General features: G+C 39.1%; 42 protein-coding genes and 2 rRNA genes (1 of these 44 cut by a window edge). 17 read left to right on the top strand and 27 right to left on the bottom strand.

Annotation, left to right across the window (positions count from 1 at the left end; all coding sequences use genetic code 11):
- Together LXL81_RS22335 and rrf are read left to right on the top strand one after the other, a co-directional pair.
- Nucleotides 1–126, top strand: a 23S ribosomal RNA gene (locus tag LXL81_RS22335); the annotation flags it as partial.
- A gap of 76 nt (nucleotides 127–202) precedes the next feature.
- Nucleotides 203–314 (top strand): 5S ribosomal RNA (gene rrf / locus LXL81_RS22330).
- Between the two features lie 71 nt (nucleotides 315–385).
- Here the strand turns inward: rrf and LXL81_RS22325 are convergent.
- Nucleotides 386–619, bottom strand: coding sequence for a helix-turn-helix transcriptional regulator (locus tag LXL81_RS22325; protein ID WP_234648985.1), 234 nt, complete (start codon nucleotides 617–619; stop codon nucleotides 386–388).
- 373 nt (nucleotides 620–992) lie between these two features.
- Here LXL81_RS22325 and LXL81_RS22320 point away from each other — a divergent pair, with 373 nt between their 5' ends.
- The 9 genes from LXL81_RS22320 to LXL81_RS22290 all read left to right on the top strand — a co-directional run bounded on the left by LXL81_RS22320 (nucleotide 993) and on the right by LXL81_RS22290 (nucleotide 9,381).
- Nucleotides 993–1,148: a hypothetical protein gene (locus tag LXL81_RS22320; RefSeq protein ID WP_234648983.1), complete on the top strand. Its 156-nt coding sequence runs from the start codon at nucleotides 993–995 to the stop codon at nucleotides 1,146–1,148.
- A gap of 177 nt (nucleotides 1,149–1,325) precedes the next feature.
- Nucleotides 1,326–1,949 (top strand): type II CAAX prenyl endopeptidase Rce1 family protein, encoded by a 624-nt coding sequence (locus tag LXL81_RS29340; protein WP_409013947.1) that lies wholly within the window; start codon nucleotides 1,326–1,328, stop codon nucleotides 1,947–1,949.
- Between the two features lie 252 nt (nucleotides 1,950–2,201).
- A complete protein-coding gene (locus tag LXL81_RS22315) occupies nucleotides 2,202–3,098 on the top strand; it encodes a hypothetical protein (RefSeq protein WP_234648980.1) in 897 nt (298 codons plus the stop codon).
- A gap of 24 nt (nucleotides 3,099–3,122) precedes the next feature.
- The gene (locus LXL81_RS22310) at nucleotides 3,123–4,589 is read left to right on the top strand and encodes an MBL fold metallo-hydrolase (RefSeq protein WP_234648978.1); all 1,467 of its coding nucleotides are present in this window, start codon (nucleotides 3,123–3,125) and stop codon (nucleotides 4,587–4,589) included.
- A gap of 7 nt (nucleotides 4,590–4,596) precedes the next feature.
- Nucleotides 4,597–4,947 carry a cysteine peptidase family C39 domain-containing protein gene (locus tag LXL81_RS29185; RefSeq protein ID WP_310589608.1) on the top strand — a complete coding sequence of 117 codons (351 nt, stop codon included), beginning with the start codon at nucleotides 4,597–4,599 and terminating at the stop codon, nucleotides 4,945–4,947.
- A 6-nt stretch (nucleotides 4,948–4,953) separates the two neighbouring features.
- A complete protein-coding gene (locus LXL81_RS22305) occupies nucleotides 4,954–6,801 on the top strand; it encodes a peptidase domain-containing ABC transporter (protein ID WP_310589607.1) in 1,848 nt (615 codons plus the stop codon).
- The gene (locus LXL81_RS22300; RefSeq protein ID WP_234648976.1) at nucleotides 6,801–8,096 is read left to right on the top strand and encodes an HlyD family efflux transporter periplasmic adaptor subunit; all 1,296 of its coding nucleotides are present in this window, start codon (nucleotides 6,801–6,803) and stop codon (nucleotides 8,094–8,096) included. The genes LXL81_RS22305 and LXL81_RS22300 overlap by 1 nt, the downstream gene beginning before the upstream one ends.
- 12 nt (nucleotides 8,097–8,108) lie before the next feature.
- The gene (locus LXL81_RS22295) at nucleotides 8,109–8,594 is read left to right on the top strand and encodes a hypothetical protein (RefSeq protein ID WP_234648974.1); all 486 of its coding nucleotides are present in this window, start codon (nucleotides 8,109–8,111) and stop codon (nucleotides 8,592–8,594) included.
- Nucleotides 8,566–9,381 carry a tetratricopeptide repeat protein gene (locus LXL81_RS22290; RefSeq protein ID WP_234648973.1) on the top strand — a complete coding sequence of 272 codons (816 nt, stop codon included), beginning with the start codon at nucleotides 8,566–8,568 and terminating at the stop codon, nucleotides 9,379–9,381. The genes LXL81_RS22295 and LXL81_RS22290 overlap by 29 nt, the downstream gene beginning before the upstream one ends.
- Here the strand turns inward: LXL81_RS22290 and LXL81_RS22285 are convergent.
- The 3 genes from LXL81_RS22285 to LXL81_RS22275 form a co-directional block, all read right to left on the bottom strand.
- Nucleotides 9,371–10,045, bottom strand: a complete 675-nt coding sequence (locus tag LXL81_RS22285) for a 2-C-methyl-D-erythritol 4-phosphate cytidylyltransferase (RefSeq protein ID WP_234648971.1) — start codon at nucleotides 10,043–10,045, stop codon at nucleotides 9,371–9,373. The genes LXL81_RS22290 and LXL81_RS22285 overlap by 11 nt on opposite strands.
- 102 nt (nucleotides 10,046–10,147) lie before the next feature.
- The gene (queA, locus tag LXL81_RS22280) at nucleotides 10,148–11,197 is read right to left on the bottom strand and encodes a tRNA preQ1(34) S-adenosylmethionine ribosyltransferase-isomerase QueA (RefSeq protein WP_234648969.1); all 1,050 of its coding nucleotides are present in this window, start codon (nucleotides 11,195–11,197) and stop codon (nucleotides 10,148–10,150) included.
- 275 nt (nucleotides 11,198–11,472) lie between these two features.
- On the bottom strand, nucleotides 11,473–12,972 hold the full coding sequence (locus LXL81_RS22275) for an acetyl/propionyl/methylcrotonyl-CoA carboxylase subunit alpha (protein WP_234648968.1): 1,500 nt from the start codon (nucleotides 12,970–12,972) through the stop codon (nucleotides 11,473–11,475).
- Nucleotides 12,973–13,161: 189 nt separating this feature from the next.
- Between LXL81_RS22275 and LXL81_RS22270 the strand changes: the two genes are divergently transcribed.
- Nucleotides 13,162–14,433 (top strand): pyridoxal phosphate-dependent aminotransferase family protein, encoded by a 1,272-nt coding sequence (locus tag LXL81_RS22270; protein ID WP_234648967.1) that lies wholly within the window; start codon nucleotides 13,162–13,164, stop codon nucleotides 14,431–14,433.
- A 258-nt stretch (nucleotides 14,434–14,691) separates the two neighbouring features.
- On the top strand, nucleotides 14,692–14,874 hold the full coding sequence (locus tag LXL81_RS22265) for a histone H1 (protein WP_137339258.1): 183 nt from the start codon (nucleotides 14,692–14,694) through the stop codon (nucleotides 14,872–14,874).
- Nucleotides 14,875–14,927: 53 nt separating this feature from the next.
- On the opposite strand, the gene LXL81_RS22260 is transcribed toward LXL81_RS22265, so the two are convergent.
- The 3 genes from LXL81_RS22260 to LXL81_RS22250 form a co-directional block, all read right to left on the bottom strand.
- On the bottom strand, nucleotides 14,928–15,341 hold the full coding sequence (locus LXL81_RS22260; RefSeq protein ID WP_234648966.1) for a MaoC family dehydratase: 414 nt from the start codon (nucleotides 15,339–15,341) through the stop codon (nucleotides 14,928–14,930).
- 128 nt (nucleotides 15,342–15,469) lie between these two features.
- The gene (locus LXL81_RS22255; RefSeq protein ID WP_310589609.1) at nucleotides 15,470–15,835 is read right to left on the bottom strand and encodes an HPF/RaiA family ribosome-associated protein; all 366 of its coding nucleotides are present in this window, start codon (nucleotides 15,833–15,835) and stop codon (nucleotides 15,470–15,472) included.
- A gap of 240 nt (nucleotides 15,836–16,075) precedes the next feature.
- Nucleotides 16,076–16,378: a DUF4286 family protein gene (locus tag LXL81_RS22250; protein ID WP_234648964.1), complete on the bottom strand. Its 303-nt coding sequence runs from the start codon at nucleotides 16,376–16,378 to the stop codon at nucleotides 16,076–16,078.
- A gap of 165 nt (nucleotides 16,379–16,543) precedes the next feature.
- Between LXL81_RS22250 and LXL81_RS22245 the strand changes: the two genes are divergently transcribed.
- Entirely contained in the window at nucleotides 16,544–16,963 is a 420-nt protein-coding gene (locus tag LXL81_RS22245; protein WP_234648963.1) for a cytochrome B, read from the top strand.
- A 195-nt stretch (nucleotides 16,964–17,158) separates the two neighbouring features.
- On the opposite strand, the gene cysM is transcribed toward LXL81_RS22245, so the two are convergent.
- The 11 genes from cysM to LXL81_RS22190 all read right to left on the bottom strand — a co-directional run bounded on the left by cysM (nucleotide 17,159) and on the right by LXL81_RS22190 (nucleotide 27,313).
- On the bottom strand, nucleotides 17,159–18,031 hold the full coding sequence (gene cysM / locus LXL81_RS22240; RefSeq protein WP_234648962.1) for a cysteine synthase CysM: 873 nt from the start codon (nucleotides 18,029–18,031) through the stop codon (nucleotides 17,159–17,161).
- A gap of 170 nt (nucleotides 18,032–18,201) precedes the next feature.
- Nucleotides 18,202–19,404 carry a S9 family peptidase gene (locus LXL81_RS22235; RefSeq protein ID WP_234648961.1) on the bottom strand — a complete coding sequence of 401 codons (1,203 nt, stop codon included), beginning with the start codon at nucleotides 19,402–19,404 and terminating at the stop codon, nucleotides 18,202–18,204.
- Nucleotides 19,405–19,486: 82 nt separating this feature from the next.
- Nucleotides 19,487–20,218: an alpha/beta fold hydrolase gene (locus tag LXL81_RS22230; protein WP_234648960.1), complete on the bottom strand. Its 732-nt coding sequence runs from the start codon at nucleotides 20,216–20,218 to the stop codon at nucleotides 19,487–19,489.
- Nucleotides 20,219–20,409: 191 nt separating this feature from the next.
- Nucleotides 20,410–20,739 carry a type II toxin-antitoxin system RelE/ParE family toxin gene (locus tag LXL81_RS22225; RefSeq protein WP_234648959.1) on the bottom strand — a complete coding sequence of 110 codons (330 nt, stop codon included), beginning with the start codon at nucleotides 20,737–20,739 and terminating at the stop codon, nucleotides 20,410–20,412.
- A complete protein-coding gene (locus LXL81_RS22220; protein WP_234648958.1) occupies nucleotides 20,739–20,975 on the bottom strand; it encodes a hypothetical protein in 237 nt (78 codons plus the stop codon). The genes LXL81_RS22225 and LXL81_RS22220 overlap by 1 nt, the downstream gene beginning before the upstream one ends.
- A gap of 91 nt (nucleotides 20,976–21,066) precedes the next feature.
- On the bottom strand, nucleotides 21,067–22,776 hold the full coding sequence (locus LXL81_RS22215; protein ID WP_234648957.1) for an AMP-binding protein: 1,710 nt from the start codon (nucleotides 22,774–22,776) through the stop codon (nucleotides 21,067–21,069).
- Nucleotides 22,777–22,921: 145 nt separating this feature from the next.
- Nucleotides 22,922–23,437: a GNAT family N-acetyltransferase gene (locus LXL81_RS22210; RefSeq protein WP_234648956.1), complete on the bottom strand. Its 516-nt coding sequence runs from the start codon at nucleotides 23,435–23,437 to the stop codon at nucleotides 22,922–22,924.
- A gap of 41 nt (nucleotides 23,438–23,478) precedes the next feature.
- Complete coding sequence (locus tag LXL81_RS22205; RefSeq protein ID WP_234648955.1) at nucleotides 23,479–24,870, bottom strand: hypothetical protein; 1,392 nt, start codon at nucleotides 24,868–24,870, stop codon at nucleotides 23,479–23,481.
- A 44-nt stretch (nucleotides 24,871–24,914) separates the two neighbouring features.
- Nucleotides 24,915–26,054, bottom strand: coding sequence for a hypothetical protein (locus LXL81_RS22200; RefSeq protein WP_234648954.1), 1,140 nt, complete (start codon nucleotides 26,052–26,054; stop codon nucleotides 24,915–24,917).
- Between the two features lie 97 nt (nucleotides 26,055–26,151).
- Nucleotides 26,152–26,751, bottom strand: a complete 600-nt coding sequence (locus LXL81_RS22195) for a hypothetical protein (RefSeq protein WP_234648953.1) — start codon at nucleotides 26,749–26,751, stop codon at nucleotides 26,152–26,154.
- A gap of 10 nt (nucleotides 26,752–26,761) precedes the next feature.
- Nucleotides 26,762–27,313 (bottom strand): thermonuclease family protein, encoded by a 552-nt coding sequence (locus LXL81_RS22190; protein WP_234648952.1) that lies wholly within the window; start codon nucleotides 27,311–27,313, stop codon nucleotides 26,762–26,764.
- Nucleotides 27,314–27,427: 114 nt separating this feature from the next.
- Here LXL81_RS22190 and LXL81_RS22185 point away from each other — a divergent pair, with 114 nt between their 5' ends.
- Nucleotides 27,428–28,015 carry a Uma2 family endonuclease gene (locus LXL81_RS22185; RefSeq protein WP_234648951.1) on the top strand — a complete coding sequence of 196 codons (588 nt, stop codon included), beginning with the start codon at nucleotides 27,428–27,430 and terminating at the stop codon, nucleotides 28,013–28,015.
- Here LXL81_RS22185 and LXL81_RS22180 read toward each other — a convergent pair whose 3' ends face one another.
- The 5 genes from LXL81_RS22180 to LXL81_RS22160 form a co-directional block, all read right to left on the bottom strand.
- Nucleotides 28,016–28,459 carry a hypothetical protein gene (locus tag LXL81_RS22180; protein ID WP_234648950.1) on the bottom strand — a complete coding sequence of 148 codons (444 nt, stop codon included), beginning with the start codon at nucleotides 28,457–28,459 and terminating at the stop codon, nucleotides 28,016–28,018.
- A 10-nt stretch (nucleotides 28,460–28,469) separates the two neighbouring features.
- Entirely contained in the window at nucleotides 28,470–29,702 is a 1,233-nt protein-coding gene (locus tag LXL81_RS22175; protein WP_234648949.1) for a sulfite oxidase, read from the bottom strand.
- A 212-nt stretch (nucleotides 29,703–29,914) separates the two neighbouring features.
- The gene (locus tag LXL81_RS22170; RefSeq protein ID WP_234648948.1) at nucleotides 29,915–30,700 is read right to left on the bottom strand and encodes a ferritin-like domain-containing protein; all 786 of its coding nucleotides are present in this window, start codon (nucleotides 30,698–30,700) and stop codon (nucleotides 29,915–29,917) included.
- Between the two features lie 30 nt (nucleotides 30,701–30,730).
- Nucleotides 30,731–31,459: a ferritin-like domain-containing protein gene (locus LXL81_RS22165; RefSeq protein WP_234648947.1), complete on the bottom strand. Its 729-nt coding sequence runs from the start codon at nucleotides 31,457–31,459 to the stop codon at nucleotides 30,731–30,733.
- A gap of 218 nt (nucleotides 31,460–31,677) precedes the next feature.
- On the bottom strand, nucleotides 31,678–34,725 hold the full coding sequence (locus LXL81_RS22160) for a putative Ig domain-containing protein (protein ID WP_234648946.1): 3,048 nt from the start codon (nucleotides 34,723–34,725) through the stop codon (nucleotides 31,678–31,680).
- 1,705 nt (nucleotides 34,726–36,430) lie between these two features.
- Between LXL81_RS22160 and LXL81_RS22155 the strand changes: the two genes are divergently transcribed.
- Both LXL81_RS22155 and LXL81_RS22150 read left to right on the top strand, forming a co-directional pair.
- Complete coding sequence (locus tag LXL81_RS22155) at nucleotides 36,431–36,736, top strand: hypothetical protein (RefSeq protein ID WP_234648945.1); 306 nt, start codon at nucleotides 36,431–36,433, stop codon at nucleotides 36,734–36,736.
- A 127-nt stretch (nucleotides 36,737–36,863) separates the two neighbouring features.
- The gene (locus tag LXL81_RS22150; protein WP_234648944.1) at nucleotides 36,864–38,228 is read left to right on the top strand and encodes a sigma-54 dependent transcriptional regulator; all 1,365 of its coding nucleotides are present in this window, start codon (nucleotides 36,864–36,866) and stop codon (nucleotides 38,226–38,228) included.
- On the opposite strand, the gene LXL81_RS22145 is transcribed toward LXL81_RS22150, so the two are convergent.
- From LXL81_RS22145 to LXL81_RS22130, 4 genes are all read right to left on the bottom strand, one after another.
- On the bottom strand, nucleotides 38,216–40,774 hold the full coding sequence (locus tag LXL81_RS22145; RefSeq protein WP_234648943.1) for an ATP-binding protein: 2,559 nt from the start codon (nucleotides 40,772–40,774) through the stop codon (nucleotides 38,216–38,218). The genes LXL81_RS22150 and LXL81_RS22145 overlap by 13 nt on opposite strands.
- A 171-nt stretch (nucleotides 40,775–40,945) precedes the next feature.
- Complete coding sequence (locus tag LXL81_RS22140) at nucleotides 40,946–42,889, bottom strand: hypothetical protein (protein WP_234648942.1); 1,944 nt, start codon at nucleotides 42,887–42,889, stop codon at nucleotides 40,946–40,948.
- Between the two features lie 34 nt (nucleotides 42,890–42,923).
- Nucleotides 42,924–44,774, bottom strand: coding sequence for a DUF1080 domain-containing protein (locus LXL81_RS22135; protein ID WP_234648941.1), 1,851 nt, complete (start codon nucleotides 44,772–44,774; stop codon nucleotides 42,924–42,926).
- A gap of 423 nt (nucleotides 44,775–45,197) precedes the next feature.
- Nucleotides 45,198–45,361, bottom strand: the end of a protein-coding gene (locus LXL81_RS22130) for a LacI family DNA-binding transcriptional regulator (RefSeq protein WP_234648940.1). It continues 859 nt past the right edge of the window; 164 of the gene's 1,023 nt are visible here — the last part of the coding sequence; its start codon lies beyond the right edge, outside the window; its stop codon occupies nucleotides 45,198–45,200.

The following is a 45,361-nucleotide window of genomic DNA, read 5'->3' as shown; positions in this document are numbered from 1 at the left end:
CGAAACTAGCCCGAAGATGAATCTTCCACACAAGGGTCGTTGTAGACTACGACGTTGATAGGCTGCAGGTGTACGTGTAGAAATACATTCAGCTGAGCAGTACTAATTACCCAACAGCTTGCACAACCTTTAACTCATTCTCTTTTGCTTCCAATATGACATTGATTTACTGCATCAAACACAGTACACACTCAAAGAGCTTGTTGGTGGCTATTGGCCCGGTGTTCACCTCTTCCCATCCCGAACAGAGAAGTTAAGCCCGGAACCGCCGATGATACTTGGGTCAAACCTGGTAAAGTAGGTAGCCGCCACAATACTATTACAATCCCGTCTTCACAAGAGATGGGATTTTTTTGTGCTTAGCAAAAGATAGCCAGTACCATAATCACCTATTGCTGTTTTCTTTATCAAGTAAAATCCTCCACCCTTCAGGTAGAATTTCAATAAGATTAATATTGCAAAGCTTCGCAATACGATCATAAAATTCAATTGGAATTTTATTTTTTCCACTAAGCCAGTTGTGGACGCTCGTTTGGCTTACTTCCAGCATAACCGCTATTTCTGGTTGGGAGATTTCCCTTTTTTTGTAATAGGTGTGTAATGCTTCCTCGGCTGTCATTCTACAACAATTTTAATTACTGAATATCATTTCTACAAATCGCTTTGTAATAAATTCTTATTTCAAAATTGAAGCTTTTAATATCGTTGTGTAATAAAGATAGTGATATTGAAGATGTTCGCAAGATCTTTCAATAAATGTCTATAAATCAAACTTTAATAATTATTATATAGATGTTTGATAATTAGATGCTTATGTGTTTCCGATAATGCCAAACTATTACCTCAGTAATAATATTGGATATCCTCATTGATTTATTATTAAAGTAATAGTTGAAATAAATATCGTTTTGCAGTTTTGTAGCACAATCCGAAACAATATCTGGCCAGAAGGTGGGGAGGTTGGTTTTACCTTATCTTAAATCATATTTGAAATGAAAAGATTATCACTTGAAGAATTAAAAGCTCAGAAGATTGGAAAGGTTAATGAAAGTTTGGAGGCGATAAAAGGCGGTAGCGTAGCAGATTGTCATGGTTTCTGGGAAAGACTTATTGACTTTATTGTCCTTACTAATAGTGGAAGAAGTTAATTAGAAAACGGTGGTAATCATACCAATGACTACCACCGTTTTTACTATCATTACACTGAATTATCAATAGATATATATAGCGTGCAAAGAATTGTAAAGGAAATTTTTTGCCTATTAAGATTTGGCAATTTGAACCATATAAGTATTGATAACAAACATCCAGTATATGATATAATCATGCTTCTGTTTATTTCAATCTTTTTGGGCAATATTATCGGTATTTCAGTTTTTTTCTTGATAGATACGCTAAACTTAGATATTTCTATGAAAAGTCTTCATCAGAATTTTCATGAGAAAGGTTTAATCTATATGATTATAATTATATGTTTAGTTGCTCCAATTATTGAAGAAATAAGTTTTAGGCTGTGTTTAAGATACTCTTCGTGGAATTTATCTCTAATGATTGGTTGCTGGATTTATACTATTCTGGCACAGATAATCAAATCAAAAGTCTCTTTTTGGGGAAATTTTATTTTTATGTATCCGATAATGGCTCTACCGATAGTTTATTTTTTTTTAGAAAAGTGTAAAATAATGAATTCAGCTTTTGATAATTTTTGGTCTGTAAATTCAAGACCTATCTTTTACTTATCGGTTGTTTTATTTGCTTTCTCTCACACATTCAATTTTGAAGTGGATCTTCTAACTCTAATAATGATTCCTATACTTACACTTCCACAAGCGATTATGGGGGTCATTCTTAGCTATACAAGATTGAAATTTGGAATAATTTATTCAATATGTCTTCATATAATTTTTAACGCAATAGCTGTTGGCACAAGCTATTTCTCTTATAATTGAAATGAACAAAATCATCGGGTTTAAAGTAGAAAAAGTAGATCTATTGAGAATAGAAGCTACTCTTTCCGATACGATAAAAATGGCATTCTATCATGAGGATCCAACTCTTTTCGAAATATCGATTACGAAGATGACTTCGCATTTCTAGAGCCTTCATTATTTTGCTACTTCCTATCGGATATTGGCAAAACGGATAAAATTCCCTTGCTTCAGTCCGTGGTTGGTTATATTCCTGCTGAAAAAAGGCTAGCCATGATTTCTCTTACCGCTGATCGGTTCGGAATGGTTAACTTGCCAAATCTAGGATATATCCGTACTGAGCCATATAATATCGTTCCGGTAGATTTAAGTACACTGACTGGACTAATACCTAATCCGTTTGTTAAAAACAGTAAAATTCGTTTGTGCTTGCATCCTACTGATTTATTGGCTTATGCCAAGGATGTAAGTTTTCATGAACCTGTGGAAGACACCCTCTATAAAAATGAAAATGCTTTATCCGTAGCAACAACTTTCTTACATAAACAATTACCCGATTTTTGGAGTTTGATAACATCCGTTACAAGAGAATTTGTAGTATTCAGCAGTCCTAACCACAATTCTTTTGCCGGAATCATGCATCACGGTACGGCATATTTTAATACAGAGAACAAAATCCAGACCCCTGTTTTTTTTATTGATGACATTTCACACCAATGTGGTCATATAATCTTTAATGTAATTACGCTGGATACGCCTAAATATCTGAAAGTCCCAAAAGATCATCCGTTAAAAAATTATTCAACCAATCCGGGTGAAATGAGAGGAGCTTACGGAGCGTTTCATGGCTTGTTTACCTACACGTGCATATTACATGTGTTAGACGAAGTTCTTCAAAGCCAATATTTTACTAATGAAAATTTGCGTTTCGAGGTACTAGGCAGAATTGGCTTCTATTTGCACAAGTTTTATCTAGACTTAAAACTTATGGACAATCCGGAGATACTCACCGATGCGGGCCTTGATTTTCATCGCCAGTTCAGCGAGGGTTTTCAAGAAATATTTGCAAGGTATAAGAAAGAAATACAAGGTTTTGATTATAGCAACCAGCCTTATACCTTTCAATACGATCGTTTTATGGAATCAAATCTATTGTCAAAAAATATGTGAACGGGAAATTAAATCTCTTAATGAATGAAAATCAAAATATACACACTTACCATTTTTTTCATACCCTTTATTTCTTTTGCCCAAACTACGGCTAATTACCAAAAGGCATTAAAAATATTAGAAAAATCAATAAGTGCTACCAGTACACATATTCCTGACAGCCTGTTCATAAAATCCAAAGGCGTCATACATAATCTGGGACATTATGAAGTTCCGGGGAAAACAAAAGATATTCCTTACGAGGAAACTAATGCATTTTTTGCAAAAGAACAATCCGGCTACATGCGCAGTACGATAGTAAACAATGGGTATACATTTGTTGAATTGGCTGTCAGCAAGCAGGATTCCGTTTACAAAAAGGGATTTTACCAAAACAAATTGTTGAAAGACAAAAATACTGACTTTACATTTGAACTTGCCCGAAAGGTTCCGGCAAAGTTGCTTCAACTAGCCTGGCTGTCAAGAATTTCGCTGCGTTATTTGGGAGAAGATAAATCACATACATGGATTTCATTCGGCACAAAACCAGTTACCTTATTCATCAACAAGAAAACGAAACTTTTAGACAAAACTGAATATTTAGACTACGACAATACGTATGGAGATGTAGTATTCGCAACTGAATATAAAGGGTATACAGATCAAAACGGTGTAAAAATGCCATCTTCCCGCATTGATTTTGAATATGGGAAAGTGGAAAGAGAAGTTACTTATGAGGCTTTCCGTTCCAATATAAAACCGGATACTTTTGACTTGAAAATGACCATAGTTCCGGATTATTTCAGAAGAAAGATGGCTGAACGTATAGAGATAAGAGATAGCCTGGTTTTTGAAAAGATAGCTGCTAATATCAATCTTGTAAAAATAGTGTCACAGAATAATAAAATGCTTGTGGCAGAATTTACCGACTGTATCGCTTTGTTTGAGACTCCTTCCGGAATTGAGCTTAACGAAAATATTATAGCGCAATTGAAAAAGAGATATCCCGGTAAACCTTTAAAGTTTTTGTTTGTGACGCACCATCATCCTGATCACTCCGGTGGTTTGAGGGCTTATGCTGCTCTGCCCCTAGCTGTTGTTACTACTGCCGGGAATCAGGCGTATTTTGAAGATATTATGAAGAAAACTCATACACTAGGTAACATGCCTGTCGACAATGCACAAAATTCCCGGTTCGACTTTGTGCCATTGAATGGAGAGAAAAAGTTTATGGGTAAAGTTATTGCCTATGAAATTGGTAAAAGTACGGAGCATACCAATGAGCATTTAGTTTATTATTTTCCTGATAGCAAAATTTTGTGGACTGGCGATTTACTCAATTTTCGATCGAGTGGAAGGGTTTCATCGGCGGGTCAGAGAGGAAAAGCAGTGTACGATCTGATCACTTCAAAAAACCTAACCATAGACAGAATTTATACCTCCTGGCCTTTGCAGGGACAAAAGGAGTTTGGGACTATGGAAGAGCTACGGAAAATGACTGAAGTTAAATGACAATACTTTGATTAGAAAATATCCTTTTTACAGACAATATGACAGAATGGACTGCGGACCAACCTGCATACGAATGATCAGCAAGTTTTATGGGAAATCTTTCGATGGCGCTTATCTCAGAGAGCTTACAAGTTTGAGAGGAGATGGTGCTAGTATGGGAGGATTGGTTGATGCCGCTGAAAATATCGGGTTCGGTACCTTGGTATTAAGTTCAGATTATAAAACACTTGCTGAACAAATTCCTTTACCTTGTATTGCGCACTGGCGGCAGCGGCATTATGTTGTGGTTTATGAGGCAACAGCCACCAAGGTTGTTGTTGCCGATCCGGGGCATGGACTTATTACATATTCCCGATAGGATTTTTTGAAAGGATGGATTCCTGAAAAAAATGCAAATGAGGATTCGGAAGGGATTCTTTTACTCTTTGAAACTACACCTGGATTTTTTTCACAGGAGGGTAATCAGGTTTCTTCAAAATCAGTTAAGGGATTTTTAGCACCTTATTTCAGACCCTATCAACGACACATCTGGCAATTATTTTTAGGTCTTTTTCTGGCTAGTTTACTTCAGTTGGGATTACCTTTTCTTACGCAGGAGATTGTCGATACAGGTATAAATACCCGGAATTTAAATTTTGTAACACTCGTCCTCATTGCGCAATTGGTATTATTTATATCGCAGTCGGGCCTTAGTGTGATCCGGAACTGGATATTACTGCATGTAACAAGTCGGATAAACCTGCGGATGTTGTCTGATTTCCTGATGAAACTGATGAATCTTCCGATTTCATTTTTTGAATCAAAGTCAACCGGTGACATTATACAGAGGATTCAGGATCATAATCGTGTACAGGCATTTTTGTCTGCCACTACTTTGGATGTTCTTTTTTCGACGGTTACACTCACTATTTTTGGTGGCATTCTCTATTATTTTAATCCTCAACTCTTCCTTGTATTTATTATTGGTTCGGCATTGTATATGGCCTGGGTTCTGTTATTTATGAAGAAACGAGCCAAAATTGACTACCAATATTTTGACCAGTCCTCAGGAAACCAGAGTAGTACGATTCAGCTAATCAATGGCATGCAGGAAATAAAACTGAATGGATCTGAAAAACGAAGACGCTGGGAGTGGGAAGCTATTCAGGCGCGTTTGTTCAAATTGAACATGGCAAGTCTGTCTTTATCTCAATCTCAAAATGAAGGAGGAAGGTTTATCAATGAGGTTAAAAATATTCTGATCAGCTATATCGCTGCGAGATCAGTCATCAATGGTGAATTAACTTTGGGTGCAATGCTTTCCGTGCAATACATTATCGGACAGATGAATGTGCCTGTTAACAACTTCATCGCTTTTATCCGTAGTTATCAGGATGCGAAATTAAGTCTGGAGCGTTTGGCAGAAATTCATAATAAAACCAATGAAGAAAATGTTGACGAACTGCTTATAAATGAATTACCTGAGGATAAAACAATCAAAGTATCCGGATTGAATTTTCGTTACGGAAGCAGCACATCTGCTTTGGTACTTAATAATATCAACTTTCAAATTCCCCAGGGAAAGGTTACCGCTATTGTAGGTGCCAGCGGAAGTGGTAAAACTACCTTGCTAAAATTACTTTTAAAATATCACGATCTCACAGACGGTAAAATAGAAATAGGAAACGGAAATCTCAAAAATTTGAGTTATAATTTCTGGCGCAAGCAGTGTGGCGTTGTGATGCAGGAAGGATATATATTCGCTGATTCAGTGGCCCGTAATATCAGCGAATCAGATGAAAATGGAGGTGTAAACCGTAAAAAGCTAGCCCATTCTGTTCATGTTGCCAACATTGGAGATTTTGTAGGGGAACTTCCAAACGGATATAATACCAGGATAGGATCCAGTGGAATGGGTATCAGCGGTGGACAAAAACAGCGTATTCTTATTGCAAGAGCAGTTTATAAAGATCCGGAATATATCTTTTTTGACGAAGCTACCAGTGCATTGGATGCTAATAATGAAGCCGTAATTATGCGTAATCTTGAAGCATTTTTTAAAGGAAAAACGGTGGTTGTTGTTGCGCATCGACTAAGTACTGTTAAAAATGCAGATCAGATCATTGTATTAGATAAAGGAAGTATTATTGAAAAAGGTACGCATGTCGCACTGGTGCAAAGCAAAGGATATTATTATTCTTTGGTGAAAAATCAATTAGAATTAGGTAGCTAATGGAAGAAATTCAGGATGATATAGACCTTAGAAGTGAAGCTGTCCGGGATTTTATGGATCGGCCTCCCAAATGGCTTATCCGATGGGGGACATTGTCATTATGTTTTGTTTTGATGGTGGCTTTTGCTGTTAGCTGGCTAATTCATTACCCCACGATTGTTCGTGCTGATTTCAGGCTTATTTCAAGTAATCTGCCAAAACCGGTAGTTCTTAAAACAGATGGACGGATAGAAGTATTATTTGTAAAGGAAAATCAAAGCGTGAAAGCGGGAGAAATACTGGCTTATGTGGAAAGCACTTCCAGACATCAGGAAATACTTGATCTGGAAAAGGAATTAAATCAAATAAGGAATGTTGTAGAACAAAATGATTTTTCAAAACTCGGCGGTATCAAACTAAATAGTTTCGAACATTTAGGAGAAGTCCAGACTCCATATCAGAATTTTCAACAAGTGTATGTCCAAGTCAGAATGTTGTATGCAGATCGATTTTATGACAGAAAGAAAAAGTTGTTGATGAGCGATATCAAACGGGCTGAATTAATGGATCAACAACTGAATGAACAGCGAAGTATTTATACACGAGATTCAGAGCTGGCCGATCAGGAATATAAAATCAGTAAAAAACTTCATGCGGGAAAAGTCATACCGGATATTGAAATTTACAGGGAGGAGAGTAAAGCCTTAGCCAAATTACTTCCTGCTAAAAATATAGAAACATTGCGTATTACAAATGACAATCAGAAGAATACCAAAATAAACGATTTGTTGGAACTGGATCGCACTGTTGAGGAACAAACTGAAAATTTTGGACAGGCTCTCAATACGCTTAGAAGCGCTATTGAATCATGGAGATCCCGATATTTGCTTGTTTCACCACAAGCGGGAAACGTATTTTTTTCTACAACCTTACAAGAGAAACAATCTTTAAAAGCAGGAGTGGAAGTTATGTATATTGGTAGCGGAACAAGTCAGTATATGGGAGAAATTCGTATTCCGCAAATTAATTCAGGGAGAGTAAATATTGGGCAACGGGTGCTTGTGAAATTTCAGGGGTATCCGTTTGAGGAATATGGAGCCGTGGAAGGAAATGTGACTTCGATTGCGAAAGTTCCGTCTGAGGATAACACGTATTTTCTGGCAACAGTATCTTTGCCTGATGGCCTTAAAACAAATTTCAATAAATCACTGGTTTATAAAACCGGAATGGCGGCATCAGCAGAAATCGTAACCGAGGATTTGAGACTTATTGAACGATTATTTTATCAAATCAGAAGAATATTGCTAACACGTTGAACTCTGGATTTTATGAGAATAGTTTTTATTTTCTTTTTAATACTTTCATCCATAAGTCTGTTTGGACAAAATTACATTATTCCAAAAGGAGAATATATGGATACTACGCTTATTACCAGTCCCAATTGCAGTCCTCCTTACACCCTTTATTATTATGATGTCAAAGCCAAGTATCCTGATGGATCTTTGTCCATTTTAAATGATACAAAGCAATATCTAAAAAAAACTAATAATACATATGTCGGAACAGGCTATATCACATTTCGATTTTTTATAAATTGTGAAGGTGTGATAAGTCGTACAAAGGTGATGCAAACTGACGAAAATTATAAAGTCACACACTTTGAGAAGAAATTTATAAATGACCTTTACGGCTTTTTACTGACAATGGACAAATGGAAGAAAAATCCGACAATTTATGATATTAAAAATGCGAATTATTTGTCATTTGTTTCATTTAAAATCAAAAATGGTGAAGTCATTGCTATTATTCCTTAATTTAATCTTGGTTTTCAAAACATATTCTCAGCCGGTAATAGATTGTAATTCTAAGATGGTTCAGGATAGTTTGGTAGAAATATTTGAGAAAAAAGCTTCCAAATATGGATTTAATCATCCGCATTGGGAAGCTACCTGGGATAGCTTGCTCACTATTTGTCCCAATATTTCAGAAGCATATCATGAAAAAGCTGTGCCCTATATCAGGAATGGGGACTATGCGAAAGCATTTGAGTTTGAGGAAAAAGCGGTTGAGATTGATCCAAAGAGATGGATCGGGTATTATGCATTTATGAATTGTATTTTTAGCAAAAACTATGAAAAGGCTTTAATTGAATTCAATCGTGCTGAAAACCTTGTTCCCAATGCGAGTGAAATGGATCATACCTATTCATTCTATCGCGGAATCGCTTATCTGGAATTGCAGGAATATGACAAAGCGGAATTCGAACTTTTAAAAGATATACGGCAGCAACGAAGAAGTAATGAAAATAATGACATCCACTTTAATTCTTTACTTTACCTCGGAATAGTATATAGCGAAATGAAGGAGTATGACAAGGCAGAAAGATATTTTAGGGATTGTCTTCAACAATATGAACAATTACCGGAGGCGAACTATTATCTGGCACTTACATTAAAAATTACTGGAAACCGTGAGGCCGACATATATTTTGAAAAGGCAAAACAATACTTTTCGGAAGGATATAAGATTAATGAACCAACAGAAATGTTTGTTAATTATCCACGGCAAATTTCTGCACAGGAATTCGAGGTTAAGAATTAAGATAAATCTCAGCCCACCTCAAATCATCAGGCGTTGTAATCTTAATATTTTCATAAGATCCTTCTGTCAAATGAATCGGATAACCTTCAAATTCGAGAACACTGGCGCAGTCTGTGAATAGTGGTTGGTATGGATTATTAAATGCTTTTTTCATCCAGTCGATCCGAAAAGTTTGCGGCGTTTGAATTAACCTGAACGCGGAACGATCCATTGCGGTATTCTTTTCGGAACTCTCAACAATTCTGATTGAATCTTTTAACGCCACACTTGCTACTGCTGTACCAAACTGAGTGGCTTTTTGAAAGCTTTCAAAAATAATTGCTCTACTGATTACCGGACGTACGCCGTCATGGACCGCGACAAAAGCGTGTTCATTATCTTTAATACTATCAAGGCCATTTTTAACAGATTGAAATCTCGTTTCACCGCCTTGTACAAGTGAATAAGTTTCTGTAAAAGAGAATTCGTGACAAAGTTGATTCCAGTAGTCAAACTGAGCTTCCGGAAGGACAAGAATCATCTTTAAAATGTCAGAATAACTTCTAAATGCCTTCATTGTATGCATCAGAACGGGTAATCCGTTTACGGGAATAAACTGTTTGGGGATATCACTTCTCATCCGGCTTCCGGAGCCACCTGCTACAATAATTACATATTCCTGCATAACAAAAAAAGCTTTGGTATATTCAAAAAAATGTCATTTATCAACACAAAGCTGAGCTCAGATGTTAATAAATGACAAAGGTAATGCTTATTAATGCTTCGATCAGATGATCAGCATTGCATCTCCGTATGTGAAGAATTTATATTTTTCCTTGATAGCCATTTCGTAGGCTTTCATTACCAAATCAAAACCTCCGAATGCGCATGCTGACATCAATAAGATTGATTCAGGAAGCTGGAAGTTTGATAACATGGCGTTTGCGATTTTAAAATCGTAAGGCGGAAAAACGAATTTATCTGTCCATCCTTCTACTGCTTTCAAATGTCCGCTGGCAGAAACCGACGATTCAATTGCTTTCAAAGATGTAGTTCCAATAGCACAAACACGTTTTTTTCCATTCAATGCAGCGTTTACTATATCTGCACTTGATTGTGGAATCCGATAATTTTCAGAATCCGTTTTATGTTTTGTCAAATCTTCAACATCAACCGTACGGAATGTTCCCAGTCCAACATGCAAGGTAACGGGAGCAAAGTTAATGCCTTTAATTTCAAGACGTTTCATCATTGCTTTTGTAAAATGCAAACCTGCCGTTGGAGCAGCAACTGCACCGATATGTTCAGCAAAAATCGTTTGAAAACGTTCACGGTCAGCACTTTCTACTTTACGACGGGAAATGATTTCCGGAGGAAGCGGTGTTTCACCAAGCTGATCCACAAGTTTCATGAACTCGTCATTATCGCCGTCATATAAAAAACGGATTGTACGGCCGCGCGATGTAGTATTATCAATAACCTCGGCAACAAGATCGCTGTCGCCAAAATATAATTTATTACCAACCCGGATCTTGCGTGCGGGGTCAACCAAAACGTCCCAAAGACGCATTTCGCGGTTCAGTTCACGTAATAAAAATACTTCAATTTTAGCTCCTGTTTTTTCTTTTTGACCGTATAACCGGGCTGGAAAAACTTTGGTATCATTTATAGCCATAACATCTCCATCACCAAAGTAATTAATAAGGTCTGGAAACATTTTGTGTTCTATTTCTCCTGTGGCACGGTTTACTACCATAAGGCGGGATTCACCGCGGTCGGATGGATGAAGTGCAATCAGGCTTTGAGGAAGATCAAATTTAAATTCGGATAACTTCATAGCTTGTTAAATCGGTGAAAGTCGATAAGTCGTGAGACAAAAAGGGGCGGTCGAAATTTTTATTTTTAATTTATGACAATTATTGAGCTAACAATTACACTGTATTTATCTGGTCAATAATCATTTATCATATAAATAATAAATTTTTCAGCTGATACTTAAATATTATGGTAAAGTATTCCCGAAAATTCTCAATTTTTTATATACTGAAAAATTAAGAGCGCAAAAGTAATTATTTTTTAGTATGAATCCCAATAAAATTCCATTTTTTATAATCAACCAAGTCGCTGCGTTTTCCATCTTGATTTAGAAACCGGTTTTGAACTGTCCTGAATGGATGGTTCTGGTTTTTTATTTTGAACCAGATAGGCACTTAGCAAAGCTGCCAATTGTTTGCTATCCTGGCTTTGAGATGGATTCAATAATTCCGGACTGAAATGCAGATTGACAAAATTTGTATCAAAACTGCCTGACTGAAAAACGGGATGATTCATCACAAATCGACAGAATGATAAGGTTGTCTGTACGCCGGATATATGATATTCATCAATAGCACGTATCATTTTTTCAATTGCTTCTTCACGGTTTTGTCCATAGGTTATCAATTTTGACAACATAGGATCATAATATATCGGAATTTCCATACCCTGTTCAAAACCGTCATCAACACGAACGCCATTGCCTTGTGGCCGAACATAGGTTGCCAGCGTCCCAACATCAGGAAGGAAATTATTTGCCGGATCTTCTGCGTAAACCCGAACTTCAATAGAATGACCTTTTATCTGTAAATCTTCCTGGCTGATCGTGAGCGCTTTTCCTTCTGCGATGAAAATCATTTGTTTCACCAGATCAATTCCTGTTATCAGTTCAGTTACCGGATGTTCTACCTGAAGCCTGGTATTCATTTCCAGAAAATAAAAGTTTTTATTTTCATCCATAATAAATTCCACCGTCCCGGCTCCATAGTACCCGCAGGATCTGGCCACATCAACAGCACAACGGCCCATTTCCTCACGTATGGCAGGTGTAATAGAAATGGACGGCGCTTCTTCAATCACTTTCTGATGGCGGCGTTGTATCGAACATTCGCGTTCAAATAAATGAATGATATTTCCATGCTGGTCGCCCAGAACCTGGATTTCTATATGCTTGGGTGAAGTAATATATTTTTCAATGAATACGGCCCCATCACCAAAGGAAGAAAGGGCCTCACTGACCGCGCGGTCCATTTGCTCGTCAAATTCTGCTTCATTTTCGACAACCCGCATACCTTTCCCGCCACCGCCGGCACTGGCTTTTATTAAAACAGGATAACCTATTTCACTGGAAACGCGCTTGGCTTCTTCCCGGTCTTCAATGGCGGATGCAGTTCCGGGTACCATAGGAATATTATAGCTGCCCGCTGCCTGTTTTGCGGCGAGTTTGCTGCCCATGACTTCAATGGATTCGGGGGAAGGGCCGATAAATATCAACCCTGCCTCACGGACTCTTCTGGCGAATATGGCATTTTCAGACAAAAATCCATAGCCCGGATGAATGGCATCAACTTTTAATTGGTGGCAAACTTCCAAAATTTTATCAATATTTAAATAGGATTCTGACGAAGGTGCCGGACCAACGCACACGGCCTCACCGGCATACCGGACATGGGGTGCTTTCCGGTCGGCTTCACTAAATATAGCAACCGTTTCTAAATTCATTTCCCGCGCTGTACGCAGGATTCTGAGGGCAATTTCTCCCCTGTTGGCGACCAGTATTTTTTTGATTTCAGGCATGTAAACAGATCACAATGAGGACACAAGATATGTGAAATTATTTCAAAATTTAAAAGTACTATTTTTATATTTTGGGTAACTTACAATTCGTTGAATGTTAGGTTTGTACTTAATGTATTGTTATTTTTTTTATTTTTGCATTTATCTAACATAAATTACAAGGTTGTTACCCACATAAATTAGAAGAGAGTGGACATTTTTGAGAAACTGCACAATAATTCAGGCCCAATCGGAACGCCGGCTAAAATGCTAAATAGCCATCATTATTTTTCATTTCCCATGCTGGAAGGTGATCTGGGACCGAAAATGCGGTTTATGGGACGTGAGGTATTGAACTGGAGTCTGAATAATTATTTGGGACTGGCAAATCATCCGGAAGTACGTAAAGTTGACGCAGAAGCAGCGGCAAAGTGGGGACTGGCTTATCCGATGGGTGCGCGTATGATGTCAGGAAACTCGACGTTACATGAAGTATTTGAAAAAGAACTTGCTGAATTTGTAGGTAAAAAAGATGCTTTTTTATTGAACTACGGATATCAGGGTGTAATGTCAGCGATTGAATGTATCTGCGATCACCGCGATGTAATCGTCTATGATGCTGAATCGCATGCTTGTCTGATTGACGGAATTCGTTTGCATAAAGCTAAAATGGGCCAGTATTACAAGTTTAACCATAATGATATGGCTAGTCTTGAAAAAAACCTGGTCCGTGCCACAAAAGCTGCCAATGAGAAAGGTGGTGGCGTGTTGGTGATTACCGAAGGCGTTTTTGGTATGTCGGGTAAGGTAGGTGATTTAAAGTCAATCGTTGAATTAAAGAAAAAATACGAATTTCGTTTGCTTGTTGACGATGCGCACGGATTTGGTACGATGGGTGAGACGGGAGCCGGTGTCGGCGAAATGCTTGGCGTACAGGGAGAGGTGGATCTTTACTTTTCTACATTTGCCAAGTCTATGGCTGCTATTGGTGCTTTTATTGCATCTGATGATCCTGAGATTATTATGTACCTGAAATATAATATGCGTTCCCAAACTTATGCCAAAGCATTGCCAATGCCTTACGTAGAAGGATGCAGAAAACGTCTTGAAATGATCAAGACAATGCCTGAGCTTCGTTCAAAGTTATGGGAAAATGTGGAAGCCATGCAAAATGGTTTGAGAAGCCGCGGATTCAATATTGGTGAAACGCAATCGCCTGTTACGCCGATTTTCTTACATAGCGAAGGAGGAGTTCCGGAAGTGACACGGATGGTTCGTGATCTTCGTGAGAATATGGGTGTATTTTGTTCGATCGTAGTTTATCCGGTTGTGCCAAAGGGCCAAATTATGCTTCGTATCATTCCGACTGCCGCACATACGTTGGAAGATGTCGAATATACGCTTGACGCGTTTACTACATTGGCAGATAAATTGAAAAACAGAGTTTATCAGATTGAAGATGTTCAGGAGGTTGCTGAATAGTCAAAATCTTGTCTCATTGAATAAAAAGGACGTTTTTGTAGAAAAACGTCCTTTTTATTTTCTTATGTAACCAAAAAAGTTATTAAGCGTAAAGCGTTGTATATCAGTTATTTGAGGTGAACTGAATATTCAAATTGCATTATAGTATTGTTTTTTTTTGTTTTTTGGGTTGCGGTAATGCTTTTAATTGTTAAATTTCGGGCAAAACATGCGTTTTTAGCGTGTTAGAGGCATTTTAAACTAAAAACAAACAAAAACATGGCAAGATTTGATGAAGTAAAGGATTTAATTTTATCGCTTGAGGGCGATTTTGATAAGTTTTACAATAAAGCAAACCAGGCAGCTGGTACTCGTGTACGTAAAGGTATGCAGGAGCTGAAGACTTTGGCTCAGGAAATTCGTTCAGAAGTACAGAACAAAAAGAACGAAGAAGGAGAATAAGATTTGAAGATAAATATGAAGAGCCGGGTTTGAGAAAATCCGGCTCTTTTGTTTTAAAATTTTTCCTGATTGATCATCGTTGCAATTCCTCTGGTCACTACCTTTTTTGTATTGACATCAATAATGTCTGTCGCTATTTCAGCGATATGTTTAACAGGATCAATGGTTTTGATTGTAAACACCGCTTTATAATCTGTCTCTACAAACATTGGTCTGAGATATTCCACGGTCTGTTTCAAATAAATCGACCCGAATCCCGGAAATTCTGTTCCTAAAACTTTGGTGAAAACTGTTGTTCCCAACATACCATGAATGATTGGCCGTTTAAAACTGGTTGTAGCCGCATAATCCGCGTCCAGATGCAGGGGATTATTATCACCGGTCAGTTCTGCAAATTGTATAACCTGCTCCTGTGTGAAGCGAAAAGCATGATCAAAGGTGGAACCGACAACAGGTTCTATATTCATAATTTGAAGTTTTAAATTTAAGTTTTCGCAAAAATCGATTAATTCAGGGATTCCTACAAATTCGATCCGTAACAAAATCAGGAAAGCTACCCTTTTGGAGTAGCTTTCCTGATTACTATATATAATTTTTAATCTTCGATATCTTCCGTTATAACAGCAACTTCGTCTGTCTGTAAAACTCCATCAACTGGTTTTGGAGCCCTTGCCTTGTTCCGCTTGTCTTTAAACTTCTTAACCTGCATTTTTAATGTATCAATCGCTAAATCAGTAGCCTCCTCAAATGTTGTCCCTTGCTCTCTCACAAACATTGTACCGCCAGGTACATAAATTTTAACTTCAAGAAGTTTGGTATGTAATTTGGCGTTGTCGCTTTTATCCAATTTAAGAAACACTTCACCACTCGTAATCTTATCGTAAAACGTGTCGAGTTTATCCATTTTTTGTTGAATGAATGTCAACAGTTTAGGGTCAGCGTCGAAGTGAATTGCTTGCATTTGCAGTCTCATAAGCACTTTAAGTTTTATGGTAAAACATTACTTCCTACCGGTCTTCAAATCATATTATTTATAAAAAACAGTCCGCATATTATAAAAAATAAACCCGAACCGTTCTTTACGCATCATGTTTCCGAAGACGTACGGTATATTAAATAAAGAGAAAGATTACCGTAATGTCAAGTGAATGTTAAGGTTTTGTTTAAAAACTTTTTTGCAGATTACAATTCAGTCTGATGGTCAGGCTTCTTCCAGAAGTGTCCGGAAAGATACATATTGACCATTAAACTTTTGATGATGTTTATCCTGCAATTCGGCTTGGAAAGAAGTTTGGTATGCAAGAAAATCTTCCATGGTACGGAAAATAAACTGATTTGTATAAGTCGCTCCTTCGTTATCGATTTCGGTCAGCAAACGAAGTAATTTTGTTTCAACAGGCAATCCGCTGGCCATAATTTCAGGAATATGGACTTCTTTCATAAATTTAAGCCAGTCTTTTTCAGCAGCATGGCTGATATTCACAGTAATGTTAAACAGTATCATTATCTTGATTTATTTCAGTTTGAAAATTTGTACAAATATTGTGCTTTAAAAATTTTTAGCCTAATCCGGAAACTTACCTGTTCGGCGGCAGCTTTTTGTTGTGATATGCTGATTTGACGACTACCTTTGCAGCCTTACGATTTCACCATAACTTGTTACTAACATATGAATGCTCTTATACGTGCCCATTCGGGCTTACGTTATGTTGTGCTTGGCTTATTACTTGCCGCAGTAGCCATGGCATATTCCAACTGGCAAAATAATAAACAAGGCGACAGCAAAATTTATTTGTTTGCTTTAATTGCCACGCATACCCAGCTTTTGATTGGACTGGTGCTTTATACGATGAGTCCGTTGGTGAATTTCGGACAGATCAGCGATAAGGTAATCCGTTTTTATTCAATTGAGCACGTCTTCATGATGGTGATCGCAATCATTCTGATCACCGTCGGACGCGTTCGCTCAAAGAAACTTGCCGGAGCAGATAAACATCGTACCGTTTTATATTTCTACGGAATGGCGTTGGTAATTATTCTGGCTGCCATTCCCTGGCCTTTCCGGAACTTAGGCGCAGGTTGGTTCTGATTTAGCTTTTGGCTATTAGCTTCTGGCTGTTGGCTTTTTGGCTCGCAGATAGTGGTTAATAGCCAAAAGTTTTTTTGCACTAATTGTCAGTTAGTTTGTAAAAAAATACTTAATCTGATGTTGAACTAATCCCAGGCAAAAGTGAACTTGTGACCCACAGCTAAAAGCCAACAGCTATTCGCTAACAGCTACCAATCATCCAAACAAATCGCTTGAAAGATATCGGTCGCCTCTGTCGCAAATAATAAATACGATTGTTCCTGAATCGAGTTTTTTTGCAAGTTCAACAGCAGCCCAGGCAGCACCGCCGCTACTCATTCCGGCAAAAACGGCTTCTTCATTGGCCAGGCGACGGGTCATGGTAACCGCATCCTCCTGAGTTACCTCAATAACCTGATCAACCCGGTCTTTTTCAAAAATTTTTGGAAGATATTCAACCGGCCACTTTCTGATACCAGGAATGCTGGATCCGTCTGTTGGCTGGCAACCTACAATTTGAATATTTTTGTTTTGTTCTTTCAAATAACGGGAAACGCCCATAATAGTACCTGTTGTACCCATGGAAGAAACAAAATGAGTTACCTGCTGATCGGTATCACGGAATATTTCTGGCCCGGTTGTATTGTAATGTGCTTTCCAGTTATCAGGATTTGCAAATTGATTAAGCATCAGATATTCCCCGGTTTTTGCCTTTTCTTCTGCATAATCACGAGAAATTTCCATTGTATCCAGCAGCGTTACTTTTGCACCGAAAGCCTCCATTGCCAATACTCTTTCACGTGTTGAGTTCTGCGGCATTACCAGTTCAATTTCAATAGCGTATAATCTGGCAATCATGGCCAGGGCTATACCTGTATTCCCGCTTGTTGCCTCAATGAGTTTTGTTCCGGATTTTATTTCGCCGCGGTCTCTAGCTCCTTTAATCATGCTATATGCAGCACGATCTTTCACGCTCCCTCCGGGATTGTTCCCTTCAAGTTTGCCGTAAAGTTTTACGTTGGGATTTGGATTAATGCGGTTTAATTCAACTAGCGGGGTATTTCCTACTAAATCAAGAAGTGTAGACATGGGAAAATTTAAAAAATGTGATGTTTGATTGCATTGTCATTTTTTCATAAACAACATCGCGCATCACTAACCCGGTTCATTCCTGACCGGTAAATAAGAGCAAAGGGAAAATAATTATAATCAACAACCATATTTGTCTTATAGACTTAATTGATTGCAAATATAATATTTTATTGATACTTCGGAGTTGTGAAGAATGCCAAAGTTCCTGCCAGAAAAGTAGTGATTGATGATGAATGCGTTCCGCCGGGAATGGTTATCAGCTCGACATCCGGCGCTCCACGCTTTTTCATAGCCGCTTGTGCATTCACAGAATTAAAATAAAATACCAATGGATCAGCATCGCCGTGGAATAATCGGGTAGGCGTATTTGGTTTCCAGTCGTATACATCATTGTCGCCAATTGCTGCAAGAAAACCAGTATCTGTTCCCGTATTTACGGCTGTTTTAAAGGAATCGTTTAATATGGTATTGAAACTGACATTAATTGGATTGGCTATGCCAAGCTGTTCAATTTGTGCTGCGTAGGGATCTTTAAAATAGTATGTTTTCGGCTTATTCAGTTTATAAATCCTGTCGTAAGTAAGCATTACCCATAAATACAATGAATTGTAAGAAGCAACATTGTTAACAGAGCTGTTGATCACATATTTCATAAAAGCAGTTTTGTCGTATGCCCCGGCACCACAGCTTGAAGCTTTCAGGTTAAATTCAGAAGAGGCTTCTTCTTCTATTTTTTTCTGCAAACACATTGTCGCATATCCACCTTCCGAATAACCTGCAACATATAAGTTCTCATTCCATTTGACATCGGTTTGTTGTTTTAACAATTCCTTTGCGGCGCGTAACATATCCAGTGTAGAAGAAGCCAGACTTGCGCGATGTTCATACGGGTGCGGCAAATCCTTGGAAGCACCATAACCGATATAATCAGGATAAGATATAATATAGCCCATCGAACCAAATACTGATCCGAAAGTTGCAGCTTCTGAGCCGTCCTGGAAATTTGAAGGTGCAGAATCATCGGATGTAATTGTGCCATGCTGAACACTGATCAGTGAAGCAGACTGATCTGTAACAGGCATCAATACCGCTCCTGAGGCAGTAATGGCGGTACCGTCGGTGTTGGTAGTTTTATAGGTGACTTTATAAACCTTGACATTATATTTTGCAAAGCCTGCCAGGAGGGGATAAATTTTGGCAATATCATCTTTGGTAAGATCCTTAATAAATGTGCTTGATACCAGATATTTATTCTCCTCCGGTGTTACCTCATTGTCATCATCATTGCTACAAGCTGTGAAAAACAATAAGACCCAAATCAGGACTAACCAGCTTTTATGGAAATGGGTTGTAGAAGTGTTCTTTTGCATATCGTTGGAAGAATAAGTCAGTGTTTGTCAGAGATAACGAACACTGACTTATTTTTGATCAATATAATTCGATTTTCTGAAATTATATTTTTGACATATACCAACTTATCATACGGGCAGAGGCATCCGGACGCTCAACCATACCCATATGTCCTGCCTCAGCGAGAATAAACGGATAACTTTGTTTTGGATAATCTGACAAACTGATGCAGCTTTCGAAAGGAATAAGTTTGTCCTGCATACCAATGATAAACAAAACCGGAAATGGCATAGTAGCTAAAACGGCTGTTCTGTCCTCCCTGTCGCGCATCGCATTGATTCCGGTAATGAGGGCTTCGGTTGGTATTTTTCCAAAACGGGCAACATGCTCTTTCAGCTTCTCAGGATAAAGTTCTTTAAAACGATCGCCATATAAATTGCCGACGGTATTTTTTACGAACATTTCTGTGCCGTAATTCCGCAACATATCGATTGTTTGATTTCGCTGATGTTTTTTAGATTCATCATCGGCATAAGCGGTCGAATGAAATAATCCGAAGCCTTCCAGCATTTCGGGATATTTTTCTGCAAATGCCAGCGCTATATAACCGCCCATGGAATGGCCAATTAACGTGCATTTTTCAATCACGGCCGTCGTTAAAAAACGGTGGAGCTCGTCGGCATATTCCTCAACAGTTTTACAAAAAGTAAAAAGGGATATATTGGGTCTGACAACGGTGTAATATTCGTTTAATAATGCATCAACACTATCCCAAATGGAGTCGTCTACCCCGTGACCATGCAACAATACCAGTGTTTTTCTGTGTAGATTCATAGTTACTTATATTCAACGTTTGAGTTATTCTTTTGTTAAATATACAGAAAGGGTTATCGAAATTCAGGTTTTTGTTTGAATTGATTGTTAAATGTGGAGAAGATCTTGATAAATATTTGCTTTGCAAAGTACAAATGACGATTCTATTTATTTCGTTGAACCCGTAGTTTGAAACAAATTATTGGAGGCGATTACTTAAGATTATTTTCTTCTAAAAGAGAAACTAAAACTTTATCGGAAATATTGTTTTGATCCGACTTATCATAGATTAACAATAGTGTAATTGAATTATTTATGATTTTCACACAAGTAATAATCCGTGAACCACCCGATTTTCCTCTGTTTTTTGAAGATACAGCCATTCGTATTTTGTAGCAATCCCTCCCCAAAGGCGAATCTTGAAAGGGTTGATCTTCGAAGGTTTTTAATAAAACTTTGAAATCAGAAATAATGGATGGATACTTTTTTGAAAGTTTTTTTAACTCACGATCAAAATTGGAAGTAGTATATATTTCAAACATTAAGAATCCAGTTCATCCAATAAAAATTTTACCGGACGTGCCTTTAAATATCCTTTTTCAATCATCTCAAATTCTATAAATCCAGCTTTGATATTTTCCCAAACTTCTTTTTGACTTGGAGTAAGTTCATCCTCTAAGCTTAATGGTTTTTCAACATTAACAAAATCCAGTGTACGGATAAATTTCATAAAAGCCGGAAATTGGTTTTCTGGTATATTTAATGTAACCTGTTTCATATGACATATCTAGTTAAACTAAATTCTAAATCCGAAATTATATTTTAATATTTAAAGCAATAAGTTACACTAATAAAACCAAATACTATCCTCATTTGTTCAACTTCGCAATTTCCTCATCCCTTAAAACACGCCTCAAAATTTTACCAACATTTGTCTTGGGCAGTTCTGTTCTGAATTCAATTTTTTTCGGGCATTTATATGCTGTAAGATTTTCTTTACAAAAAGCTTTTACCGTTTCTTCTGTGAGATCCTGATCTTTTTTGACAATAAATAATTTCACAAGTTCACCAGATTTTTCATCAGGAATTCCGACACAAGCCACTTCCAATACGCCCGGGCACTGCGAAACGACATCTTCCAGTTCGTTAGGATAAACATTAAACCCTGAAACCAGAATCATATCTTTTTTACGGTCAACGATTTTGAAATAACCGTCAGCATCTTCATAACCAAGGTCACCGGTTTTAAACCAGCGTTTGCCGTCCTTCTCGAAAATTACCTGTACGGTTTCGTCTGGCCGGTTAAAATATCCGAGCATGACCTGAGGGCCAAAAGCACAGATCTCCCCAACTTCACCCGTATCAGCCCACTCACCATTTTCGCGAATGATGGCTAATGCGGTACTTGGCCATGGAATTCCGATCGTTCCTATTCTGTTTTCACCTATTAATAAATTGGACGATAAAACAGGTGATGTCTCTGAAAGTCCATAACCTTCACAAGCCGGACAACCTGTGGCCGCGAGCCATCTTTCAGCTACAACTTTTTGTAACGCCATACCACCAGCCGACGTAGCTTTTAACTGACTAAAATCAATTTCAGCAAACTGAGGATTATTCATTAGTCCGTTGAACATTGTATTAACGCCTGTGAATACATTAATTCTGTATTTTTTCAGGTCGCTAATAAATGCTTTCATATCTCTCGGGTTGGTGATCAACACATTAAGTGCCCCGATTTTTATGCCGGTAAGCGCATTTACGGTTAGTGCATAAACGTGGTAGAGTGGGAGCGCAGCTACAAAAATAGGAATTTCCATTTCCCCCATAACAGGTGATATCCAGGCACTATTTGCTTCTACATTGGCAATCAAATTACGATGCGTTAACATCGCACCTTTTGATACACCGGTTGTTCCGCCTGTATACTGAATAAAGGCTACGTCTATATTGGAAACAGAAGGTTTTGTATAGGTCAATCCTGCACCAAGTGAAAGTGCTTCAATGAAAGAAACCGCACCTGAAATATGATATGCAGGAACCATCTTTTTGACATACTTCACAACTGTGTTTACAATCAGCTTTTTAGGAAAGCCCAGCAAATCTCCGATTTCAGTGATAATAATATGTCTGATTTCCGTATTGCCAACAATTTTTTCAAGGTGCGCTGCAAAGTTGGCAAGAATCACAATGGCCCTGACTCCCGAATCCTTAAACTGATGCTGCATTTCCCGCGGCGTGTAAAGCGGATTGGTATTAACAACCACCAGTCCTGCCCTCAGAGCACCAAACAGCGCCACAGGATATTGGAGCAGATTTGGCATTTGTATCGCAATTCTGTCGCCTTTCTGTAATCCCAGATTTTCCAGATAGGCAGCAAAATTTCTTGAAAGTTCATCCAGTTTGCCAAAAGTCAACTCTTTTCCCATATTGGCAAAAGCGGACCTGTCTTTATACAATCTGAAACCGGTATCCATTAATTCTATAAGTGAAGAATAGGCATCCGGATTTATTTCGTAAGGAACGCCTTCGGTATAATGTTTCAGCCAGGGATAGGTTTCTTTTGATACGGCAATCATAATTTCAAATCAAATATGAATGAAAATTCTTTCAGGATTTAAGTTAATTAATTGAGACAAATAAATATTGAAGTAGTGCAATTTAATTTATCACATTGATATAACGTCATTTGCAGTTTTAAGTACTATACTGAAAATTATTTAATTATCTTTTTGAAAGTTCCCATCGCCAAAGCAGTCCTTCTTCGGGATCATTAACCTTGTCATCGGTTCTTTGAAAACCTAGTTTTTCCAGAATACGAACAGAAGCATTTTCTTCGGCCATGGTGTGCGCCAGAACTTTCAACACCCCGCTTTGTTTAAATGCGTGATCTACGAGTGCTTTGGCTGTTTCATAACCCAGTCCCATAGCCCTGTGCGTTGGCGTAATTTCATAGCCAATTTCTACCACACCGTTGGAGTCTGGTTCTCCTTTGTAACCGCAGGACCCGATCAGGATATTGCCTTGTTTGTAAACGATAAGATAAACCCACCATTCGCGAAGCGGAGGGTGGGCTTTCCATCGATGATAAGAAGGTGTAAAAGTGTCACGAAATTCGGTCCACTTTTTTGGAACATTAACACCCATCACGCGGCCAAGGACATTGTTGCCCATACGGATCGCGTCAAAAAGGGTGTCATCACAAACAATAATATCTAAACGGGGACTTTGAAGAATCATCTTTATAATAAATAGTCAATCAAAAGCCCAATTTACAAAAATCACTCTGAATTGTTCTCATCAAAGCGGTCCGTGATTGCTTTACGGATTGCCTGATGAGGACGCATACCTGAATTTTTGGAACGGGTAACAGCCCTGTCAGAATCGTTTGAACGGGCACGCATTGCCAAGTTGGACACAGTCAAATGCCCGGATCGCCAATGTTCATATTCTTCCTCGCTCATAATGTCACGGGTCACTTGTCCGTGTTCATAACCGTCTCCAAATAACTGAATACGACTATCGGTCAATGCGAGTTTTCTTTCTTCTTCGAGGTGTTCAATTTCCGTGCGGATTGAAACTTCTTCCTGTTTTAACTCTTCCCAGGTAGGCAATACTGCAATGTCGTTTTCCAAAATACTTTTCTGAGCCAGTTGCTCCGAAATAGTAGCCTGTAATTCGTCCAGCTGTTTTTCAATTTTTTTCTTGCGTCTTCTCAATTTCCATAATTTCGGATCAATTTGAAGCCATCTCATCCAGAATCCCTGTAAAACCGGCAATGCCATACCAAGGGAAACCGCGCCGGCGATAGCGAACAAAACACCACTCAATACAAATGACATCAAAGCCCATGGACTATTTACAAGATCGAGATTCAGCTGATCGGAATTTTTTAAAGCCTGCTCAATTTTGTTCGTTAATTCCGGACTGTTGATTGGTGCACCTGTCAAAGGATCAACTGCATTTAACTGCAAACCTTTAACTGATTTGTTAATTGCTTCCTTCAACTTATCTGTACGGTAGGCCTCATAACGGAACCAGCCTAAAACGATCAGAGTTACTATGGCGAAAATTGACAAAATCAATTTGAAACGTGCATAGTTAGATTTTGCTTTTGGAGAGTCATCTTTTTGATATGGTTCTTCCACCAAACGATCATATGCCGGTTTTAACAAAACTGATAACATGGCAAGTCCAATCGCAAAAGCCCAGGCTTCATTCGGGTTACGAATGTTCAGTGCATAGGCAACAATTTCATGGGAAATAATAAGGTCACCGGCGATGAATGAAATACCGGCAGCCAGGAATATTAACCCGGCAACAAGTGAATAATATGGAGCAGAACTCACACGCTTTTCGTTAAGTTTTTCAGACTGGGTATTGATGTCAGAAATGGATAAGTCCAGATCTTTCATTTTTTTTGCAGTCTGATTTACACCCATAAGCTGCTCCTGAAGCTTGTCAAAGGATTGTTTATGCGTATGAACCGTTTCCTGTCTTTTGTTTTTAACAGCATCCAGTTCATTTCTTTTTTGGTTCAGGCGATCCAAAACCCAGTCGTGGCTGACATTGCTCGACAAGTAGGCTTCATAAACCTGGCGGTCCAATCCTTCAAGGCCACTGCTGTAACCATGCTGATAGTCGCTGTTTTGATTAGGCTGTTGCTCGTCCATAACTTTCAATATTTTGTAAGAATTATCGGTTGATGCAAAAAAAATCATTCCGCACTTCTCCTGATGTCTTGTAATTGCTTGTTTGTTAATTGATTTTTCATGCGACGCGCGAGAGAAAACTCGCTTTCAAAAAGTTTGATCAGCATATCGCGTTTCGCGAAAATCCTGTCGCGTTCCGTTTCGGCTTGTCCTTGTTCACGCAAGATCTGCCATTTTTTTACACGTAACTCGTCAACCTCAATTTGTAAAGATTGTATTTCACGTTCCCAGTTTTGCGTATTATTTTCCGATTCCTGACGGTCGCGGCTGATATTTGACAGCGTACGCAAGTCATTTCTCAAAACAGTTACATTACTCAAGAGCAGCTTACCGGCAAATAGAAACAGGAAAAAGACAAAAATGAATAATGCAATAGCCTGCCATATTCCCTGGTGAGGCAAAACATTGGCAAACACAAATAACGCAGCTGCGAATGGCAAACCAACTTCCTCCAGAAGTGAGCGCCATGAGACTTTTGATTCAGTATCATGGAACATGGAAATCCGTCCAAAAAGACTGAACATGCCTGCCAGGAATACACCCAGTGCAATCCAGAAACTTTCTGCAAAAGCGGGTTTCAAAGATTCTCTGATCAGAAAGAAATTGCCGATACACATGGCAATAGAAAGTGATAAACCAATCAATGTCCTTGGTAAATGATGCTCACTACTGAATTTTGTTACAACCAGATTTTTTAATTTATTTTCTAATTCTTCGATCCGATTTCTCTTTTGTCCGATAAACAGATTTTGCTCCTGAATTTGCTCGTTATGCTGCTCAATACTGCTTAAATGTGGCGCCGCCAGATGTGAAAAGTATTTGTGGATTATGTCCGTTTTTTCAGTTGCCTCTGATTCCGACAAACCGAACAAAACGCCTTCATCGCGTAGGGTATCTTCATCTTCCAGCCAGTAGGGAATTACGACTTCTGTTCTTACTGCTACTGTTGGTTTCTGTTCAGGTTGGGAATTATAATTGATCGCTGTCACATTACTGACAGAAGTATTTAATGAATTTTGAGGCATGGTGTCTTTGAAGCTTACAGGAGCTTCTGTATGTTTTTCGGGCTCGTTATCAAAGAAATATTCTTCGTTTTTTTGCGAAGAACGGAACCAGTTTGAGAGACGCTCGGTGAATTTGGCCATAGTTAGTCATGGATTAGCCCGCAAGTATCCATCAAAACTGAGATATTGACAATATTATTGTGATAATCGGTATTTTAAATAAGTAAAGCGCTGAAAGTTAATCCTTTGGGAACATTTGTTTCAATGCGGCCCAAAGTTTTTTCTTCAAAACAACATCGGCCTCAATAACAGGCAGCGGATCGGTCAGGAGAAACCAGATTCCTTCTACTTGTTTAGGTGTATAGGGCGGAAGGAGCAGATCCAGACGTAATTTGATCAGCGGGACACCAAAAGTGATGAAATAATTTACACGTTTTTCGGAAAGGACATTTCTGGCATCAGGGCCGGCTATAAAACTGAAATTGAGAATATCTGAATTTTCTGAGGATTGTCCAACCGCCTTTAAAATGTTGTCCAAAAATAAAGCCTCCGAAACCAGCATGCCTTTTTGTTTGGGTTCATCAATAAGTATCAAAACTTTATGATTAAGCGCCGGAAACTGAACAGCGGGAGTGGCAGGCTGAGCGGGTTCTGTATTGACTTTTACAACAGGTTGAGGTATTATTTCCCTTACAGATGCTGACACAGGCTCTTCAATTTTAGCAGGAAATGCTTCCGGAATTCCTGCTTTTTCTTCGACAGGGACGATCATATCTTCCTGTAATTGAAAGAGCGTTTCGTTTTGATATAAAATTTGAAAAAGTGCTGCTGAACTCATTTCTGATTTATTATTGAATACTCCAGATACCTAATTTCTTCTTTTGTGCATCAATTTCCAGATTGGCATATTCAACACTGCTTGAATATTTCTTGAAGTGAATGGCCAATCCTTTTTTTACAAGTTCCTTATTTAATACGGATCCGTTTGGTAAAACAACTTCACCCAAAAGACGTCCGTAACGATCAAATTCTCCGGTATGTTTTATTGTTACAATCTTGCGAAAACACCGCTCGGAAGTATATTGTTTCGCCACTTTATAAAATGGTTTTCCTCTTTCAGGAGAATTGATATGTAAAAAACGGATTCTGACAGGTTTCCTTTGGCGTAATCCTGCTTTCTTTCCGTCAAAGATGAATTTCAGTTCAATGGTATCTCCGTCCTGGATTCCTATTACTTCGGCTTTTAATGGATTTGGTAAATTACTTGATTTTGGGATGTCCTGTTTTTCTCTTTCCGTCAGATAGTTTTTCTTTTGAAAGGATAATAAGCCAGGCAACAAAAGGATGGCAATCAGGTAATGTATTAGTACTCGGGATGTTGTTACTTTAAAGAAGCGCACGCGTAAATAATGGAATAAGTTGAAGTGTTAAAGGTAAGCAATACTTCGTGATCGGAGACTTTATCTTATTTGTTTTATCTTTGAATAAATGTATTAAATCTCATCGTACAGCTCATGACAATCGACCAACTGGATCTTGCCGGCACATATACGTATGCGGACTATCTTCAATGGACATTCGAGGAGCGCCTGGAAATTATAAAAGGAAAGATTTTTAAAATGTCTCCTGCTCCGGCTAGAAGACATCAGAAAATTTCTTTCCAAATTAGTAACAGAATTTATAACTATTTGAAGGGTAAAAGCTGCGAAGCGTATACTGCTCCATTTGATGTTCGGTTTACACCTTTAAAACGCAATGCAAAACCAAATCAGGTTTACACTGTTGTTCAGCCGGATATCTCGGTGATCTGTAATCTTGAAAAACTGGATGATCAGGGTTGTAGCGGTGCGCCAGACTTAATTATTGAAATCCTTTCACCAGGAAATTCCAATAAGGAATTTAAAAATAAATTTGAAGTTTATCAGGAAAACGGCGTGAAAGAATACTGGCTGGTTGACTCAACTGAAAAAGCGATTTTTGTTTATGTGCTCAACGAAGCGGGTGTTTTTATTGGTTTAAAACCCTTAATCGAAGAAGAAATCCTCACTTCTTCGGTTCTACCCGGATTTGAAATGTTAGTCGGTGAAATTTTTGCGGAATAACTATTTTAATTTTAAATCGTACCACTGAATATCTTTCAGCGGAGCGCGGCGTGAAACCATTTGAACAGGTGCATAATTCTTTTCCAGGTAATCCAGTACTTGTTTTTCAGTATCGCCTAATTCCCACAAATTATGGTTTGCCTGCATCCAGCGTATTTTTTGTTTCCAGCCATCGCGTGTAAAATGATTGGCCATAATCAATTTTGTTGAATGGCAACCCGTACACTGGGCTTTCACCATATACAAGTTTTCATCAATGATCAATCCCGTTTCCGGGTCTTTTTTTGTTGTATCTGAAATTATGACGTTGGTAAAAGGCTGAATATTTTTCGTCAGATTTTCATTGCCGGAATATTGGTTTTCTTTTCGAAAAGAGCTCAACGTTATTCCCAAAACGAGAAGAGCGATAAATGTTATTTTGATTTTATTAAATGGATTTTTCATAATCTGATTCTTAACTTACTTTCACAGCAATTCTTTCACACGCATTGTTAAGATATCCACCAGGATTCCAGGAAGGAATAACCATAGGCTGCGTAACGCCGGCATCATCGGTAGCTTTTACCCAAATTTCGTAATAACCTTTTACAGGAAATTTTATATCTGTATTCCAATGCTGCCAGGCCAGACGATTTACAGGTGCTTCCAATTTGCAATTCTGCCAGGTAGCACCAAAATCTATGGAAACTTCTACTTTTTTAACGGATTTATCTCCTGCCCAGGCATGTCCGCGCAGAGGTAAATTTTCGGTGGAGGTGATAACCGCACCCGTTTTTGGAAAAGTAATGATAGACTTTACCGGCATGGATTCGATGATCCTGAAATACTCGTCAGTAGTTGGAATTTCAGTTCCGGGCGGTACTGGATTTTTAGGCATTTTGTAACTATGTCCTTCCATTTTCGCACCGTCATGTATTTTATTGCGAACCGATATCCGGCTCAGCCATTTCCCGGAAACTGACGCCGGCCATCCGCCAATAACCAGACGCAAAGGATAACCGTGAAATTCCGGAATATCTTTTCCATTTAGTTGCCAGGCGATAATCGTTTCGTCTTCCATCGCCTTGGTCATAGGCACTCCTCTTGAAATTGCCTCCTTTTTTGGATCTTTACTCAAATGCAGATCTTTGCCGTGATAACCGATATAAACCGCGTCATTTTTAATACCGACATCTTTTAAAATATCTTTCAATCTCACACCCGTCCATTCAGCACAATGAACGGCTCCCTGGCCCCATTGATTGCCAGATGCGGCAGGGTAATAGCCGGAACGGCCGTTTCCCCCACATTCCAAAGTAAGCTGATAGGTGTAATGTTTAAATTTCTTTTTTAATTCGTCAAGAGAATATGTTTTTGGTGCAGTAACCGATTCTCCGTCAATTGTTAAAGTCCAGCTTTTTATATCAACTTCTTCCGGAATTAATCCATTGTTACGGATAAACATTTTTTCAACCGGAGTAATCCGGTCGTCCAGTAAATTAATGGGAGATTCCACATTCCAGGGTTTGTCGCCCTGTACGATCATATCACTGTTTTTGCCTTTCAAAGCATCTTTTTCTCCCAGTGCAATGGGAAGGTATCTTCTAGGTAATTTGTCTGCAAAAACGATTTCGCTGCCCAAAGTAGTTGCTATGGCGGCAAGACTGGTTTTTTTTAAGAAACCGCGTCGGTTAAAATATGACTTCATAGAATCGGATACTAACTAAAAATATAAGGCAATTTAAATCAAACCTCGTTACGAAAAGTAATTAAACCATAAAACTTACTCATAAAAAAGGCCATCCTACCTAAGGACGGCCTTTTGATTCAAGAAATAGCGTGTATCACTGATTTGAACTTTACTCACTAGTAGTGCATGTATATGTTCAACAGGACTAGGTTTACATGTTGATATTTATACTATAAGAAAAGACCTGCAATAGCAAGAACCTGATCTTTTGTAAGTGGTTCGTCAAATGCTTCGGTAATTGCTGCGTCCGATTTACCAGCAAGACCTGTTAGGTTTACTCCACCCTGCGTTTTGTTATCCTCACCTGCATACACGGCTGCCGGTGCACCTTCTGCATTGGTAATCCAGGATTTAATTGCTGTATTACCCGTAGCAGCACTAAGCAATTTACGAACGATTGAAGCATGTCTTGCTTCCACAGAGTGAACCTGCAAAGCATATTGCAACAAATCAGGATCGGCCATTAAACCGCCAGCCTGGCCTTTGTAAGCTCTCACACCTGTATCTTCAAGTGCATGAGAAACAGTAAGGAATGTGTTATAATCTGTAAACACGGTTGCGAAATTACCTTTTGCTGTAAAATCAAAAGCCGGTTTGGTTACTGCTTTTGCACCTAATGCACCTTTAAGAAAAGCCACATGCTGCGTTTCATGCTTACCAATCTGCGTAAAAATGGCCTTGTCTGTTGAAGGGATCAAACCAGATGCTGCGTTAGCTGCCTGATAAAAATCGTCCTCCAGATATTCAAGTGTCAAGGCAAAATTTAATATATCAACAGCACCTGCGGATTGCGCATATGCTTTGTTAACGATTGAAGCAAAAGCGGTAGGAACAGCAACAGCTGCAATTTTACTGCCAATTCTGTTCATAAAATGACGGCGTGTCGCATGTTCCAAACGGCCCACTGAGTCACCATCTATTTTTTGAATTTCATCTAATATTTTGAAAATGTCCATATCGGTCAAATGTTGAAGTCTGTTGGAAAATTATTTAGGTAAGTTAGCTCCGCTGATCTTGGTTTTTACGTAAGGCTGAACGGCTGCAAGAATTGTTGCAGAAGCAGTAGCTTTATCCAAACCATTAGAATCGATCTGCGTATCGCTTGCGAAATCAGCAGTTTTTGGTGTTAGCAAATCACTGATCGCAGCTGCATGACGGGCTTCAACCGACACAATTTTTCCGGCTATCAAAAGATAATCTGCTGATTTGATAAACTTGCCAGCTCCATTATAAGCTGCAACGCCTGTATCTTCAAAAAGTTTTGCTGCTCCAAGAACTGCGGCACGGCTTGTGAAATCTATTTTAGAAAAATCAACTTCAAGTGAAGGGATAATCTGAGTAGGCGCGGCTGCTGTAAGAGCGGCTTTGAAAAAATCTCTGTGGATCACTTCGTGATCGCGGATATCAGTTAAAAGAGTAGTTTCAGCAGCAGTGATTCCTGTGTAAGGAGTTTTTACAACCTGTTCGTAAAATGCAGCTTCAAGTTGTTCCAGAGCGTAAGCGTAGTTAAGAATTCCTACATCACCAGAACCTAAATCAACTGTTGTTCCATCAACCGGAGTGACTACGTCATCATCGTCATTTTTACAAGCTCCGATCGCGAGTGTACCAACCGCTGTTGCAACACCTGCCGAACGTAAGAATAGTCGTCTGTTCAGAACTGATTTCTGACCGTCCTTTTCAGAATCGTTTTGTGAAATTTTATTTTTGATCATAGCAATTAAAGGTTACGATTTCCTTTCGCCCGTCGAAAAGATTATTTGAAAAACCTACGCCTGTAATTAGTCTTTAGATCGATCGCTAAAAAAAAAGGTATAATTTATTTACTATTTATTATGGTTCTATTTTGTAATCATCAGTTACTTGTAAAAGCAAAAAAGCCCCTGAAATAAATTCAGAGGCTTTTTGTACTATGTTGATTGTTCTTCCGTAGTTATTGCTTAATCACTTTGTGAGAAATTACAGCTCCGCTTCTGCTTACCATTTGAACTATGTACAGACCTGCTGACAGGTTTTGAACATTGATTTCACTGGTTGGTGAAGCCGAAGACTGATACACCGTTTTTCCGTTTGCGTCAAAGATTTTGACGGTTTTCACAAGGCTGAAATCCTCTGTTTTGATGATCAGTTTTTCAGCAACCGGATTAGGGTAGAAAGACGTTGTAAGGTTTGATTCGAAGGTCAATGATTGAATACGGCTGTATGCGAAAGTTGCATCTCTATCAATCATTTTCAGACGGTACAGGTTTTCCCCATTCAGCGGTTTTCCATCTGAAAACGTATAATTTTTCAGTGAAGTACTTTCACCATTGGATTTCTGGGTTCCAATCAAATCCCAGTTTTTACCATTCTGGCTTCTTTCGATTTCAAAACGGTCGCTATTAGTCTCTTCCGTTGTTGACCATTTCAACTGGGCAGTCTGGCCTTCTCTTGTGGCGGTGAAAGAGGTTAGGGTAACCGGAAGCGCACCTGTGATCAGAATCGTGTAGGTATTTTGGGCAGTTTGTTCTCCATCTGTTACAAAAACCGTAAAGGTATTGGTACCCTGACCGGCAGCAGTTGGATTTCCTGATAAGTCGCCATTTGCAGCCAATGTGAAACCGGTAGGAATAGCGGCTACTCTGAAAGTAGGTGCAGTTAAAGAATAAACCAAGGTAGCACCGATTTTTCCACCGCTACCTGCTCCCGTTCCTGTTGTAGCGTTGGTAGCAGAAGAGATATTTTTCGAATAGGTAGAGCTACTAATTGATGTAGATGGGAAAGTACCTCCCGGAAGTAACAGTTTAGGACTTACAATCAATGTATAAGGCTGTGGAACAGTTTGTGATGATGTTGGATCAGTCACCGAAATGGTAAAGGTATATGTACCTGGTGTCGTTGTTGTTCCGGATATTACACCAGCCGAGCTTATCGTCAATCCCGGAGGAAGAGTTCCGCCTGTTAGTGCATAAGTATATGAGGCAGTTTCACCGCTTCCGCCGGTAGGTACTGGAACAGCAGCAAGTCCATACGTAGGAGCACCTTCGTAGCTGTTTGGGAGAGCAGTTGGGTTAGCAACAAGTTGGTCATATACTTTTACATTACTGTATGTCTGATCAATAAACTCGCCGGATTCGGTGTCTGTAATTCTAACTACAAAGTTATAAGAGCCGTCTGTGGTAGGTGTTCCTGAGAAGGTACCGTCAGAGTTCAATGTAAGGCCTGTTGGTAAAGCTCCGGAATTTACGGCATAAGTTTTTGCTGCCCCGCTTCCACCCGATGGTGCCGGGATTGCGGATGCACCATACGCTGTGTTTTCAATACCGAATGGCAGTGCGCCGTTGTTGGCAACAAGAGCTGGGTAAACAACAAGATCTTTTGTTAAAGTTAAACCTGTTGATACACCATTTTCCAGAATAGTTACCGTAATAGGATAAGTGGTTTTGACTGCCACAGTTGGTAAAGTTGTAGCTGAAACTGCACCCGTGTTACCGTCGAATGATACGCCTGTAGGTGCGCCAGTTTGTGTATAAGTAAAGGTATGGCCATCACTGGTTCCTTTAATAAAACCACCTGTCGCTAATGGTTTACCAGAGATCCCTTTTGGAATTGTTACTGATGCGTCGGTGATAACAATTACTCTGAGTTTTGTAGAGTCAGACAAGTTTACGCAAGATCCTTTTTTTGCCAAAGCAATGTAGTCACCATTTGTTGAAACACTTATTGGAAAAGCTCCACCCGTACCAATTTCTGTGGTTGCTGGTAAGGCTCCTTGCCAAACAATACTATTTCCTGTTGAAGTAGCAGTAACTGCCGGTGTTGTATTTGGGAAAATGTAAACCAGTTTTTTGGTTAACGTAGGTTTTGCAGGAACCGCCTGAATATCATAGATTTCGATACCTCCACTAATTACGTTTGCCGGAAGAAGAGCACTGTAAGAAACTGTAATTTTGTCGAATGCTCCGCCAGGCGCAAAATAGAATGGAATAACTTGATTAGTCGTAAGAAGGCCGATATTGATGAGTGATGAAAGTGCAGTTTTTGATCCCACTGGTGTTGAGCCATTAAATGCCTGCACTTGTACACTACCTAAAACGCCTACGGTTAGAACAGTACCTGGTAATGATAACAAAACCTTTACTTCATCAGTCGCAGCCGAAGGTCCGGTTAAATATACGGTTTGGGAAATAGTTTCAGCAACACCTGCGCCAACCAAACCTGATGCAAGTGTTGAGTGAGTTGTTGTACTGTTGTCAATTGCAGACTGCGGGTTAAGAACAGTATTATTTAATGTTACAGAAGCGATAGATTCTAGTTTTCCAAGATCTGTGTATTTTGGAAGTCCACAGTTAACGGCATTTTCATAAGATGCGTAGTAGACTTTTAATGATGCAGTTCCAAAACCTAGTGTGGCAACACCCTCATAATCAAGAGTAACACGAATCGCACTGTAAGCATTTGTTGGTGTGACTGCCAGAAATAAATTTCCACTGCCATCTTTTACCAGAGTTGAAGTAGTTGCCCCACCACCCGGAACAGATACTTTTATAAGATCATTGGAGAGCAAGTCTAAAAGATTTACTACATCTGAAAGATCCACCGTTATACCTGTAAAAGTAGGAGCGTCAATTCTTATGTAAGATGTTTTACCCGCTGGAATGACTGGTGAAGTTCCGGGAAACGTCATTTCAATAAAAGAATTACCTGCTACGGACACATTTACAGGTCCAATATTTACGGAAAGACCGCTTGCGTTTAGTGTGGCAAAATTAGTATAATTTGCGTCAGTTGCAGCATTTGGAGTTACGACTGATGTTCCGTTCGGAATATATTTTTCGTCTGATAAAAATTGATTCCTGTTACTGCTTACTCCACTCGTGTTAGTAGTGGCATACAGCTGCGCATATGAATTTTGGGAGACCAGAGTAACTATTAACAGAAGTGCTAAAAGTGGAGAAATCCAATCTTGAAAGTTTTGTTTTTTGTAAAAAAATCGTTTCATGACAAAAAAATTATAGTGAGAAAAATTTAGTAAAAGCATTATTGTCCTAACGTGTCTACGCCTGTTAAATACAGTTTAACTGAGTTCAAGTCTGGAATACAGGTTTCACTGATTGCCGCATATCAGCAGCAATCAGGATGGCGCGTAAGAATGATTACATAAATTGGCTATATTATTGTTGCCTATTTATGGAGTGCATTTCGCTGTCGTTTATACAGGGAGAGAAAAAGAGATGTAGTATTCATGATATTATATATAGTGAGAAATATTTAGTAAAAGCAAAGGTGGTATAGCGATATCAGGGCATAGCTCTTCCAGTCCGGTTCAAATACAGTTAAACAGGGTGTTTTTATATTATATTAGAATCAGAGCTGCGAATTAGCTGTAAATCAGCATAGCGGCAAGCAACAGCAGTCGTATGACTTTGCTATTTGGGGTTTACCAAAGCATTCGTCAAACCTATGCTGTCGTTGGGGCAGAGGAAATGTCAAAGATGTGTTTTTCATATTATGTACTATTGTATGGTGAGAAATATGTTTAATGTTATAGGGTCAAGACAGGGATAAGAGTCAATCAATTCAATTAGCGAGGCTATTACCTCACATAGAATCGCTTACCATCATATTGATAGTGCCTGATTTTGAATGCATGTCAATTTTCTCTGTCTTCTAAATTTCTAATTTTAGTACCTTTTTAATCATTGTGGAGTTCCGATGCTGATAAATCAAGACCAGATTGTAAGCCAGCAAGTTGTAAGCTGATACCGGCAGCATGTTGTGGGGTAAGGTTACTACAACGGCTTAAAATCTGACAATCAATATTTAAGCCATTGATCACTTCAATACAGGGTAAAATTTCATTGCCTTGTTTCAATTAAATCACTAATTCAGAACGTCAAACTAATGTTATTTCTTTAAGCACTTTATTCTATCATAAACATAGTAAAGTTTCTACAATTATCTAACACATAGTTAGATTATTTTATTTAAAAAATATTTAGCGGTTTAGCAGAATGCCCATTCAAGTGAAAATGAAGATGTAATGAAAGGATTTTAAGAATTGAAGTGTTTTTGAAGGAAAAGAAAAAAGAAAAAATTTACCCTTTTTGTACAAGAAATAAAGGTGTTTTATTTCAGGCTGTTAAGGCATAAAAAAACATCAAAAATTAAATCCAGGTATTGTAATACCTGGATTTAATTTTTGATGCTCGTACCGAAAGAGTACAGATTTTTGAGATAACGTTGAGTAAAAGTTTATGTAATATTTTTTAATATTTAATGTTAATGAATATCCAACACATAATCCGGCGAATTGAAATTATATTTCAAAATATCAAAAGTAATATTTGTTCTACAAGTATTCGCTTAAAAAATTCGTTGTAAATATATAAATTATTTGGAATTATATGAGTGATCATGTCAAAAAAAACAGAATTTTTTCTGTTTTCTAAAATAGTCATGATTCGTGTTCGGTTAGTTTCGAAAATAAATGCGAACAGAATATCGAATTTATTTTATAAATTCTTCGATGTTTAATACTTACTTTTGAAAGCTACAACATTGTTAATTGTAGATAGCTATTTAACTGATTGATATTAAGTGTTTTGCCTAACTAAATTTGTATCATGACGGGTTGTAGATTAAATATTGAAGTGTCATGACAATAGAATTCCAGAAATAATTTGTCAAACAAAACTCGCAGGATTATGAAAAGACTAACATTGGCCATGATGGCTCTGTCAATAGTATCTCTGATTTCTATCACGAAATCTGATGCTATGACCAATTGTCGTGTAGAAGTTTTAGTACAAGATAAAATGTCTGTAAAACCGGAGGATTTACCCGAACCAATCAAATCCACGCTCTCCGCCGGAGCCTATGCAGGATGGGAAATTACTGAGGCATTTCTGATCACAAAACCAGATAAGACCCAGTTTTTTGAAATCATCGTAAAAAAAGGAAGTGAAATGTCGAAAATCAATCTGGATAAAGACGGCAGGAAGGTTGAATAAACGTTTTAAGAAAGAAAACGCCGAAAAGCAGAACATTCTCCGGCTTTTTGGCGTTTATTTTTGCAATTTTGCATTTCCGCAAATCGTTACATAAAGAAATTTTTAATATCTAATCCTTTTTTGCCTTATGGCTCACTTGCTCCTTGTTGAAGACGATACCACATTTTCTAAACTGCTAAGTAATTTTCTTGGTAAGCATGGCCATGAAGTGCAGGTTTGCTCAACAATAGCGGGAGCGAGGGAAGCAATACGTTCTAATGGTGCAGATAAATATGCAGTGCTGATGCTGGATTACCGGCTGCCGGACGGAAACTCGCTGGATCTTTTGAAATCACTTAGAGAGGAAGGTAACAGAACGCCGGCACTGATCATGACCAGTTTTAATGATATCAGAACGGCAGTGACTGCCATGCAGAGCGGAGCGTTTGATTACATCACAAAGCCTGTCAATCCGGAAGAATTATTGATGGTACTGAAAGAGGCGCTGAATCGAAAAGAAACTGTTTCTGTCAAAACAACAAAAAAGCCGGAAAAACAATCGCTTGATTTTATTGAGGGTAATAGCAAAATTTCGAAACAACTATATGAGTACGTCCGTTTGGTTGCACCTACGGATATGTCGGTCATAATTCAGGGCGAGAGTGGGACCGGAAAGGAGCATGTTGCCAAATCCATTCACAGACTAAGTAAACGCAGCGATGGTCCCTTTGTGGCGATTGACTGTGGCTCACTTTCAAAAGATCTTGCCGCAAGCGAACTTTTTGGACATAAAAAAGGTGCTTTCACTGGTGCTTTGCAAGATAAAATTGGTCAGTTTGAGGCTGCTGACGGAGGAACACTATTTCTGGACGAAATTGGGAATCTTGGCTATGATGTGCAGATAAAACTGCTTCGTGCTTTGCAGGAAAGAATCGTTGTACCGATTGGAAGTACAAATCCGGTGAAGGTGGATGTGCGGTTGATTGCTGCTACCAATGAAGATTTGATGTTGATTTCCCAGACCGGCGATTTTAGAGAGGATCTTTATCACCGTTTGAATGAATTTAAAATTCAGGTTCCTGCGTTACGTGAAAGAGGAGAGGATATTGATGTTTTCATTCAGCATTTTGTTGATAAGGCCAATGAGGAATTAGGAAGAAATGTTCGTGAAATATCCAGAGAAGTGATGGATATTTTCCTGAAATATGACTGGCCGGGTAATTTGCGTGAACTGAATAATGTGATTAAAAGACTTGTGCTTTTATCGAAAGATGAAATTGCTGATCTGAAAGCGTTACCGCAGGAAATGATCACCTCTATGGAAGCTGTGCCAGCTGCTCCGGTGAAATTGCCCGGAGGCTCAGACCTGAAACTGTTGCAGGAAACGCATGAAAAGGAAATGATTGAAAAGGTGTTGCAGGATGTTCGTTATAACAAAAGCAAAGCCGCAAAGCTTCTGAACATAGACCGCAAAACACTTTACTATAAAATTGAAAAGTATCATATCGAGTAAGACAAAATCTTTTCATCGATCTGTTCAATTAATATATCAGCCTCTGCAACTGTTTTATTCAGTTCGGAGGCTGTCATGCTTTCCGGGTTTTCCCTGAGTGAAATTTCGATTTTTCTAAATTGAACAGATATTTCAGGTGCTCCAATTTGCCCGATCCGGCCAGATAAACGATGCGCTATGTCTGTTATTTTTTCAGTATTATGCACCGAAATGGATTCTTTTAAATCAGACAAATCATTTCGGGTATCTTTTACGAATTGTTCAAGAATTTCTTTTAATAATGTTTCATCGCCAAAAGTCATTTCTTCAAGTACACTGAAATCAGGTGCATTTGAAAGTTTTTCGGGATTTTCAATGGCCAAGCTGGCCGGGATTTTTGCTGGCTGATTATCGGAATTTGCCTGCAACAAATCCAGAATTTCAGTGGAATGAAATGGCTTCATCAAAATCCCGTCAAATCCCATTTCTAAAAGTTTGCTCTGTTCTTCCGGCAAAGCCTGGGCAGTCAATACATAAATCTTTACCGATTTTGAAGCTACTTTTCTTAATTGCTGACATAATTCGGCACCGTTCAGGCCAGGCATTCGCATATCTGTTAGCACCACGGTAACTTCTTCATCCCACTCTTTTTCTAATACTTCCTCGGCCGAAGAAAAACAATCATGCGCGACATGATGTGTTTCCAAAACCGAAGCACACCATTTCAAGATGAAGGCATCATCATCCACAAGCCAGACCTTGCCGGTTATATTGTAATTTTTTTCTGAGGACTGGTCGTTGACCCCGGAAGGGATTTCACCTGTGAGGAACTCTGTATTGACTGTAAATGTGGTCCCTTTATTCAAAGTACTGTTAACTTCAATAGTCCCGCCCATCGCATCAACCAGCGCTTTTACAATACTCAACCCCAAACCAGTTCCGCCGAAACGACGGGCAATGGAAGGATCCGCCTGTTCAAATTGATTGAAAACCCGGCTCAACTGTTCTTTTGACAATCCGATTCCGGAATCTTCGACTTCAAACTTCACAGCAATATTATTTTTTATTTCAGTGTGTGAAACTCTTAATACTACCTGGCCTTTTTCTGTGAATTTGATGGCATTTGTCAGTAGATTATATAAAATCTGGCGAAGCCTGAAAGGATCTCCCTTCAGATACACCTCATTGCCAAGTGTATTTTCCAAAGACAAAACCAGCGATTTGGAAGTGGCTGTCGGCCCCAACATTTTCACGACTTCGTTTAGCAAGGGTGTTATTGCAAAATTTCTTTCTTCAAAAGTGAACTGGTCAGAAATGATCCGGCTGTAATCCAGCACTTCATTTACCAGATAAAGTAAATGCTCTGATGCTGAATGGAGCGTTTCCAGATCTTCCTTTTTTGGTTTTTCTTCTTTTTTTAAAGCCTCGGCATAACCTATGATCGATTGCAGCGGCGTCCTGATTTCATGGCTCATGTTGGATAAAAATCGTTGTTTTGCCATGCTGTGATATTCGGCTTCTTCTTTTGCCTCTTCCAAAGCATAGCGGTATTTGCTGCTTCTGGTAATATCTGTGAAAATAAAATAAGCCAGTAGGGCAGTAAGGAAGAAAAATCCGATCATGATGTATTCGATCTGGTTGATACTTTCTCCAACCATATTTTGGGTTTGCAAACCATCCATACTGGCCTGGCGAACAATTTCTCCTTCTACCTCCTGCATCACACTCCGCAACTGCCCTACAAGTGCATTCCCGGCCGTGGTCAGCTCATGTTCCCGGTTCACAAAACGATCGGTACGTGCGCGTTGTGATTTTTCAATAGCCTGCACTGCCACTCCTACTTGTTCAATAGTGCTGTCTTCCCTGGCCACTTTAAGCGTATCAATATGGGAAGTAACTTCTTCTTTTCTGATCACTTTGGGTAGCGGGGCAGGAGGTGGGGTTTTTACTTTTTTGTTAAAAACCCGGTTGAAAAATCCCTTTTTTTCTTCGGGAGCTGAGGAAACCACGGGCTCCGTGTAAACAGTTGTTGTAGTTGTTCTTCTCTCCGTAGTAATGACGGTGCTGTCCGGTCTCTTTCTTTTCTTGGTGGTAATAAGCCCTGAAATGCTACTGACTTCTTCTGAGAGTGCTTTATTATTTACCAGTTTCGACCTAACTCTGACATAATCACTATAAATGCTATCCCTGGCGATGAGGATACTTTTCATCGAGTCAATACGTATAACCTGCAACGGTGTATCACGACAAAAGAAACTTAACGTATCCAGCGTACTGATCAGCTGTGCTGACTGGTGTAAAAACTGCTGCCTTACCGAATCTTCTTTTTCAGGAAGTGGCCTGGCATTTTGTAGTTGATCAAGTAAAAGAATGTCTTTGAAGACCTTATTGACAATCCGTAATTTTTCACTGGGAGTAGAAAGGATTTCCAGCTTTTCCAGCATATTTTCGAAAGCGATTTTACTGACAATCCATGAAGATCCCAGTGCAATGGCGGCCACGAAGAAGCCCAAAAGCACTTTGCCTTTTACAGACTTTGTAAATGATCTGTTTCTTTTCGAAGACATTATAAATTGATCATGGTATTGATTACTAACGCAATTTTGCGAAAAAAACGTTTAGTTTTCCAAAGAATGCATTTTCCCTGTATTTTAAAGAATGCTGTTTTCCGTTTAAATCACAAAAAAACAGGCCACCTCAATGAAGAAGTGACCTGCCAGTAATATTTTTCAGATTTGTTATTTTGCCAAAGAGTTGATCCAGGCAGCAATTTTCATCGCGTCTCCTTTTGGAACCTGTGGCATTGGAGCCATTGGTGTCGCAAAATCAGGCCAGTTTTCAGGTTTTGGAGCGTAGATCAAATCAACAATCTGCTGATTGGTATACTTACGTTTCGCAACATCAACATAAGCCGGGCCAACTACTTTTTTGTCGGTTGCATGACAAGCCAGACATGTATTTTTAGTAAGCAATGGTTTTACTTCTTCCCATGTTGGTGCTTTTGAAGCTGAGGCTGTTTTTGCCGGTGCAGCTTTTCCTTTTCCATCCGGAGAAATATGTTCTTTTACCGGTGCGGCTTCTGTTGCTTTCACGTTTCCTGATCTGGATGTTTTCAAATCAGCAGATTTCAATTTCTCACCGTCAGGGATGTTGTTTAAAGTATAGTATGCGTCCGGGTGAACCAGTGACCAGTAATTTCCGGCAGCACGTACACCTTCAAGCTGAATTTTATGCACGTAATACTGACGCATTCCATCCAGTACGATTCTCACTTTTTTGCCATCTTCTGATACTTTCACACCCTTCACATTTACTTCTTCCGGATTGATCGGAGGACTTCCGTATACAGGATAGTGTTTGTATAAATAGCTGCTCACTTTGTAAGAATCAAGATCTTCCGCAGATTTGCGGTCAACCGGCATAGTGAATTCAATTTCAAAACCATCAGGCTGTGCCTTCACAGTATACATTTCAAACGGCATTTTTCCATTCCAAACCAAACGCTGCAATCCCTGATTGGCATCACCTGCCGAACCCCATCCACGGTTTGTTTCACCCACGAACATAGAACCATCCTTGTCAAAAGCCATACGCAAAACGCCCGACTGGAATCCGCTGCGGAATCCGATAGAAGCACCCTGATATTCACCTTTTACTTTTTCAAGTACCAGACGCATGATGTTACTTTGTCCCTGGTCACCAACAAAAACCTGGCCGGTAAATGGACCGAAGCCTCCTTTTGTTTCATCCATAATCAGTTCAGAAGTAGAAACTCCGTGAACACCATAAGGCAACCAAACAGCCGGAAGCTGAACCATAGGATATTTTTCTTTCAGTTGATATAAAAACTGAGGCTCTTCTTTTCTTGTATTTTCAGGTTTGATCGCACGGTTATTTGCATCTCTTTCCTGACGGTTATCGCGTTCCGCGAAGAATTGTTTTTCAGTCAATTTAACAGGAGAATTTGGTAGTTCAGCCCATTTCAGACCAGCCGGATGTCCCATAAATCCACCTTTTTTAACAGGGAAAACGCCACCAGTTCCCATCCAGTCACCCTGGTTATCTGTATACCAAAGTTCGCCGGCGAGCATACTGATACCCGCAGGAGAGCGAACGCCTGTTGCGTATGGCTCAAACTTTCCATCCGGCGTGATACGGAAAATCCATCCGCGGCCCGGAACACGGCTTTCGCCTCTCCACCATTCTTCGTCACCAAAAGCTACGTTTCCACTTACGAAAAAGCTTCCGTCCGGAGCAACTTTCGGTCCAAAAGAATATTCATGGTAATGCCCTGATAATGGCCAGGCGTAAACTGTTTCATAAACATCCGCTTTTCCATCACCGTTTTTGTCGATCAGTTTTGTCAGTTCACCACGTTGCGCGCAATACAAAACACCGTCTTTGTAAGCAAGACCAAGGATTTCGTGCAAACCCGTTGCGAATTTTCTGAAATAAGGCGTACGGCTAGTAGGATTATCCACGATCCAGACATCTCCACGGCGGGTTGAAATTCCCAAAGATCCGTTTGGCAAACTGGTCAAACCACCAACTTCCAACACAATTCCCTCGGGAATCGGCGGCGTGATGATCTTGTAAAAATCTTCCTCTTTTGGCGATTCCTGAGCTTTTACCATCGGTAGAGCCGCCAAAATGATTAATGCTATTTGAGCAATTTTTTTCATTGTTATTATCAGCTTATAGCTTTGATTACTTTAATTAGAATAAGATGGCATATTTCAGATCTCCGTTTTTCACCGGAACAATCAGTTCCTGGTTTCCATTAACCGTTCTGATCTCAGGTTTCACCGTTTTGTCGGTAATCTGGATAAAATACGATTTGTTGTTAACCGCGTAAAGTCCTTCTGAAACTTTTTCAATTGAAGTACCTTCTGCCAGTTTCGCTACAAGATCTTTTACAGGATTAGCAACTTTTACTTCGCGTTCGAAATATTGGTTATTCACTACTGAAAGATGATCAGAAACCGGAGAACCGAAAGCGATGTAATTGAATGTAGGCGCATCCGTATCATCCAGTGAATATCCTTTTGGACGGTAGCCGCTTCCGGTAGTATCTGCCACCCAGGCAGATTGTCCGTTGATTTTTCCAAGCAACATATCATTTCCTAAAAGCGTAACGCTGCCACGTGGACGGGATGAACCATCACCGCGGTCGTGCCACATTGGTGTTGCATCAAGAAATTCTCCACGCCAAACCTGCAAAACCGCGCCTTTTTCAAGGTCATAGGTATAATGCAGATTAGAAGGACTTCCTACTGAAACTGCATGTACAATACGGATATTTTTTGCAGCAGGTGTTTTTTTGAAATCCATAAAACTGCGCATAACCGTATTGGTGTTGGCCGTAACCAGGATAGGGTCCACGCCACCACCCGTTGCGCCGGAGCTTAAAGTATTCAAAGAAGTTTCTCTGAAACCAGGGCCGGAAACCCAAAGTCCAAGAACCGGTTTCATCCAGCCTTCTGTTTTGTTGTTGAAAAGCTCAATATTATGCGTGCCGGCAGCTAACGTAGTTTTTGCCTGACGGAAGCCGTTATTGTCTCTGCTTTCCAGTGGTAAAACATCTTTTCCATCAATTTTCAGGTAAGAATTTCCAGCGGCCTGCAATCTGAAATTATAATCACCGGCTGTGGGTGCGTTATATTTTCCGTTGTAAACGAAAGAGTAGTTATTAGCTTCTTTCAAAATCTCCCAGGTAAGCGCATCCGTTTTTCCGGATTCCGCTACTTTTTGTTTTGAAAGATCTTCTTTATCAGAAAGATTTCCGTAATAAGTCTTATAAGTAAGGTCTGATAACGTTCCCGGTTTTTTGTCAAAATTATTGATCACAATGTTTTTGATCGCCAGTGAACCGTGATCCCCCTGGATACGGATAGGCCCCATCGCAACGTCTTCTGCTGTAAGAGAACCACGTGTCGGGCCGCTCACTGCTACATTTTCATGGATAAGAACGCCGTTCAGAATAATTTTCAAAAACACAGCGTTAGAAATTTTCTTTCCGGCGGCATCGAAACGCGGAGCCTGGTAAGAAATTTTGATATTTTGCCACAAACCAGGAGCTTTGGCTACATTGAAACGAGGTGCATAACCTTCGTAACCTTTTTCGCCTTCTGGTTTTGAATCATTCCAGCGTTCGTAAATTCCGCCGTTGTCGTTATACTTAGCCGTTTTTTTACCCCAGCTATCAAATAGCTGAACTTCATAATTGCCTTGCAGATAAATACCTGAATTGGATTCTTTTGTCAACATAAAATCCATTTCAATATCCAGATCTCCATGTTTGAAATTGGAGATTAATTCGTATTCCTGACCGTACTTTCCTTTTTCGTGAATAGAGGCTAAAACTCCTTTACCAGGTTTGGTATTCAAAACATTGACTTTGGAAATATCAACAGAGGCGTCGCCCACAATTTTCCAATTGCCGGCTTTGTTCGTAAATGCGCTTAGGTCGTTAAGAGGAATAGCCTCCTGTGCAAAAGCAGATTGCACGGCTATCACTCCCAGACCCCAGGCGATAAATTGTAAAAAGAAACTGTTAGGTTTAAACATACAAAAAGTAAGCTTAATAGGTTTATAGATAAAAAGAGGTACAAATTACGATATAAGAATCGGGAAAATCACATTTCTTTTCTGCTGAAAAATCAATCTCATTCATTTTAACATACTATTTCATAATGCATAAGCCAGATTTCGGGGCGAAGTAATTGCAATCCTGATTCTTATAAAAATCAAAATGCGAATTCATTGCAAATTAACAGATCCAACTTGCAGGTTGTTAAAATAAACCGCCGTTGGATCTGCCGGAAAAAGCTAAACGTTAGGAATAATTATATCTTGATGATTTCAGGTTACTATTCAGAGGAATTTGCAAGGTGATTTTAGTTATCAACACTAAATCGGTTTAGCAAACTTACTTAGATATTAATAATTTTTCAACAGGTAGTATGAAAATTACCTCCGGCAGGATGAATTTTAAGACGCCGTTTTTGTTGAAGAATCCCTGATGATCAGTTGGGCTGGAAGAATAATCTCGTGAATGTTAATATCCTTTTCTTTTAAAGCGTTCAGCATAAGCCTGATAATGTGCGTGGAAAGCTCCGGCACAGGCTGCGCCACAACGGTAATAGAGGGACTGT

This window comes from Dyadobacter sp. CY356, from assembly GCF_021440195.1.
Classification (GTDB): Bacteria; Bacteroidota; Bacteroidia; order Cytophagales; family Spirosomataceae; genus Dyadobacter.
Note: the sequence above shows the minus strand (reverse complement) of the source record. Positions and strands in the feature narration are given on the sequence as shown.

Coding starts and splice junctions, on each gene's coding strand:
- LXL81_RS22325 (WP_234648985.1), bottom strand. CDS start 619: ATGACAGCCGAGGAAGCATTACACACCTATTACAAAAAAAGGGAAATC.
- LXL81_RS22320 (WP_234648983.1), top strand. CDS start 993: ATGAAAAGATTATCACTTGAAGAATTAAAAGCTCAGAAGATTGGAAAG.
- LXL81_RS29340 (WP_409013947.1), top strand. CDS start 1,326: ATGCTTCTGTTTATTTCAATCTTTTTGGGCAATATTATCGGTATTTCA.
- LXL81_RS22315 (WP_234648980.1), top strand. CDS start 2,202: ATGATTTCTCTTACCGCTGATCGGTTCGGAATGGTTAACTTGCCAAAT.
- LXL81_RS22310 (WP_234648978.1), top strand. CDS start 3,123: ATGAAAATCAAAATATACACACTTACCATTTTTTTCATACCCTTTATT.
- LXL81_RS22300 (WP_234648976.1), top strand. CDS start 6,801: ATGGAAGAAATTCAGGATGATATAGACCTTAGAAGTGAAGCTGTCCGG.
- LXL81_RS22295 (WP_234648974.1), top strand. CDS start 8,109: ATGAGAATAGTTTTTATTTTCTTTTTAATACTTTCATCCATAAGTCTG.
- LXL81_RS22290 (WP_234648973.1), top strand. CDS start 8,566: ATGGTGAAGTCATTGCTATTATTCCTTAATTTAATCTTGGTTTTCAAA.
- LXL81_RS22285 (WP_234648971.1), bottom strand. CDS start 10,045: ATGCAGGAATATGTAATTATTGTAGCAGGTGGCTCCGGAAGCCGGATG.
- queA (WP_234648969.1), bottom strand. CDS start 11,197: ATGAAGTTATCCGAATTTAAATTTGATCTTCCTCAAAGCCTGATTGCA.
- LXL81_RS22275 (WP_234648968.1), bottom strand. CDS start 12,972: ATGCCTGAAATCAAAAAAATACTGGTCGCCAACAGGGGAGAAATTGCC.
- LXL81_RS22265 (WP_137339258.1), top strand. CDS start 14,692: ATGGCAAGATTTGATGAAGTAAAGGATTTAATTTTATCGCTTGAGGGC.
- LXL81_RS22260 (WP_234648966.1), bottom strand. CDS start 15,341: ATGAATATAGAACCTGTTGTCGGTTCCACCTTTGATCATGCTTTTCGC.
- LXL81_RS22255 (WP_310589609.1), bottom strand. CDS start 15,835: ATGCAAGCAATTCACTTCGACGCTGACCCTAAACTGTTGACATTCATT.
- LXL81_RS22250 (WP_234648964.1), bottom strand. CDS start 16,378: ATGATACTGTTTAACATTACTGTGAATATCAGCCATGCTGCTGAAAAA.
- LXL81_RS22245 (WP_234648963.1), top strand. CDS start 16,544: ATGAATGCTCTTATACGTGCCCATTCGGGCTTACGTTATGTTGTGCTT.
- cysM (WP_234648962.1), bottom strand. CDS start 18,031: ATGTCTACACTTCTTGATTTAGTAGGAAATACCCCGCTAGTTGAATTA.
- LXL81_RS22235 (WP_234648961.1), bottom strand. CDS start 19,404: ATGCAAAAGAACACTTCTACAACCCATTTCCATAAAAGCTGGTTAGTC.
- LXL81_RS22230 (WP_234648960.1), bottom strand. CDS start 20,218: ATGAATCTACACAGAAAAACACTGGTATTGTTGCATGGTCACGGGGTA.
- LXL81_RS22225 (WP_234648959.1), bottom strand. CDS start 20,739: ATGTTTGAAATATATACTACTTCCAATTTTGATCGTGAGTTAAAAAAA.
- LXL81_RS22220 (WP_234648958.1), bottom strand. CDS start 20,975: ATGAAACAGGTTACATTAAATATACCAGAAAACCAATTTCCGGCTTTT.
- LXL81_RS22215 (WP_234648957.1), bottom strand. CDS start 22,776: ATGATTGCCGTATCAAAAGAAACCTATCCCTGGCTGAAACATTATACC.
- LXL81_RS22210 (WP_234648956.1), bottom strand. CDS start 23,437: ATGATTCTTCAAAGTCCCCGTTTAGATATTATTGTTTGTGATGACACC.
- LXL81_RS22205 (WP_234648955.1), bottom strand. CDS start 24,870: ATGGACGAGCAACAGCCTAATCAAAACAGCGACTATCAGCATGGTTAC.
- LXL81_RS22200 (WP_234648954.1), bottom strand. CDS start 26,054: ATGGCCAAATTCACCGAGCGTCTCTCAAACTGGTTCCGTTCTTCGCAA.
- LXL81_RS22195 (WP_234648953.1), bottom strand. CDS start 26,751: ATGAGTTCAGCAGCACTTTTTCAAATTTTATATCAAAACGAAACGCTC.
- LXL81_RS22185 (WP_234648951.1), top strand. CDS start 27,428: ATGACAATCGACCAACTGGATCTTGCCGGCACATATACGTATGCGGAC.
- LXL81_RS22180 (WP_234648950.1), bottom strand. CDS start 28,459: ATGAAAAATCCATTTAATAAAATCAAAATAACATTTATCGCTCTTCTC.
- LXL81_RS22175 (WP_234648949.1), bottom strand. CDS start 29,702: ATGAAGTCATATTTTAACCGACGCGGTTTCTTAAAAAAAACCAGTCTT.
- LXL81_RS22170 (WP_234648948.1), bottom strand. CDS start 30,700: ATGGACATTTTCAAAATATTAGATGAAATTCAAAAAATAGATGGTGAC.
- LXL81_RS22165 (WP_234648947.1), bottom strand. CDS start 31,459: ATGATCAAAAATAAAATTTCACAAAACGATTCTGAAAAGGACGGTCAG.
- LXL81_RS22160 (WP_234648946.1), bottom strand. CDS start 34,725: ATGAAACGATTTTTTTACAAAAAACAAAACTTTCAAGATTGGATTTCT.
- LXL81_RS22155 (WP_234648945.1), top strand. CDS start 36,431: ATGAAAAGACTAACATTGGCCATGATGGCTCTGTCAATAGTATCTCTG.
- LXL81_RS22150 (WP_234648944.1), top strand. CDS start 36,864: ATGGCTCACTTGCTCCTTGTTGAAGACGATACCACATTTTCTAAACTG.
- LXL81_RS22145 (WP_234648943.1), bottom strand. CDS start 40,774: ATGTCTTCGAAAAGAAACAGATCATTTACAAAGTCTGTAAAAGGCAAA.
- LXL81_RS22140 (WP_234648942.1), bottom strand. CDS start 42,889: ATGAAAAAAATTGCTCAAATAGCATTAATCATTTTGGCGGCTCTACCG.
- LXL81_RS22135 (WP_234648941.1), bottom strand. CDS start 44,774: ATGTTTAAACCTAACAGTTTCTTTTTACAATTTATCGCCTGGGGTCTG.